The sequence below is a fragment of the Methylocella sp. genome (assembly GCF_044226135.1).
Taxonomy (GTDB): Bacteria; Pseudomonadota; Alphaproteobacteria; order Rhizobiales; family Beijerinckiaceae; genus Methylocapsa.
On sequence record NZ_JBGAHM010000023.1, the window covers coordinates 1 to 52,813 of the forward strand.

A 52,813-nucleotide genomic window follows, 5' to 3' on the forward strand; every position below is an offset into this window, starting at 1 on the left:
GGCGAAGACGGCGGTCAGCGCCCGCGCGCAGCGTCCCGTGTCGCGTCGATCCGGCATGAGGCGGCCCCTTTCGGAGCGTCAATCGCCGGAGCGTCCTTGAGTTCGGACGGTTAGCCCTGCGGAAACGCCGCGGCGATCGCGGCGGCGTTCGGCGCGACGAGCCCGCGCTCGGTGACGAGCGCCGTGACGAGCCGCGCCGGCGTGACGTCGAAGGCCGGGTTCAGCGCCGCGCTTCCCGCAGGCGTCAGGCGCACGCGCAAAACCTCGCCCGAGTCGGCGAGGCCGGCGACATGGGTGACCTCCTCCGGCGCGCGCGCCTCGATCGGAATGTCGCGCAGCCCGTCGAAAATCGAGAAATCGAACGAGGGCGAGGGCGCCGCCACATAGAAGGGCACGCCGACGTCGAAGGCCGCGAGCGCCTTGAGATAGGTGCCGATCTTGTTGCAGACGTCGCCCGCGGCGGTCACGCGGTCGGCGCCGACGATGACCAGATCGACCTCGCCCTGCTGCATCAGATGGCCGCCGGCGTTGTCGGCGACGACGGCGTGGGGCACGCCATGCCGGCCGAGCTCGAAGGCGGTGAGCGAGGCGCCCTGGTTGCGCGGGCGCGTCTCGTCCACATAGACGAACAGGTCGAGGCCGGCGTCATGGGCCTTGTAGATCGGCGCCGTCGCCGTGCCCCAGTCGACGGTCGCGAGCCGGCCGGCGTTGCAATGGGTGAGGATGTTCACGCGCCCGCCGCCCTTGCGCGCGGCGGCCGCTTTGACGAGCGCCAGGCCGTGGAGGCCGATCGCCTCGCACAGCGCGACGTCCTCGCGGGCGATCGCGCCGGCCTCGCGAAAAGCCGCCGCGAAGCGCGCCGGCGGCGGCAGCGGCGCGACCGCGCGCGTGACGCGATCGAGCGCCCAGCGCAAATTGACGGCGGTCGGCCGCGTGCCGAGCAGCCGCGCGAAGCCCGCCGCAAGCCCCGCGTCGGAGGCGTCGGCCTTCAGCGCGAAGGCGAGCCCGTAGGCGGCCATGACGCCGATCAGCGGCGCGCCGCGCACCTGCATGTCGGAGATGGCGCGCGCGGCCGCTTCGAGCGCGTCGACGCGCAGGATCTCGAAGCGGTGCGGCAGCTTCGTCTGGTCGATGATCTCGACCGCGGCGCCGTCCGGCGTCGCGCGGATGGTGGGGGTGGCGGGCTCGCCGTCGACGCGCATGGAGGTCCGGGGCTTCTCGTGCTCAGCAATTGCTGCAGATGCTGTTTTCGATCTTCTTGTCCTGTTTCTGGATCGATTTCTCAAGCGGCGTGACGCCGGAGGACTGCGGTTCGCCGGGTTTCGGCACGGTCTCGCCGGTCGGGGTCAGATAATCGCGGTTGAGCAGCCGGTCGTCCCCCGCCGGCGCGGCGGCGGGAGGCCCCGACTGGGCGCGGCAGGCGGAGGCGAAGGCCGGCGCGAGCGCCGCCGCGGCGAGAAGCAGGATGATGTGACGGCGCATGAAAGGTCTCCCTGCAGGCGCCGCGTCGACGCGGCGCGGATGATGTTCGGGCGAAACAAGACCCTGACCGGAAGCCCCCCGGCAGGCCGGCGCGCCCGGCGCCCAGATATCAGGTCGCGGCGGCCGGCGCCATGCGTTTCGTCAAGAATGGCGTTTTGTCAAAACAGGCGCCGGGCGGCGCCGGGACGTGCGCGAAACCCTTGCGCGGGCGTCACGCAAACGCGATTCGCGCCGTCAAAGTCTTAACGCTGATTTAAGGATACAGGTCCATTTCTGAAGACGAAATCCAACCTTTGGACGGGACATGACTCCTATCGACCATTCCGGCGAACCGGCCCTTCCGGCGCCGCTCGGCGAAGATCTGTCTGCGCCCGGGCGCGACGGGGCGGACGCGGACGCGCCCTCCGGCGCCGCGCCGGCGCGGACCGAGACGCCGGAGGGAAGCCTGCGCGCGACGCGCGAGGAGGCGGGCGCGGCCGACGTCGAGGCCCTGCTGCCGCTGTTTGCGAAGCGCGAGGAGGCGCGCCCCGACGACGAGGCGCGCGACGCGCGCCACCGGCGCTTCGCCGCGCTCGTCAATTATGGCGCGAGCGCGGGATTCGTGCTCGCCGTGCTGGGCTTCGCCTTCGCCGCCGGCACCTATTTCTTCGGCCCGGCGCAGGCGCCGGACCAGACGGCGGCCCAGGTCGCCGCGCGCGAGGCCGCCGATCTGCAACGCCGGTCGCAGGCCTCGACCGTGGCGCTGACGACCGAGGTCGGTGCGCTCAAGGCCAATGTGGAGGCGCTGCGCGCGACCCTCGCCCAGTCGCTCAAGGAGCAGTCGGCGCGGGACCAGAAGAGCCTCGACGGGATCAGGACCAGGGTCGACCAGGTCAAGTCCGAGACGGCGGCGAGCCTCGCCGAGCTTTCGGGCAAGGTCGAGAAGCTGCAGCGCGACCCGGCGCTGAAGCAGGTCGCCGAACGGCTCGAGCGCATCGAGAAGCAGACGGCGCTGCCGACGGGCTCGATCACGCCGATGGTCAAGGCGGCGACGGCCGAGCGCAGGGGGGCGGAGCCGAAGACGCAGGCGGCCGAGGCCGCGCGCCGCCCGCAGCTCATCACCAGCTGGGTGGTGCGCGAGGTCTATGACGGCGTCGCGCTCGTCGAGAACGCGCATGGCGCGATCGAGGTCGGGCCCGGCGACCGCATTCCGGGCGCGGGCACGGTGCGTTCGATCGAGCGCCGCGGCGGCGGCTGGATCGTCGTCACGACGCAGGGCGTGGTCGACTACGACCACAGCCTCGCCCGTTGAGGCGGCGTACATGCTGCGTTCAGGCTTAAGCCGCTAGCGTCGCGCCACGCTGTCTGGAGGGCGCTCGATGGTTCTGATTTCACGCCGCTTTCTTTCCGCCTGGGGGGCCGCCCTGTTCGCGCTCGGCGCGACGGTCGGCGCATCCGCCGCGGCCGACGCGGCCTATCCCTACGCGCCGCCGCCGGCCGGGGACGCGCCGGCCGCCGTAGCCCCGGGCGGGGCCTGGGACGACGCGCCGGCCGACGCGCAGGTCGAGCCGGTCTACTGGACCAGCCGCTGTTTCTGGGTGAACGGCCCGTGGGGCCCGCAGCGCCGCTGCCAGCGCGTATGGGTCGGGGGACGTCCGGGCTGGGGAGGACCGGGCTGGGGGCCGCGTCCCGGCTGGGGGCCGCCGCCGCCGCGTCCGGGCTGGGGCCCGCCGCCGCCCGGCCCGGGCTGGGGGCCGCCGCGTCCGGGCTATCGCCCGCCGCCGCCTCCGCCGCCCGGCGGCTGGCGCTATTGAGCCGGCGTCCCGATCCGGCCTGAGGCGACGCAAAAGGCGCGGCCGGCTCCGGCCGCGCCTTCCTGCAGGGCGGCTGGAGCGACGACGCCCTCCGCGCTTTCGCGCCGGGCTGCGCCTGCCCGGGGCGCGACAAAACGTCCGGTCCCATGTCTGCCGACGGGGCGCGCCGTCGCAGGCATGGCCAGGGCGCCGGCTTGTGATTGGTCGAACGCTTCTGTTTATAGCCTAATGCGCGGCGATTCTCGCCGGCGCAGACCGGCTCCGGGAGGTGTTCATGAAAAGGTTGTTGTTCGCCGTTTGCCTGTCGGCCGTCGCGGCCTCGGCGCTCGCCGCCGGCGCTGGCGATCCCAAGCCGGCCAAGTCGACCGACGGCGAATATTTCGACGCCAATGGCAATCCGACCTACAACATCGGCGCGGACGGGACGGTCGACTGGTACACTTTCATCGGCTACCGCATGTATGGCGCGAACTGTCTCCAGTGCCACGGGCCGGACGCGCTCGGCTCGAGCTACGCCCCCTCGCTCGTCAACTCCTTGAAAAACCTGTCGACGCAGGACGTGCAGGGCACGATCATCAACGGCAAGCGCGACGTCACCGCCTCGCAGGAGCTCGTCATGCCGAGCTTCGGCGAGAACAAGAACGTCATGTGCTACCTCGACCCCATTTATGTCTATCTGCGCGCCCGCTCCGACGGCGCGCTCGGGCGCGAGCGGCCGACGAAGCATGAGCCGCGCCCGGACGACTGGCAGAAGACGGTCGACGGCTGCTTCGGCTGACGCGCCCGCCCCGTCACGACGGGGCGAGCGGCTCGACGTCGAGGCGATAGGCCTGCGCGGCGTGGATCAGGGCGTGCAGCAGGCTTCCCGCAAAGCTGCTCGAAACGGCGCACTCGAACGCCTCTCCGTCCGGCGTGCGCCGGAGCTGCGCGCCCATGCCGTGCAGCTCCGTCTGGACGCAGGCGCCGGGCGCGAAGACGCGCGCGTCGAGATCGACCCTGACGAGCCTGGCGAGCGCCTTGCGCGCATGAGCGCCCGCGAGGCGATAGACGACGAAGCCATGCGTGACGTCGACGACCGTGGCGGCGTCGCGCGCGGCGTCAGTCAGGGTTCTGGCGCGCGCGCCAGAATCTTCGCCGCGAAACACGGCGTGCCAGCGCGACGGGCCGATCCCGAAGATTTCGCCGCCGCCGGCCGAGACCGTGCGCGGCGCGTCGACGGGCTCCGCGCCGAGCGCGCGCCCGATCGCCGCGAGAAGATCTCGCGCGCGGCCTTTGCGCGCCTCGATGTTGAGCCGCGTCCCGGCGTCGGCGAGCCCTAGCGTCACGCCGGCCGGACCTTCGGCCGGACCGTAGCGGCCGGGCCTGTAGCCCAGCGGCGCGCGCGCGGGCCCGAGCCCCGGGCGCGTCGGGGGCGCGCCTGGCGCGGGCGGCGCGTCCGCGCGCGTGCGCCCGGCCCCGGGATCGAACACGCAGGGCGGCGTGATCTCGGCCTCGACGTCGCCGCCGCGCACGGGGTCATAAAGGCGCACCGTCTCGCCGATCCGCTCGGGGCCGCCCGAGACCATGGCGAGGCCGATCCATGACGCGAGCGTCGGCGACCAGCACGCCGAGCTGACCCAGCCGAGGTCGGTCGCGGCCGAAGGCGCGGCGCCGACGGCCACGACATGCGCGCCGGCGCGGATCTGGCGCGTCGAAGCGAGCGGCCTGACCCCCACGAGCCGCGGCCGCGCCGGATCGTTCAGCGCCGGCCGGCCCGAAAGGACGCGGCCGACGTGATCCTTGCTGGAATCGAGCGCGCGCGCGAGGCCGAGGTCGTAGGCGGTCGTCTGGCCGTTGATCTCGCCGCCGGCCGGGTGGCCCTTCTCGATGCGCATCACGCCCATGGCGTCGGCCCCGTAGGCGACAAGGCCGAAGGGCGCGCCGGCCTCGACCACGCGCCGGATCAGGGCGTCGCCATAAAAGGCCGGGGCCGCGAGCTCGAACGCGCGCTCGCCCGAAAAGGACAGCGCGCAGAGCCGCGCGGGGACGCCGCCGCAGATCGTCACCTCGGCCGCCGTCATCGGCGGAAACGCCGCCTGGGTGATCTGCGTCGGCGCGTCGACGAGCGCCTGGACGACGTCGGGCGCCTTTTCGCCGGCGATGGCGAGCTGGACCCAGGCGTCGGTGACGGCCGTGAGATTGACGTCGAGATCGGGGCGCAAAACCTGCCGGCAATAGTGCATGTGCCGGTAGACCGGCCCCGCATGGGCGGTCGAGACGAAGGCGAGGAAACGGTCCGGCGCGAAGCGCGCGATCATGCCGTCGTCCTTGAGGAAGCCGTCCTCCCGCAGCATGGCGAAATAGCCGCAGCGCCCGACCCTGATGCGGGAGACGCGGGTGGCGCAGACGAAATCGAGGAAGGCGGCGGCGTCCGCGCCTTCGACCTCGATCTTGCCGAGCGTCGAGACGTCGGTCACGCCGGCGCCCGCGCGCACGGCGTTCACCTCGCGCGTGACGCCCGCCTGCGCGTCGGCGTCCTGCGGCAGCGGAAACAGCTGCGGCCGCTTCCACTGGCCGACGTCGACGAAGGTCGCGCCGCGCTCGATCGCGTAGCGGTGGACCGGCGTCTCGCGCACGGGCCTGAAGGACGCGCCGCGATGCGCGCCCGCGACGGCGCCGAGCGCGATCGGCACGGCCGGCGGGCGCGCCAGCGTGACGCCGGTCTCGGGGATCGAGCGCCCGGTGAGCTGCGCCATGACGGCGAGGGCGTCGAGGTTCGAGGTGCGCCCCTGGTCGGTCGCCATGCCAAGCGTGGTGTAGCGCTTCAGATGCTCGGCCGCACGATAGCCTTCGCGATGGGCGAGCACGACGTCGGACGCGGTCACGTCGTGCTGCAGGTCGACGAACGCCTTCGAGTCTTTGGGGCCGGGCCTGCGCCAGCATGGCGCGAGGCTTGCGGGACTCTCCTCGACTTCGGGAAGCGCGGCCGGCGTGGCCGTCAGGCCGAGCTCGCGCAGGGCGCCCTGCGCCGCCGCGACGCCGCTTTCGAAGGCGCTTTTCAGCGTATAGGCGCCTGCGGCCGCGCCGGCCATGCGCAGGCCGGCGACGGGCGGCGCGAGAAACGCCTGGAGCGCGTCGGACCATTCCGGGCGGCCGCGAAAGCCGCTCGCGAGCTGGATCGCCGGATTGAAGCCGCCCGAGACGGCGAGCGCGTCGGCCTCGAAGTCCTGCGTCGCGGCGCCCGCGCGGACCGTGACGCCTTTGAGGCCCTTGCGGCCGCGCGTCGCGACGACCGCGCCGTCGAGCACGACGGGAACGGCCTTCGCGACGTCGGCGAAGCCCGCCGGCGCCTCGCGCCGCGCCTCGACCACGGCGACGGGCGGCAGGCCGGCGGCGATGAGGTCGCGCGCCAGAACCCAGCCCTGGTCGGTCGTCGTGTGAATCACGACCCTGCGGCCGACGGCGACGCCGAAGCGGTTCAGATAGCGCCGCGCCGCGCCGGCGAGCATGACGCCCGGCCGGTCGTTGTCGGGAAACACGAGCGGGCGTTCGGTCGCGCCCGTGGCGAGGACGGCGCGCCGCGCGACGACGCGCCAGAAGCGCTGGCGCGGCGTGAAGGGCGGCGGCTCAAGCAGGTGGTCGGCGACGCGCTCGACCGCCGCGAAGGTTCCGCCGTCATAGGCCGCAACGACGCTCGTGCGGGACAGGACGCGGACGTCGGGCAGGGCGGCGAGCTCGGCCGCCGCGGCGTCCGCCCATTGCGGCCCGGTTCCGCCGCCGACGCGGCCGCGCTCGTCGAGCAGGCCGCCGCCGAGGCGGAAATCGTCTTCGCACAGGACGACGCGCGCCCCCGAGCGCGCGGCCGCGAGCGCCGCGGCGAGGCCCGCCGGCCCCGCGCCGACGATAAGCAGGTCGCAATGGAGGTTCGCGCGCTCGTAACTATCCGGGTCGTCGAGCCCGCTCGCGCGGCCAAGGCCGGCGGCGCGGCGGATCGCCGGCTCATAGAGCTTCTCCCAGAAGGACGCCGGCCACATGAAGGTCTTGTAGTAGAAGCCCGCGGCGAAGACGGGCTTCAGCAGGCCGTTGACGGCGAGCGCGTCGAAATCGAGCGACGGCCAGCGGTTCTGGCTCGCAGCGTCAAGGCCGTCGAACAGCTCGACCGTCGTCGCCTTGACGTTGGGCTCGCGCCGCGCGCCCTGGCGCAGCTCGACGAGCGCGTTCGGCTCCTCGTGCCCGGCCGCGAACACGCCGCGCGGGCGGTGATATTTGAACGAGCGGCCGACGACGCGCGCGCCGCCGGCGAGCAGCGCCGAGGCGAGCGTGTCGCCCGAAAAGCCGCTTTTGGGCCTGCCGTCGAAGGCGAAGGCGAGGGGCCGCGCGCGATCGACGAGACCGCCCGAGCCGAGCCTGAATCCGCCGCCGCTCATGCCGAAATCTCCCCGGGCCGCGCCAGTTCGACCGCGTGGACCTCATGCGTCGTCGTATCGCGCTCGAGCGTGAGCCAGCTCTGGCAGCCGGCGGCGTGGAACCAGCGCTCGCGATGCGGGCCGGCCGGGTTGTCGCGCAGATAGACCGCCTCGGCGAAGGCCGCGACGTTGGCCGCGTCGTCCGGCGCGCCGGCGACGTCGGGGCGTGTTTCGGCCTCGCCGCCGACGAAGAATTCGGCGAGGTCGCGCGGCCCGCAATAGGGACAGGTGATCAACATGGGCGCCATGCCTTTTTCGAGGAGTGAGGCCACGCGCGCCGGGCGCGACGGGGGCCGTTGCGTCGGGCGCGCCGCCGCGTCAGTGCAGGTTGGGCGAGGGCCCGACGCCCTTTTCGTCGATGACGCGGCCGGTCGCGAAGCGGTCGAGCCGATAGGCCGCGGCGGCGGGATGCGGCGCGCCCGTGGCGATGAGATGCGCGAAGCAGAAGCCCGCGGCCGGCGTCGCCTTGAAGCCGCCGTAGCACCAGCCGCCGTTGAAGAAGAGCCCGTCGACCGGCGTGCGGTCGATGATCGGCGAGCCGTCCATGGTCATGTCCATGAGCCCGCCCCAGCCACGCAGCACGCGCAGGCGCCCGAGCATCGGCATCAGCGCCATGGCGTTCTCGGCGACGTCGGAGAACACGGCGAGGCTGCCGCGCTGGGCGTAGGACGGGAAGGGTTCGAGATCGCCGCCGAAGACGAGGCTGCCCTTGTCCGACTGCGAGATGTAGAAATGCCCGGCGCCGAAGGTGATCACGCCGTCGACGAGGGGCTTCAGCGCCTCGGTGACGAAGGCCTGCAGCGCGTAGGTTTCGATCGGCAGCCGCATGTCGGCGAGCGCCGCGACGCGCGACGAATTGCCGGCGACCGACAGGCCGACCCTGCGCGCGCCGACAAAACCCTTCGTGGTCTCGACGCCGACGATCCTGCCGCCTTCGCGGCGCAGCCCCGTGACCTCGCAGTTCTCGATCACGTCGACGCCGCGCCGGTCGGCGGCGCGCGCATAGCCCCACGCCACCGCGTCATGGCGCGCGGTGCCGCCGCGCTTTTGCAACAGGCCGCCGACGATGGGAAAGCGGGCGACGTCGAAATCGAGATAGGGCGCGAGCCGGCGCACGCCCTCGCGGTCGAGCAGTTCGGCGTCGACGCCATGCAGGCGCATGGCGTTGCCGCGTCGCGCATAGGCGTCGCGCTGGCCGTCGGTGTGGGCGAGGTTGAGCACGCCGCGCTGCGACACCATGGCGTTGTAGTTCAGGTCCTGCTCCAGCCCCTCCCACAGCTTCATCGAGAGTTCGTAGAACGGGATGTTGCCGGGCAGAAGGTAGTTCGAGCGGATGATGGTGGTGTTGCGGCCCATGTTGCCGCCGCCGATCCAGCCCTTTTCGAGCACCGCCACATTGGCGACGCCGTGCTCTTTGGCGAGGTAATGCGCGGCGGCGAGGCCATGGCCGCCGCCGCCGACGATGACGACGTCATAGGCCGGTTTTGGCTCGGCCTTGCGCCAGTGCGGGCGCCACCCCGTCCCGCCGTTCAGCGCGTTCTTGAGAAGCTGAAAGCCGGAAAAAGTCATGAAAACACACCTCAAGCGGGCGGCCGCGGCCGGCGCGCCGGAAGGCGCGCGGCGCGGGGCCTGATGAACGCGGGCGAAGCGGGCGGGCCCGCGCGGCTCAGCAGTCGAGCGTGCGCTCGCGCTCCCAGTCGGTGAGATGGCGCGTGTAGTCGTTCCATTCCTCGCGCTTCAGCTTGGCGTAGGACTCGACGAAGGACGCGCCGAGCTCGGCCTTGAGGGTGGGCGAGCCTTCGAGCAGGCGCAGCGCGTCGAGCAGGTTCTGCGGCAGCTTCTTCGCGCCGTTGCACTTGTGCGGCTCGGCGTACATGTCGAAGTCGCTGCGTTCGCCCGGGTGCCTGTTGGTCTTGAGGCCGTCGAGGCCGGCGGCGAGCACCGCCGCCTGCAGGAGATAGGGATTGGCCGCGCCGTCGGCGAGGCGGAATTCGAAGCGGCCGCTGTCGGGAATGCGGATCATGTGCGTGCGGTTGTTGCCGGTGTAGGTGACCGAGGCCGGCGCCCAGGTCGCGCCCGAGGTGGTGCGCGGCGCGCTGAGCCGCTTGTAGGAGTTGACGGTCGGATTGGTCAGCGCGCACAGGGCGTCGGCGTGGGCCATCAGCCCGCCGAGGAAGCGGTAGCCGAGGTCGGACACGCCGAGCTCGCCCTTTTCGTCCTCAAAGGCGTTTTCCTCGCCGCGCCACAGCGAGACGTGGGAATGGCAGCCCGAGCCCGTCAGCGACGGAAAGGGCTTCGGCATGAAGGTGGCGCGCAGGCCGTGCTTCTCGGCCAGCGACTTCACCATATATTTGAAGAAGGCGTGGCGGTCGGCGGTCTTCAGGGCTTCGTCGAACTCCCAGTTCATCTCGAACTGGCCGTTCGCGTCCTCATGGTCGCTCTGGTAGGGCTGCCAGCCGAGCTCCTCCATGGCCTCGGAGATCTCGGTGATGACGTCATAGCGGCGCATCAGCGCGAGCTGGTCGTAACAGGATTTCACCTGCCGGTCGGCGCCGTCGGCGATCTCAGACCCGTCGGGCGAGAGCAGGAAGAATTCGCATTCGACGCCGGCGCGCATCTCGTAGCCGAGTTCGCCGAGCCGGCCGATCAGCCGCTTCAGGAGGCCGCGCGGCGACTGTTCGACGGGCTTGCCGTCCATGTAGAGGTCGGCGGCGAGCCAGGCGACGTCGCGCTTCCAGGGAAGCTGGATGAAGCTCGACGGGTCCGGCACCGCGAAGAGGTCCGGCATGGCGGGCGTCAGGTCGAGCCAGGTGGCGAAGCCGGCGAAGCCTGCGCCGTCCCTCGCCATCTTGTCGATCGCCCGCGCGGGCACGAGCTTCGCCCGCATGGTCCCGAACAGGTCGGTGTAGGAAACGAGAAAGTTCTTGACCCCGCGCTCGGCGGCGATTTCGGAGAGTTTCGTCGACATTTGCGGACCGCCTCAATCCATGAGAAAGCGGATCGCGGCCGGCCGCCGCGATCCGCGCGTTGTCATTTCCCGAGGCCTGGAATCCAGGACGTCCCGGCGAGCGGAACGCCGGCCATGGCCGCGGATTCGACGGTGAGGGCGACGAGGTCTTCGGGCTCGAGATTGTGCACGTGGCTCTTGCCGCAGGCGCGCGCGATGGTCTGCGTTTCGAGCGTCAGCACCGAGAGATAATTGGCGAGGCGACGGCCCGCGGCGACGGGGTCGAGACGGCTCGCGAGCGCTGTGTCCTGCGTCGTGATGCCGGCCGGATCACGTCCTTCATGCCAGTCGTCATAAGCGCCGGCGGTGGTCCCGAGCGCCTGATATTCGGCCTCAAGGCGCGGGTCGTTGTCGCCGAGCGCGATCAGCGCCGCCGTGCCGATCGAGACGGCGTCGGCGCCAAGCGCCAGCGCCTTGGCGACGTCGGCGCCGTTGCGGATTCCGCCCGAGACGATGAGCTGCACCTTGCGGTGCATGCCAAGATCCTGCAGCGCCTGGACGGCGGGGCGGATGGCGGCGAGGATCGGGATGCCGACATGCTCGATGAACACTTCCTGCGTCGCCGCCGTGCCGCCCTGCATGCCGTCGAGCACGATGACGTCGGCGCCCGACTTGACCGCGAGCGCGGCGTCGTAATAGGGCCGCGACGCGCCGATCTTGACATAGATCGGCTTCTCCCAGTCGGTGATCTCGCGCAGCTCCTCGATCTTGATTTCAAGATCGTCGGGGCCGGTCCAGTCGGGGTGGCGGCAGGCCGAGCGCTGGTCGATGCCCTCGGGCAGGGTGCGCATTTTGGCGACGCGCGGCGAAATTTTCTGGCCAAGCAGCATGCCGCCGCCGCCGGGCTTCGCGCCCTGGCCGACCACGACCTCGATCGCGTCGGCCTTGCGCAAATCGTCGGGGTTCATGCCGTAGCGCGAGGGCAGGTACTGGTAGACGAGAATCGAGGAATGGCCACGCTCCTCGGGGGTCATGCCGCCGTCGCCGGTCGTCGTCGATGTGCCGACCGCGGAGGCGCCGCGGCCGAGCGCCTCCTTCGCCTGCGCCGACAGCGAGCCGAAGCTCATGCCGGCGATGGTCACGGGAATCTTGAGCTCGATCGGCTTTTTGGCGAAACGCGCGCCGAGCGTCACCGAGGTCGCGCATTTCTCGCGATAGCCTTCGAGCGGATAGCGCGAGATCGAGGCGCCGAGGAACAGCAGGTCGTCGAAATGCGGGACCTTGCGCTTCGCGCCGCCGCCGCGGATGTCGTAGATGCCGGTCGCCGCCGCGCGCCGGATCTCGGCCGCGGAATGCGGGTCGAACGTGGCCGAGAAGCGCGGGAGCGTGCGCGGCGCGTTGACGTGGTCGTTCATCAGTAGGCCCCTGCGTTGTCGACGTGGAAATGGTAGAGCGTGCGCGCCGACCCGTAGCGCCTGAACTCGCCGACGTCGACGTCTCCGGCGGCGCCCGCGAGCTTCAGCTTCTCGTGCAGCTCGGCGCGGTGGACGTCGTCCATCGGCTTTTCGACGCAGTCGGCGCCGAGGCTTCTGACGCCGCCGCGGACATAGAGCTTCGCCTCGTAGATCGAGTCGCCGAGCGCCTCGCCGGCGTCGCCGAAGACGACGAGCGATCCGGCCTGGGCCATGAAGGCCGACATATGGCCGATCGAGCCCTTGACCACGATGTCGACGCCTTTCATCGAGACGCCGCAGCGGCCCGAGGCGTTGCCCTCGATCACGACGGCGCCGCCATGCGCCGTCGCGCCGGCGGCCTCGCTGGCGTCGCCCCTCACATAGATGAGGCCCGACATCATATTCTCGCCAAGGCCGACGCCGGCCGAGCCGTTGACGACGATGCTCGCGCGCTTGTTCATGCCGCCGCAGTAGTAGCCGACGTCGCCGTCGATCTCGATCGTCACGTCGGCGTCGACGCCGACGGCGATCGAATGGGCGCCGCGCGAATTAAAGACGCGCCAGGGGGCGAGGTTGTCGCCGTCCTTCGCCGCATGCAGGGCGCGGTTGAGCTCGCGCGCCGAGCCCGAGGAGAGATCGAAGATCTGGCCGTAGGTTTCCTTGGTCATGCTGCGCGGTCCCAGAAATAGACGGTGGCGGGTTCGGGCTCGAAGACGCGCGCCTTTTCGACGCCGGGCAGGCCGCTCAGCGCGCGATATTCGGTGCCGAAGGCGACATACTGGTCGGTCTCGGCCATCACCGCGTGCTTGCAGCCGATCGGGTCGCGCAGCACGCCAAAGCCCGTGTCCGTGCCGACCACGAAGGTGAAGAAGCCGTCGAGATCCTGCAACGCCGACTCGAGCGCGTCGCCGAGGCTCTCGCCCTGCGCGAGCCGCGAGGTGAGGTAGCCGGCCGCGACTTCGCTGTCATTGTCGGTGGCGAAGGAGAGGCCGTCGCGGATCAGGCGCCGGCGCAGGCCGTTGTGGTTCGAGAGCGAGCCGTTATGGACGAGGCACTGGTCCTTGCCGGTCGAGAACGGATGCGCGCCGGCCGTGGTGACGGCGGATTCGGTCGCCATGCGGGTGTGGCCGACGCCATGCGTGCCGCTCATCTGCGCGAGGCCGAAGCGGCGCGCGACGTCCGCCGGAAGCCCCACTTCCTTGTAGAGCTCCATATGCGCGCCGACGGAGCTCAGCGTCGCCTCGGGCGCGATCTCGCGGATGGCGGCGAGCGCCGCGTCGGCGACGTCGCTCGCGACGGTCGCGACCACATGGGTGTCGCGCCGCGCGACGTCGATCTCGGCCTCGATCGCCGCCGCGAGCCGCAGCGCGAAACGCCCGGCGTCGAAGCCGCGCGGCGTGCGCAGGGTGATCTTGGTCAGGTCCGGCGCGCCCGCTCCATAAACCGCGAAGCCCGCGCTGTCGGGGCCGCGCGCCGTCATCGTCTCGAGCATCACGGCGAGGTGCCGGCCAAGCTCGGGTTCGAGCGCGGGATCTTTCAGGAACAGTCCAACTATGCCGCACATGGCTCGCCGTCACTCCTATGAAATTTCTTTTCAGGAAACTATACGTCTTGTTACGAAACCTCAAGCGCGAATTCGCCGGGCGCGCAAATTTCTCTGGCGTCAACCCTCGACGCGTCCGGCCGCGCCATATTTCTGCACCAGCGCCCGCTCCGAGCCGACGCCGGCCTTGCGGTAGATCCTGAGGCGCAGGTTCTTGACCGTGCCCTTGCTGAGCTTCAGCGCCTGCGCGATCGAGCCCGTCGTGGCGCCCGACATGAGGCGCTGGAAAATGTCGCGTTCACGCGCGGTCAGCACGCTTTCAAGCGCCCCGGCGCGCGACGGCGGCGCGTCGCCGCCGGCTTCGCGCGGCGTCAGCACGAACATCGCGCCGGACGGCGCGAGCGGGAAATATTCGTCGAAGCGCTCGATCTTCAGCGTGAACCCGCCGCGGGCGACGGCGCGCTCGTCGCGCGCGGCGGCGACCGCTTCCCCGACGGCGGGGTCGGCCGCCGCGGCCTCGCGCCACGAGGCGTTGGCGAAGATCTCCTGGCCGTAGCGGTCGAGGACCAGCGTCGGGCGGCTGACGAGCTCGCTCTCCTGCGCCTCCCCGGCGAAGCGCAGGCGGTCGAAGATGCGGCCGATATGCGCCTTGAAGAAGGCTTCGAGGATCGGGAAGACGAGTTTTGCGCGGGCGATTTCGGCCTCGTCGAACAGGCCCGTCTCGCGTTCGAGGAACAGGCCCAGCGTGAAATGGCCGACGGTGGCGAAGAACACGCCGAGCTCGTCGGAAATCTTCGCCGCCTCCTTGAACAGGAGATTGTAGGGGCGCGGATCGACGCCTTCGGTCTGCGGCTTCGAGAAGCCCGCGAGCGTGCGCACGCCCGGCGCCTCGTGCAGCGCCCAGTGCCGCGAGAACGGGTCGAGTTCGGCGCAGCGCGCGACATAGAAGTCGACCACCTCCTGCGGCGTGTCCGACGTGTAGATGACCGCCGGCGAGGCGACGCGCGAATAGCGGATGATCCAGCTTGCGCTATGGGCGATCGTCGCGCCGAGAAAGCCGACGAGCCGGCGGTGGAACAGGTCGGTGCCGACTGCGGCGGCGAGCTCGCCCATGCCGCGGCACCATTGCGCGCCGAAGGGGGCGACTGGCGCGGGCGGGCGCGCGGACTGGGGCGCGGCGGCGGTCTCCGGCGCGCCGTGCGCGCCGTCGTCCGGCCGGGCGCGGCGGCGCGGCGGCGCGTAGAGCGGCATGAACCGGCTGACGAGCGCGCCTTCCGACGCGACCTCGGCCTTCCTGTAGATCCGCGTCTTGCAGTTGCGGACGGCGCCGACGCCGATCGCGAGGCGGCGCGCGATGCGCTCGGTGCTCGCGCCCTCCATGACGAGGTCGAGCACGTCGCGCTCGCGCGGGGCGAATCGCGCAAGGACCGCCGCGGCCTCAGCGTCCCGCGCGGCGTCTCGCGCCTCGCCCTCGCCGCGCGGCTCGACGACGAACATGCGCCCGCGCGGGGCGAGCGGAAAATCCCAGCCGAGCGTCTCCGCCTTCAGGACATGGGCGCCAAGAACGATCCCGGCCGCGTCGTCGCCGCCGGCGCGCGCGGCGGCGGCGATCGAAGGGTCGGCGGCGGCGAGCGCGTTCCAGGCGTCGTTGGCGTAGACCTTCTGGCCGGCGTGGTCCTGGATCAGCGTCGGGCGGTCGATGAGGCGGGTCGTCTCGGGCGCGTCGGAGGTGCGCAGCGCGTTGAACAGCCAGCCGAGATGCGCGCGATGCAGGCCTTCGAGCGCCGGATGGACGAGCCTTGCGCGTTCGACCTCGGCCTGCGTGAAGCGGCCCGTTTCGCGTTCGAGGAAGAACGCGAAGCAGTTATGCGCGGTGACGGGAAAGAAGACTCCAAGCTCGTCCTCGACATTGGCGGCGGGCAGGAACAGCTCGGTGTAGCGCCTGTATTCGACGCTCGCGTCGCGCAGCGCGGCGAGGGTGAAGACGCCGGCCTCCCGCGTCGTCCGCCACCGCATCGAAAAGGGGTCGAGCCCCGAGCATTGCTCGGCGTAGACCCTTTCGGCCCGGGCCGGGACGTTGCGGGTGAAGACGACGTCCGGCGCAGCGTCGCCGGAATAGCGGATGACCCAGACGGCGTCGCTGCGCACGCTCGCTTCGAGCAGGTCGATGAAGGCGCCGAGGAAATATTCGGTGCCGATCGAGCGCGCGGCCTGCGCCGCGCGCAGGCGCCAGCGCGGATCGCCGATGCGGCGCGGCGTCGGTCGCGAGGCGGACGGGTTTGCGCTCAATGCGGCGGTTCCGGGCGAAAGCGGCGCGGGCGTGCTGCTCGCCGGCCACGCGCCGCCGGCGCCAGGAACGGCGAGGGGACGCGACGGCGCCGCCGCTGACCGTTCCTGCATGGTGCCATTTGTCATCATTGCGCCTGCGCAAAAGCGCGTCAATTATTTTGAAAATCAGTAAAAAAAACGAGGAAACGCACCTGCATGCGACGAACTTTCGGCGTCCGAAGATAAACTTCGGCGTGGCCAAGTCGCGTCTCAATCATAAATCCGAAATGATAAACATATCTCGGGGTAAAATCGTCATTCGGCGTCTATGACGGCGAAGAATGATATGCGACGTCTTGAATTCTGGCGAGGCATATTTGTGCATCGTGATGCCGTATAGTTGGGCGCCCAATTTGCCGGTTGCATAATATTTATTATGAGGAAATTTTGTTTCTGCCTTTATAGGTTGTGCGAGGCCGGTCCCGTGGCGCGGGCGCGTCGCGGGCGACCGGAGAGCCTGAACGGGCGGCTTTGAATCGACGCTTCGTCTCGCGCCGAAAGGGCGACGCGTCGGACCGGGGCGTCCTTCTCATCGGAAAGCAGACATGACGATCGCAACCACAGCAGCCGAGGCGGGCGTCGAGAGCCGCCAGCTTCATCGCAGCATTTCATGGACGGGCGCCTTCTGGGTGGCGAGCGGGGTTCCGCCGCTGGTGCTGTTCACCATCGGGGGCATCGGCGGCGTCACGGGCACGCTGGCCTTCGCCGTCTGGGCCCTGTCCATGACGATGGGGTTCCTGCAGTCCTTCACCTACGCCGAAATCGCCGGGCTGTTTCCCAACAAGTCGGGCGGCGCCTCGATCTATGGCGCGGCCGCCTGGGTGCGCTACGCCAAGCCCGTCGCGCCGCTGTCTGTGTGGTGCAACTGGATCGCCTGGTCGCCGGTGCTGTCGCTCGGCTGCTCGATCTCGGCGGCCTACATTCTCAACGCGATCTCGCCCGACCCCAATTCGGCGCTGCGCGCCTGGACGATGCTGTCGGGCTCGCTCGGCCCGGTGTCGTTCTCGCTGAACGGCGCCTTCTTCATCGGCGTCGTCCTGATGCTCGTGACGTTCGCGATCCAGCATCGCGGCATCCTCGGCACGGCCAGGGTGCAGAAATATATCGGCCTCGTGGTGATCATCCCGCTCGCCGTCGTCGGCGTCGCGCCGCTGCTGCGCCACGGCGTCAACTGGGAGAATTTCGCGCCGCTCGTCCCGCTCGCCGAAGCCTACAAGCCCGAGCACGGCGCCTGGAGCTTTTCCGGCATGACGCTCGTGTTCGGCGGCATGTTCATCGCCGCCTGGTCGACCTACGGCTTCGAGACGGCGATCTGCTACACCTCCGAATTCAAGGAGCCGAAGACCGACACCTTCAAGGCGATCTTCTTCTCGGGCCTGCTCTGCATCGCCTTCTTCGTCATCGTGCCCTTCACCTTCCAGAGCGAGCTCGGCCTCGCCGGCATGCTCGAAACGCCGATCGTCGACGGCTCCGGCGTCGCCGCCGCGCTCGCCCATATGGTCGGCGGCGGCCCGATCATCGAGAACGCGCTGGTCATGCTCATGATCCTCGCGCTTCTCCTGTGCATCATGACGGCCATGGCCGGCTCCTCGCGCACGCTCTACCAGGGGTCGGTCGACGGCTGGCTGCCGCGCTATCTCTCCCATGTGAACGAACATGGCGCGCCGACCAAGGCGATGTGGACCGATCTCGTCGTCAACCTGCTGCTGCTCGCCGTCGCCTGCGCCGACTCGACCTCCTATTTCTTCATCCTGGCCGTCTCCAACTGCGGCTACATCATCTTCAACTTCCTCAACCTCAATTCCGGATGGATCCACCGCATCGACAACGGCCACATCCCGCGGCCCTACAAGGCGCCGACGGCGATCATCGCGATCGGCGCGATCTTCGCCTTCGTCAACGCCATGTTCATGGGCGCCGGAGCCAAGGTGCTGCATCCGATGGCGCTGTGGGCGGGCTTCATCGCCGCGGCGATGATCATCCCGGTGTTCTTCTTCCGCCACTACGTTCAGGACAAGGGCAAGTTCCCGGCGCGGATGCTCGAGGACATCCAGGTCGGCGGCGAAAGGCCGATCCCCGGCAAGGCGGGCCTTCTGCCCTACCTCGCGCTCGTCGGCGGGCTCGCCGTGGCGCTGATCTCGAACGCCGTGTTCACCCTCGGCTGACGTCGCCCGCCACGCCATTGGAGAGACCGAACGATGCCTGTTTCCGACATCAAGAGCCGGCCGGTCTACGCCGGACTGAAGATCGACGAGACGGCGCGCCGACATCTTGTCGCCGCCGAAGGCGAAGGCGCCCTTGCGGTCGTCGAAGCCTTCGGCGCCGCGCCGCGGGCGCTCGCGCGCATGACGCTGCTTTATGCGCCGGGCGGCTCCGCCGGGCGCGACCGCGCCGCGACGCTGGCGGCGCTCGGCGCGGACACATTCTATGTCATGCCTTCGACGCAGACGCTGCTCGTCAGGCTCAACGTCCTGCTCGGCGACGCCGTCATGGGCACGCGCCTTTATGCGGCGGGCGCCGAGGATTTCATCGGCCAGGCGACGGCGGCGGGCGCGGCGTTCGGCGTCAGTCCCGGCTCCGTCGTCGCCGAGCGACGCGGCTCTCTGGCGCGTCGCGTCCAGTGCGTCCATTGCAAGGGGATCATCGAGAACGTGACCGTCTCGCCCGTCGTCTGCGTCCATTGCGGCGTGCCGCTTCTGGTGCGCGATCATTACTCGCGCCGCCTCGCGGCCTTCCAGGGCGTGTCGATCGACGCCGAAACGCCCGGAGTCGTCCCTCCCGCCGAGGAGCTTTTCAAATGAGCGGCGGCGTCGAGATTCCCGTCCGCGTGGCCGGCGTCGAGGACGCGGCCCAGGGCGTCAAGCTGTTCCGGCTCGCCGCGCGCTCCGGCGCGCCGCTGCCGCCGTTTTCGGCCGGCGCGCATGTGGTCGTCACGATCGACGCGGGCGGGCGGCGCATCCGCAATCCCTATTCGCTCGTCGCGCGCGCGCCGGACGGATCGAGCTACAGCATCGGCGTGCTGCGTTCGCCGCAGTCGCGCGGCGGCTCGAAGCATCTGCATGACCATGTGAGCGTCGGCGACGAGCTCGTCATCACCATGCCGATCAACCTGTTCGCGCTCGTGCGCACGGGCCGCAAGCATCTGCTCGTCGCCGGCGGCGTCGGGGCGACGCCGATCTACGCCATGGCCGAGGAGGCGAAGCGCGAAGGGCGCAATTATGAAATCCACTACGCGATGCGCGACGAGGCGAGCGCCGCCTTCGTCGACGAGATGCGCCGCTCGCATGGCGACAGGCTGCATGTCTACCGCGGCGCCCTCGGCGAACGGCTGGCGTTCGACGCGCTGCTGACGGGCCAGCCGCTCGGAACGCATCTTTATGTCTGCGGCCCCGAACGGCTGATCGACGCCGCGCTCGAGGCCGGCCGCGCCGCGGGCTGGCCGAAGGAAAGCCTGCATGCCGAGCGGTTCCTGGCGCCTGGCGGCGGACAGCCGTTCCGCGTCCGGCTCGCGCGCGCCGGAATCACGACGCAGGTGCGCGCCGACCAGAGCCTGCTCGAGGCGATCGAGGAAGCCGGCGTCGACGCGCCCTATCTCTGCCGCGGCGGCGCCTGCGGCCAGTGCGAGGTCGGCGTCCTGTGCCATGACGGCGAGCTTGCGCACGCCGACCATTATCTCACCGGCGAGGAGCGCGCCGGCGGCGGGAAAATCATGATCTGCGTCTCGCGGCTGAAAGGCCGCGAACTCACGCTCGACCTCTAGACCGAAGGAAAGGAGCACGCCGATGGGCCTCGCTTTCAAATCGGAGACCTTCCGAGACGACTTCACCTTCTCGAACAGCCCGGAGGCGATCCGCCGCTTTCCGTTTCCGTTCGACAGGGACAAGTACATGTATTCGGTCAACATCGAACAGCACATGCCGGGGCCCGAGAAATCGGCGGTCGAATTCCCGATCGACGTCGACGAGCATTATGTCTCCGAGATGCGCGACCGCGCGCTGGTGCTGAAGGAGGATCCGCTGCGCTGCCAGGCGCTGCCGCACATGATGACGGCGCAATGGGATCTCCTCGAACTCCTGATGGAGTCGATGTCGAAGCATTATCCCGAGCATTTCTCGCTCGAGAAGGACGGCGGCCGCTGGCGCTGGGTCAACCGCCCGCTCGGGATCGAGCAGACCTTCGCCTTCGGCGACGCGACGACGCTGCCCTGTCCGCCCATGGAATATGTCACGCGCCAGTGCCAGGGCGATTTCGCCATCCTCGACCAGCGCGACGACAATCTGTGGATGGACGCCGGAATCGTCACCACCCAGGCCGACTGGTCGCTCGATTTCGACATCGGCATGAACTTCATGGAATGGCACGGGCCGGTGCCGCTCGCCCATGACCTCGGCGTGTTCGACCGCGCGCTCAAGTTTCTCTTGAACCTGCAGCAGGGCCGGCCGGTGCGCCGCTTCAACTGGACGATGACGGTCAACCCGCGCCTCGACACCTCGCCCGAGAATTACCACAAGTGGGGGATCGACCGCACGACGGTCACGCCCGAAAACGTCGGCGACAAGGTTCATTTGCGCGTCGAGCTGCAGGCGATGTGGCGGCTGCCGCGCTCCAACGCGATCCTGTTCTCGATCCGCGCCTATCTCATCAGCATGAAGGAGCTCGTCACGATCCCCAAATGGGGCCGGCGGCTCCACAGGGTGTTGCGCGACCTGCCGCCGCAGCTCGTCGACTACAAGGGGCTGACGCGCTACCGCGACGCGACGGTCGATTGGCTGGCGCGCCATGACGACGGCGCGCCGACCTCGCCCGGATTCCATCCAGACTGACGCGCGACCCGACAAAGATCCATTCGGCCGAATTTCGACGCCGTCCGCGTGCGGGCGGCGAACGGCCCGGCCCGCCCGCACGACAAGCTCATGAGGACCATAAATGACCAGGGACATCTTCACGCGCGAATGCGCGCTCGCCGCCCGGCACAGGGCGCTCGGATCGGCGCTCGACTCCGAATGGAACGGCATGCCGATTCCGCAGAACTATTCGACCGACCCTTATGAGGAGACGACGATCGTACGCTCGAAGGCCGGGCTGTTCGACGTGTCCGGGCTTCGGATCATCGACGTGTCGGGGCCGGATTCGGTCAAGGTCCTGAACCACATGCTGACCTCCGACGTCGACAGGCTCGCGCCGGGGCAGTCGGCGATCTCGAACATCGTCGACGAGAACGGCGCGCTCGTCGACGACGTCCTCGTCTACCGGGACGGCCCGACGACGTTCCGCCTTTCGCACGGCGGCGGCCGTCTTGAGGAGGTCGTCGACGGCTTCTTCAAAGGGCGCGACGCGCGCTGGGCCAAGGACGACGACGTCCATATTTTGTCGCTGCAGGGGCCGCTCGCGCTCGACATCCTCAATCCGCACGCGGAGGCGGAGCTCGGCGGGCTCAGATACTTCCAGCATCTGCGCACGCGCCTGTTCGGCCGGGACGTTTCGATCGCGCGCGGCGGCTATTCGGCCGAGCGCGGCTATGAGGTCTTCTGCGCCGCGGCCGACGCGCCGTTCCTGTGGGACAAGATCCTCGAGGCGGGCGCGCCGTTCGGCGCCGTTCCCGCGTCCTGGGCCTGCCTCGACATCGTCCGCGTCGAAGGCGCGCTTCTGTTCTTTCCCTTCGACATGCCGGAGGGCGACGTGACGCCCTGGGAGGTCAACGCCGGCTGGACCGTCGATCTCACGAAACCCGATTTTTGCGGCAAGGCGGCGCTCGTCGCGAAGAAGGGCAGGGAGCGCTTTGCGCAGGTCGGGCTCGAAATCGACGCGGCCGAAGCGGTCGAGCCCGGCGCGAGGCTCTACAAGGACGGCCGCGAGGTCGGCGTGATCAACAGCACGACCTACAGCCGCCATCTCATGAAGTCGCTGGCGCTGGCGCATGTCGAGCCGGGCCTCAAGGCGGTCGGCACGCAGCTCGAGGCGCGCTCCGGGGCCGGAAGCTTCAGGGCCCATGTCGCGCGCACGCCCTTCTATGACCCGATGCGCCTGCGCACGCATCCGCTCGATGAGCGCGCCTGAGAAGCGGACAATTTCGACGTCGCGCGCTGCGCGAGACCAACGGAGACAATGTCATGACCAAACGTATCGCCGTCATCGGCGCCGGGCCGAGCGGCCTCGCGGTGCTCCGCGCCTTCGAGTCCGCGCGCCAGAAGGGCGCCGAGGTTCCGGAGATGGTGTGCTACGAGAAACAGTCCAACTGGGGCGGACTGTGGAACTACACATGGCGGACGGGCCTCGACGAATTCGGCGAGCCGGTGCACGGCTCGATGTATCGCTACCTGTGGTCCAACGGCCCGAAGGAATGCCTGGAGTTCGCCGACTACTCGTTCGAGGAGCATTTCGGGCGCCCGATCCCGTCCTATCCGCCGCGCGCGGTGCTGCATGACTATATCGCCGGCCGCGTCGAGCGGTCCGGCGTGCGCAAGTTCTGCAAGTTCAACCACGCGGTCCGCGACGTCGACTATGACGCGGCCGCTGACAGCTTTGACGTGACGGTCAACGATCTCGTCGGCAAGAAGCGGATCGTCGAGAAATTCGACTATGTCTTCGTCTGCAACGGGCATTTCTCGACGCCCAACGTCCCCGTCTTCGAAGGCGTCGAGAAATTCCTCGGCCGCGTGCTGCATGCGCATGACTTCCGCTGCGCCGACGAATTCGCCGGCAAGCATGTGCTGCTGATCGGATCGAGCTATTCGGCCGAGGACATCGCGACGCAATGCCACAAATATGGCGCGAAGCGCATCACCTTCAGCTATCGTTCGAAGCCGATGGGCTTCAAATGGCCCGAAGGTTTCGAAGAGAAGCCGCTGCTGACCAGGGTCGTCGGGCGCGCCTGCCATTTCATTGACGGCAGCTCGGTCGACGACGTCGACGCGATCGTCTTCTGCACCGGCTATCTCAACCACTATCCCTTCCTGCCGGACGCGCTTCGGCTCGAAACCCGCACAAGCCTCTATCCGCCGGATCTCTACAAGGGCATTTTCTGGATCGACAACCCGAAGCTGATGTATGTCGGCGCGCAGGACCAGTTCTACACCTTCAACATGTTCGACGCGCAGGCCTGGCATGCGCGCGACGTCGTGCTCGGCCGCGTCGGCCTGCCGGACCGCGCCGCGATGCGCGCGGACAGCGAGGCCTGGGTCGAGCGCAACGCGGCGCTCGAGGACGCCGAGCAGATGATCGACTTCCAGACCGACTACATGCGCGATCTCCTGTCGCAGACCGACTATCCGCATCTCGACGTCGACGCCGTCGCCAGGCTGTTCAAGGAGTGGGAGCGCCACAAGGCGGAGGGCATCCTCACCTATCGCGACCGTTCCTATCGCTCGACGATCACCGGCACGATGGCGCCGCCGCACCACACGGTGTGGATGGCGGCGCTCGACGATTCGCTCGAAGCCTTCCTCGACCAGCCGGAGAGCGCCGCCGCCGAATAGGCGTCGGACGCCTTTGACCCCGGAGCCGCGCGCAGGATCGACGCGCGGCCCGAAACGTCATGGAGACCGCCAGATGGACGCAATGCGCGAACCTTCGTCCGTTCGCAGGACGCGGCTCGTCGCGCGCGGCGGCGCGCCGCTCGTGTTCGAGCTTGAAGCCGGCGACCGCTGCCGGATCGTCGACCCCGAAGGCCGCCAGCCCGGCCTGCTGCTCGCCGCCGGCGGCGGGCTCGACGCAGGCGACCTGAGCCGCGTCGACCTCGCCGAAGTGGCCGGGGAGGCGGCGTGCGCGCTCGCCGCGCTTGTCGCGCGCGGCGCGGACGCGGCGACGATCGCGGGATTTCGCGCTTTCGGCGCCGACGCGCAGGCCGGCGCCGAGGCGACGTTCGAGGCCGGGCGCGACCCTCGCCGCGCGCCGGTCGGCCCGCCGATGGAGCCGCAGGCGCAGACGCCGCCGACCGATCTCGCCGTCGAGATCGCGAGCGCCGGGCCTGCGCGCGGCGTCGCGCCCGCGCCGCTCGCAACGCCGAAGCTCGATCTGCGCGTTGAGGCGTCGACCGCGCGCGCCTATCGCGTCAAGGCGGGCGACTATATCCAGATCATCGACGTCGACTGGCGGCAATGCTCGGATCTTCTCGCCTTCGACGCGGCGGCCCTCGCCGAGGGCGAGGAGCGCGGGCTCGATCCGACCGTCACGCGCACGCTCATGGGCGCGGTCTCGCCCGGGCCGGGGCTTCATTCGAAATATTTCGACGACCGCCTGACGCCGCTCGTCGAGATCGTGCGCGACACGGTCGGCCGGCATGACGCCTTCATGCTTGCCTGCAACACGAAATACTACGACGACATGGGCTATCCGGGCCATGACAATTGCACGGTCAATTTCAACGCTGCGCTCGCGCCGTTCGGCGTCAGGCCGAGGGCGGGCTGGCCCGCGATCAATTTCTTCTACAACACCTTCGTCAACGCGGACGGCTCCATCGGCTTCGACGAGCCGTGGTCGCGCCCCGGCGATTATGTGCTGCTGCGCGCGCTGACCGACCTCGTCTGCGCGACGTCGTCCTGCGCCGACGACATCGATCCGGCGAACGGCTGGAGCCCGACGGACATTCATGTCCGGGTCTATGACGCGTCTGAAAATTTCTCCAAGGGGAGCGCCCATCGCATGACGCATGACGCCGAACCGCGCCTGACGCGCGAAAGCGGGTTTCATCCCCGCGCCAGCGCGCTCACCCGCGCCTTCGTCGACTATCGCGGATTCTGGCTCGCCGACAGCTATTCGGCCGAGGGGCCGATCGCCGAATATTGGGCCTGCCGCGAGCGCGCTGCGATCATGGATCTCTCCGCGCTGCGCAAGTTCGAGGTGATCGGGCCCGACGCCGAGGCGCTGATGCAGCTCGCCGTCACGCGCGACATGAAGAAGCTCGCCGTCGGCCAGGTGGTCTATACGGCGATGTGCCACGAGCATGGCGGCATGATCGACGACGGCACCGTGTTCCGCCTCGGCGAGCGCAATTTCCGTTGGGTGTGCGGCGACGATTATTGCGGCGTGCATTTGCGCAATCTCGCCGCCGCGCGCAGCTTCCACGTCGTGGGTCAGACCTCGACCGACCAGTTGCATAATCTCGCCGTGCAGGGCCCGCGCGCGCGTGACATTCTGGCGCCCGATCATGGTCGCGCCGCCGGCTGTGACGCTCGCCGAACTCAAATATGGTTCCGTTTCCACGACCGGAACCTCGCCGCGTTCCGCGTCGTCGTTTTCGCGCACCGGCTATACGGGCGAGCTCGGCTATGAGGTGTGGTGCCATCGGACCGCGCGCCCGAGATCTGGGACGCGATCATGGCCGCCGGCGCGCCGTATCGCCTCGCGCCGCTCGGGCTCAAGGCGCTCGACATGCTGCGGATCGAGGCCGGCCTCGCCTTCGCGGGCTACGAGTTCTGCGACCAGACGGATCCTTTTGAAGCCGGCATCGGCTTCGCCGTTCCAAAGGACAAGAGCGACCCTTATGTCGGCTCCGAGGCGCTCAGGCGGCGGCGCGAAAATCCCGCATGCAAGCTTGTCGGCCTCGAAATCGACAGCGCCGAGTATGTCGGGCATGGCGACGGCGTGCATGTCGGCCGCGCGCAGATCGGCGTGGCGACGAGCGCGACGCTCGCCGATTCTCGGCAAGACGATCGCGCTCGCGCGGCTCGACGTGTCCTGCGCCGACGTCCGGCGCGGCGGTTGAGATCGGCAAACTCGACGGACAGCAGAAGCGTCTGCGCGCGGAGGTCGTCGCTTTCCCGCATTTCGATCCGCAGAAGACGCGCGTCAGGGCCTGAGCGGAGCGGTCGCGCAGGCCCGGGCTCCGGCGGATCGGGACGATCCGCCGGGAGCCGGCGCAACGGTCAGTCGTAGGACAGGTCTTCGGCGTTGAAGGGCGCGTTGAGCTCGTCCTTGCTGAACGCACTGAAGGCGCGCGCGTAAGACGTTCCCGGTCCGCCGCTGTCCCCCCTTCGCGCTGGGAAGCGTTGGCCGGCGCCAGCGCTCGACCGACGATATGCGCAGCGCCCTGTTGCCTCGGCGAAGCGGATCGAGCTTTCCGAAAAATCGTAGTCGCGCGAGGACGGCTCGCCGGACCGCCCCTTGCGCACGAAGCGCGTGACCGTGGTCGCGCCGCCGTCGCCCATCAGCTGGATGTAGAGCGGACGGTGCACGATCTTTTCGCGCGTGGCCGGATCGACGGCGTCGAGCATGCCCTTGACGAGCGCGCGATAGGCGCCGACGAGCTCGCGCGTCCTGATGTCGCTGCGCACGCGTTCGGAGTAGACGATCTCGTCGCGCCGCGTCATCACCTCGACCATATTGGCCGGCAGCGGCTTCTCTTCGGCGAAGAGATCGACGACGAAGACGCGCTTGCCGTCCGGCCCGCAGCGGTCGTTCACAAGGTCGAGCGGCGAATTCGAGACGACGCCGCCGTCCCAATAGGCCTCGCCGTCGATCATCGTCCAGGGAAAGCCCGGCGGCAGGCTTCCGCTCGCCAGCACATGGTCGGGCGTCAGCGCGTCGACATAGCTGTCGAAGACTTCGAGCTGCGCCGTCTTGACGTTGACCGCGCCGATGAGGAGACGCACCGGGCTCACGCTCAGCTTCGAGAAATCGACGTAGCGGGCGATCAGCGCGCGCATCGGCGCGACGTCGTAAAAGCTCGTCCAGTTGGTCGGCGGGGTCGGCGTCTCGAAGAGGCCGGGCAGCCAGCGCGGCTTGAAGAAATTCGGCAGGCCGAAGGCGAGGGTCTGCATCGAGGCGACGGCGCGGGCCGTCGCGTCCGACACGCCGAACGGCTGGCTGACGGCGAGGTCGGACCAGAAGGCTTCGAGCGCCTGCGTGGCGTGGCGCGGATTGCCGGCGACGATCGCGCCGTTGAGCGCCCCGATCGAAATGCCCGCGACGACGTCGGGGAAGATCTTTTCTTCCTCGAGCGCCTTGACCACGCCGCATTCGAACGCGCCGAGCGCGCCGCCGCCCTGCAGCACCAGCACGGTCTGGTTCGGGAGCGAGTCGAGGGCGAACGCGGGGTCGGGGAGCTTCGGCTTCACCTCGGCGAGATTGATGCGATAGCGGATCATCGCCTCGACGTCGCGGGTCTCCTGGGCCGGGCGCCCCGAGGTGAACAGCGCGCGCGGCACATCGTCCTTGAGATAAAAGAGCGCGAACGACTTGTCGTCGAGAGAGCCGCGCGCGATCTTTTCGTTCGCCTCCTCAGGCGCGCCGAGCATGTTGAAGCTGATGTCGCCGACGTCGCAGAAGAAATAGGAAACCTCGTCGTAGCGCAGCCGCCGCCCGAGCATGTTGCGCGCCGCGAGCCGGCCCTGCCGCACGGCGTTGTCCCAATGCTCGATGTGCCGCCGCCGCGCGAACACCGGGTCCGCGAAGCTCGTCACGTCGCCCGCCGCATAGACCCCGGGGGCGCTGGCGCGAAGCTGATCGTCGACGATGACGAGGCCGTCGTCGAGGTCGAGGCCCGAACCCTTGAGAAACCCGGTCTCCGGGACGACGCCGATGGCGACCATCACGAGATCGCAGGGCAGGCTGCGCCCGCCGCTCGTCTCGACCGCCTCGATCCGGTCGGCGCCGACAAGCCGCGTCACGGTCTCGTCGCAAATCAGGCGGACGCCGCGCGCCTCCATGTGGCGCTCGATGAACGCCGACACGTCGGGCGCCTCGAGCTGCTTCAGGATGCGTTTGCGCCGCTCGACGATCGTGACCGAAAGCCCGAGCTCGACGAGCGTCATGGCGATCTCGCTGGCGAGGAAGCTGCCGCCGACGACGACGGCGCTTTTCGCGCCGGCCTCGATCTGGCGGCGCGCCGCCTCGCAGTCGGCGGCCGTGCGCAGATGATGGACGTTCGGCCTGTCGGCGCCCGGCAGGTCGAGCCGGACCGGCCGCGCGCCTGTGGCGATGAGCAGGGATTTGTAGCCGATCTCGTCGCCCGCGGCCGTGCGCGCCGCGCGGCGGGCGGGGTCGAGCGCCACGATTTGCGTGCGGAGCGCGAGCTCGATCTTCTGCTCGGCGTAAAAGCTTTCAGGATGAAGCAGGATCTTGTCGGCCGAAAACGCTCCCGAAAGCAGCTGCTTTGAGAGCGTCGGGCGGAAATAGGGCGGACGGTCGTCCGCCGAAACCATCAAAATCGAGCTGGACGCCCCTTCGAGCCGAAGGGTTTCGGCCGCGGTCGCCGCCGCCGGCCCGCCGCCCAGCAGGAGATGATCGACGTCTCTTTCACTCATGCGCGGGTCCTGGCCGTTGGATCTTGCGGCTGCGACGGCGTGCGCCGCGCTTGCCGCAGCTTCTGGCTTAAAGCATCGCCGCGCCGGATTGAACCTGTATGATCGACAGGGCGGGCGCAGCCGCGCCTTCGCTTGCGCGCGCCAGCCTACGCACCCCAGCCTGCGCGCCCCGGTCTGCGCGCCTCAGTCGCTGGGTCTGCCGACGACGGGAAGCTCGGCGCTCCTTGAGCGCCGCCGGCGCTCCTCCGACCAGAGATCGGCGATGACGCCGTAAAGAAAGGCCGTCGTGAGGCCGACCAGAATGACGCCGTTCAGCGCTTCGAGCGCGCCCATGAGGCGCCAGCGCTCCGGCAGCACGTCGTCGGCGTGGCCATAGGTGGTCATGGCGTTGAGCGAATAGAGCATCGCCCGGCGCATGGTCGGCAAGGCGTCGAGGCCGCGATAGGCGAACGCCCAGACCAGCGCCTCAAGCCCATGCAGGACCGTCACGACCAGCGTGGCCGCGCCCGCCACGAGCGTGAAGCGCGCGATGTCGCGGCGAAACGTCGCCGCGAGGCCGAGCAGCTTCGGAAGCCGCGTGTTGAACGCGCCGAAGCCGATGACATGAAACAGCACCGTCGCCAGAATCAGCGGCAGGCTCCACAGCCAGTCTGACGTCCAGAAATCCCCTGCGAACATGCGTCGTCGGCCGCCTTCTCTGTTCCGGGGCCGCGTCGCCCGCGCCATCAGGCCCGGGCGACGCGAAGGAGGCTCAGACCCGCCTGACCGCCGGCGGCGTCCAGCTGCCGTTCAGGATCGTCGGATCACTCTCGCTCGGCCAGTAGAGCCGCAGCATCAGGATGAACTTGCCCTTGGGCGCGGGCAGCCAGTTCGACTCCTTGTCGGGGCCAGGCGACTCATTCTGGATCAGCAGGTCGACCGAGCCGTCGGCGTTGGCCTTCAGATCCTGTCGCGGGCTGATCGAATAGCGGTCGATCGGGTTCTCGACGAAGAAATATTTATCGTCATACATGGTCAGCGACCAGAAGCCCTTCGCCGGCGGCGACATGCCCTTTTTGAAGGTCATGACGTATTTTTCAGAGCCCTGATAGGCGCGGGCGAGAACGCCCTCGCCCGCGCGCTGCGAGACCGGATAGACGGCGTCCTGCGGCAGATTGGCGCCAAGGCCGATCACGGTGACGAGCGCGCGCTGCAGATAGTCGGTCCCGTAGCGGCCGGTCTTGAGCGTATAGGCCCAGCCGGCGCTCTCCTTCATGTCGCCGTCGCTGAACTTGAAATGCAGCATGATGCGGTCCTGCGCGACCTTGGGGATGCGCTTGGCGAGGACCGGATCGAATTTGCTTTTGTCGAAATCCTTGCCGGGGACGATCCCGACGTCGGCGAGCTTCTCGAGCATCGGCCCGTCGGCTTTCGCCGGGGGGTTGGTCTTCATGAGCTCGGCGAGCAGCGTGAAATAGTCGACGGCGTCAAAGGCGTTGACCTGCTCGCGCACCGCCGTCTTCATGTCGATCGACGGATCGACCTTGCCGGCGGGCGGCGTCCAGGCCTTGCCCCAGGCGCTGAGCGGATAAATCTTGATCTGGTCCTGCAGCGCATGGACGGCCTTGTAATCCTCAGGCGTGCCCGTGCAGTAGATGCGGCCGAGCAGCCAGACGAGGCTCGTCGGCGAGCGCACCTTGACGACGCCCTGCGGCAGCTCGCCCTTCCAGTCCGGGCCGACGACGGCGTAGGTCTGCGGCCCCGTGCCGGTGGTGCGCTTGCCGGGGGCCGAGAACACATTGGTCCAGCCGTCGAGCATCGGGAACAGCGCATAGCGCCCGTTCATCTCGGGCAGGGCGACGATCCACGGCTCGTCGCCGACCTCGAAGAAGGCGGTCGTATAGAGCGTGTCGGCGTTGGGGGCGGTGACGTCGCGGAATTTGGCGCTTGGGTATTCGCGCGCCTTGAGGAGGGTTCCCATCGGCGCCTTCAGCGCCTCCGGCGCGGCGACGTTGGTCATGACCCTGCGGGTCATCTCCAGGGTGACGAGCGGATAGCCATAGACATAGGCGTCGACGGCGTCGGCGAATTCCTGGGTGTGCTCGACGAAATCGGCCACGGGCCCGTCGAAGGCGAAGGCTTCGGAGACGGAGCCGGCGGCGACGAGGCTGAGGCCGCCGAGAGAGACGGCGCGGCGTGTCGGCATGGGGAACATTCCCTGGGCTTGAGCAGGAAGGGGAGGTTGGACAGGCCAGCGCCCCTAGCATGCCGACGACCCTGCGGCTTGACTTTAGCGGACAGGATTCTGACGGTCCGGACAAGACGCGAAGGCGTCGCGGCGACGCGACGCCCGGCGGCGGCGGCCGGGGGCGTGCGCCGCGCCGGCGGCCCGCCCCCGAAAACTCAGTTCTTCGCCTTGTCGACGAGCTTGTTGGCGCCGATCCACGGCATCATCGCGCGCAGCTTCGCGCCGACCTCCTCGATCGGATGGGCCGCGGCTTTCGCGCGCGTGGCCTTGAACGAGGTCTGGTTGACCTTGTTCTCGAGCATCCAGTCGCGCGTGAACTTGCCGGACTGGATGTCGTCGAGCACGCGCTTCATCTCGGCCTTGGTGGCGGGGGTGACGATGCGCGGGCCGGTGACATATTCGCCATATTCGGCGGTGTTCGAGATCGAGTAATTCATGTTGGCGATGCCGCCTTCATAAATCAGGTCGACGATCAGCTTCACCTCGTGCAGGCATTCGAAATAGGCCATCTCGGGGGCGTAGCCCGCCTCGACCAGGGTCTCGAAGCCGTTGCGGATCAGCTCGACGAGGCCGCCGCAGAGCACCACCTGCTCGCCGAAAAGATCGGTCTCGCATTCCTCGCGGAAGGAGGTCTCGATGATGCCGGCGCGCCCGCCGCCGATGGCCGAGGCGTAGGAGAGCGCGAGGTCATGGGCCGCGCCGGTCGCGTCCTGCGCCACGGCGATGAGGCAGGGCACGCCGCCGCCGCGCTTGTATTCAGAGCGCACGGTGTGGCCCGGGCCCTTGGGGGCGACCATCAGCACGTCGAGGTCCTTGCGCGGCTCGATCAGGTTGAAATGCACGTTGAGGCCGTGCGCGAACAGCAGCGCCGCGCCCTGCTTGAGGTTCGGCGCGAGGTCCCTGGCGTAAATGTCGCCCTGCAGCTCGTCCGGGGTGAGCATCATCACCACGTCGGCCCATTTGGCGGCGTCCGCGACGCTCTTGACCTCAAGCCCTTCGCCCTTCGCCTTCTCGGCGGTGGGGGAGCCTTCGCGCAGCGCGACGACGACGTCCCTGACGCCGGAATCGCGCAGGTTCAGCGCATGCGCATGGCCCTGGCTGCCGTAGCCGACGATGGCGACCTTCTTCGACTTGATCAGGTTGAGGTCGGCGTCACGATCATAATACACGCGCATGGAGGCTGTGCTTTCTTTCAGGTCCCGCCGCGCTTCGGCGGCTTTCGCGTTGACGCGCCGCGCGGGTTCTCGCGCGGCGCCGTTGAAGGGGGATAGGGCGCGGGCCGCGCTCACATCGGCTGCGGCCCGCGCGAGATGGCGGCGACGCCGGTGCGCGAGACCTCGACGAGGCCGATCGGCTTCATGAGCCCGACGAACTGGTTGATCTTCGAGGCTGCGCCGGTGAGCTCGAACACGAAGCTGTCGATCGAGGCGTCGACGACGCGGGCGCGGAAGGCCTCCGCAAGGCGCAGCGCCTCCTCGCGGTCGGGGCCGCGGCCGGCGACCTTGATCATGGCGAGCTCGCGCTCGACCGAATCGCCGCGCAGGGTGAGGTCGGTCACCTTGTGCACCGGCACGAGACGGTCGAGCTGGTGGCCGATCTGCTCGATGGCGGGAGGCGCGCCGGTGGTGACGATGGTGATGCGCGAGAGGTGCTCGCTCTGCGCCACCTCGGCCACCGTCAGGCTCTCGATGTTGTAGCCGCGGCCGGAAAAAAGGCCGACGACGCGGGCGAGCACGCCCGGCTCGTTGTCGACCAGCACGGACAGCGTATGGGTCTCCACATTGGCCTTGCCGGCCGACGAGGAATAGGGCGAGAGCGGCGCGGCGGGCGCGGGAGGGGAGGTGGTCACGGCGTTCATGTCTCTTTACACCAGCATGCGGCCGGAGGCGTCGATCACGGATTCGATGTCGTCCTGATCGGGCAGCAGCATTTCATTGTGGGCCTTGCCCGAGGGGATCATCGGCAGGCAGTTCTCGGTCTTGTCGACGAGGCAGTCGAACACCACGGCGCGCGGCGAGTCGATCATCTCGCGGATGGCGTCGTCGAGGCTCGCCGGGTCGGAGCAGCGCATGCCCTGGAGGCCATAGGCCTCGGCGAGCTTGACGAAGTCGGGCAGGGCCTCGGAATAGCTGTGCGACAGGCGCCCGCCATGCAGCAGCTCCTGCCACTGGCGCACCATGCCCATATATTCATTGTTGAGGATGAACACCTTGACCGGCAGGCGGTACTGCAGCGCGGTCGACAGCTCCTGGATGTTCATCAGGATCGAGGCCTCGCCGGCGATGTCCACCACCAGCGCGTCGGGGTTCGCGAGCTGCGCGCCGATCGCCGCCGGCAGGCCGTAGCCCATGGTGCCGAGGCCGCCCGACGTCATCCAGCGGTTCGGCTCCTCGAAATGGTAATGCTGCGCCGCCCACATCTGGTGCTGGCCGACCTCGGTGGTGATGAAGGTCTTGCGCCCCTTGCTCAGCTGGTAGAGGCGCTCGATCGCGTATTGCGGCTTGATGACGCTCGACGAACCCCGGTACGAGAAAGACTTGCGCGCGCGCCAGGCCTCGATCTGGTTGAACCAGGGTTCGAGCGCCTCGGCGTCGGGCCGCTCGCCGCGGGCGCGAAACGCCTCGAGCGTCTGGCGCAGCACATGGGCGCAGTCGCCGACGATGGCGAGGTCGATCTTGACGTTCTTGTTGATCGAGGACGGGTCGATGTCGACATGGATCTTCTTCGAGCCCGGCGAGAAGGCGTCGAGCCGGCCGGTGATGCGGTCGTCGAAGCGCGAGCCGACGGCGATCATCAGGTCGCAGTCGTGCATGGCGTTGTTCGCCTCATAGGAGCCGTGCATGCCGAGCATGCCGAGCCATTTGTCGCCGGACGCCGGATAGGCGCCGAGCCCCATCAGGGTCGAGGTGATCGGAAAGCCGGTGAGGGCGACGAGCTCGCGCAGCAGGCGCGAGGCGTCGGGGCCCGAATTGATCACGCCGCCGCCGGTGTAGAAGATCGGCCGCCTCGCCGCCAGCATGAGCGAGACGGCGTGCTCGATCTTGTCGACGTCGCCTTCGAGGCGCGGCTTGTACGTCTTGTGCTCGATGCGCTCGGGGCCGAAATAATCGCCCGTGGCGAACTGCACGTCCTTCGGAATGTCGATCACGACCGGGCCGGGGCGGCCGTTCTGCGCGACATAGAAGGCCTCGTGCAGGATGCGCGGCAGATCCTCGATCGTGCGGACAAGATAATTGTGCTTGGTGCAATGGCGCGTGATGCCGACCGTGTCGCATTCCTGGAACGCGTCGGAGCCGATCAGATGCGTCGGCACCTGGCCCGTGATGCAGACGAGCGGGATCGAATCCATCAGCGCGTCGGTGAGGCCGGTGATGGCGTTGGTGGCGCCGGGGCCCGAGGTCACGAGCAGCACGCCGACCTTGCCCGAGGAGCGCGCATAGCCTTCCGCCGCATGGGCCGCGCCCTGCTCGTGGCGGACCAGCACATGGACGATCTCGTTCTGATGGAACAGCGCGTCGTAGATCGGCAGCACGGCGCCGCCCGGGTAGCCGAACAGCGTGTCGACGCCCTGGTCCTTGAGGGCGGCCACGACCATTTCGGCGCCGGTCATCAGATTGGACATGCTCGTCTCCAGAATGCGGACCGCGAACCGCGGCGTCTGCGGCCCGGTCAGGCTCGCCGCGGCGCCGGCCGGGTCCGCGGGGCCGGGGCGCGGGCAATAAAAAAGGCCCCTGAAGGGCCTCGGACGCGCGCCGGCGGAAGAAGCGGAGCTATCTCCGTTCCAGGCCCGGCGCGCAGGATACGATAAGGGAAGAATCCAAGAGTCCAGCCTCAGGAAAAGCTCCGGCTGCCTATAGCCCGGCGCCGCGCGGCGGTCAACGGATTTTCACAAATCAGATGAAACGTCATGAAGGCGCCTTAAGAACGGACGCATGACCCTTCGCCCCCGCGACTTGCGCAAACCTCCGTCGCCGGTCAGGCTCGTCGCATGACAGCCTCCGCTCCCGCCGTCGTCCGGCGCCTCACCGCGCGCGCCCTTCTGCTCGGCGACCGCCTCGACTCCGCCGGCCTCGAACGCGCCGACGCCTTTTCGACCAATCCGCTCGCCTTCAGGGCCGGGAGCGACGGTTTCGTCGCGCTCTACCGCTTCGGCGTCGCCGTCATGATCGGCCTGTCGCCGCTCGAAGAAGACGACGTTTTGAATCTCGTCAAGCTGCGCGTCTTCGGCCAGCACGAGCACGTCGACGACGAGACGGCGATTCTCGCCATCGCGCCGGGCGGCGACGACCGGGTCGAGCCCGACGGGCCGATCGAGCTGCGCGACGAGTCGCCCGAGCGCATGCTGGTCGTCTGCGACGCGCTGGCGAAAAGCGTCTCGCTGGGGCGCGACGAGCGCGAGGTCAACGCCGTGTTCGACGTGGTCGAGCCCTTCGCCGCGAGCCTCGCCAAAAGCGGCCGCGCGCCCTGGCGCCGGCGCTCCATGCTGAAGCTGATCGGCGAGACCCTGATCGCGCAGCATCGCGTTTCGGGGCGCGTCGCCGTCGAGGAGAAGCCCGACGTGCTCTGGGACCGGCCCGACCTCGAGCGCCTCTATGCGCGGCTCGAGGACGAATATGAGCTGCGCGAGCGCGCCGGCGCCCTGACGCGCAAGCTCGACATGATCGTCGGCACGGCGCGCATCCTGACCGACATCCTCGACGCCGACCGCGCCACACGGCTCGAGGCGACCATCGTCATCCTGATCGTCGCCGAGATCCTGCTGACCATCGGCCAGCTCATTTTTCTCAAGCACGCCTGATTTCTTGGCGCGCCGGCGCCGGCGCGGCGCCCGCAATTTCGGACGAAAAGCGCGCTCAAGCGGCGCGCGGTCCTTGGTCGCCGGATGCGCGGCCGGGCGGCCGGGCTGAAAATCGCGCCTGCAATTTTTGCGGCGAGGCGCTAAAAGCAGGGCCCAACGAAGCTCAAGCGGACGCCCAGCGCATGAATGAAACGTCGGATCAACCGGGCGTGGCCGTCGCCCCGGAGCAGGGGCAGGGGCAGGCGGACCGGCGGGCGGACCCGCCGGCGCCCTGGCTGAAGCTCACGCTCGAGATCGGCCCGCTGCTGCTGTTCGTGCTGGCCAACGCCCGGCCGCAGCTGTTCCACGGGCTTGCGGCGCTGGTCGTTCCGGAGGCGCTGCTCGAAGGCGAGCAGGCCGGGCTGTTCACGGCGACCTTCGTGCTGGTCGCGGCGGTTCTGGCGGCGCTCGCCGTCTCGTGGGCGCTGACGCGGCGCATTCCCACCGTGCCGCTGATCACGGCGGGCCTCGCCGTGGCCTTCGGCGCGCTGACCCTCTATCTGCACGACGCCACCTTCATCAAGATGAAGCCGACGATCCTTTACGTCTGTTTCGCGGCGGCGCTGCTCGCCGGGCTCGCGGTCGGGCGTCCCGTGCTGCCGATCCTGTTCGACCATGCGCTGAGCCTGACCGAGCGCGGCTGGCGGCTCCTGACCTGGCGCTGGGCGCTGTTCTTCCTGGCGCTCGCGGGGCTGAACGAAATCGTCTGGCGCACCCAGACGACCGACGTCTGGGTGATGTTCAAATTCCCGGGACTTCTGATTCTGGTCTTCGCCTTCACCCTCGCCCAGACGCCTTTCGTCATGCGCCACAAGCTCGAGGGGGCGGAAGCGGAAAAGGCGCCCGAGCATTTTTGAGGGCGGGCAAGACGCCTGGACGCGATAAGGCGCGTCAGATGCGATATTGCTGGATGCGGGTGGTGCGCAGCCCGGCGAGCCCGTGCTGGTCGATCGACATCTGCCACGACAGGAACTCGTCGACCGTCAGGGCGTAGCGGGCGCAGGCGTCTTCGAGGGAAAGAAGCCCGCCGCGCACCGCGGCGACAACCTCCGCCTTGCGGCGGATGACCCAGCGCTTGGTGGTCGCCGGCGGCAGGTCGGCGAGCGTCAGCGGGCTGCCGTCGGGGCCGATGACATATTTGGAGCGGGCGCGGCTCGGTTCGGCCATGAACTTCGACTCTTCTGGCGGACGACGGAACGACGCGACGATAGGCGCCTTGTTTTAAGAAACGCCTAAGTCGCAGCCGTTATTTTGTTAATGATTTCTGATTACTAGGCGCTTTTGAAGCATATCGGGCCCGCGCCCGCGCCATTCCCGTTTCAACTTGGAACGATCTTGACGTTACGCTGGGGCGCCGGCGCGAACGGGGCATGCGCCGGCGCCGCGTCTTTGTTTGCAATAAATCTATTGTTGGACGACGCGCGCCCCGCGCCGTTGCGCCGTCCGCGCGGAACGTTTATCTCATTGTTAACGCGGGGCCGCGAGGGCGCCGCGCGGCGGCCCCGGGCCGCCAGGCCTCTGGAGCCCGGACGGTCCGGGCCGAAGGCGCGGGCGAGCAGCGACGGCGATCATGACCTTGAGCGAGACGCACGCAGTTTCCGTTTCGCCCGCGGCGCCCGGGCCTGACGCGCGCGCGCACGCAAACCTCAACTCGCTCGGCCTGCCGAAGCCGCCGGCCGAGACGCGCGTCGTCGTCGCCATGTCGGGCGGGGTCGATTCGTCGGTCGTCGCCGCCCTCATGAAGGAGGAGGGCTATGACGTCATCGGCGTGACGCTGCAGCTCTACGACCATGGCGAGGCGATCCATCGCAAGGGCGCCTGCTGCGCCGGGCAGGACATCCATGACGCGCGCGCGGTCGCGGCGCGGCTCGGCTTCCCCCATTACGTGCTCGACTATGAGGAGCGCTTCCGCGAAAAGGTGATCAATCCCTTCTCGCACAGCTACGCCACGGGCGAGACGCCGATTCCCTGCGTCTCGTGCAACAGCGAGATCAAATTCGCCGACCTGTTCGAGACCGCGCTCGACCTTGGCGCCGACGTGCTGGCGACCGGCCATTACGTCGCGACCGAAGCCGACGAAAACGGCGCGCGCAGCCTGCGCCGCGCCGTCGACGCGGCGCGCGACCAGAGCTATTTCCTGTTCGCCACCACGCGCCGCCAGCTCGCCCTGCTGCGCTTTCCGCTCGGCGACATGACCAAGGCCGAGACGCGCGCCCACGCCCGCCGCTTCGGCCTCATCGTCGCCGACAAGGCCGACAGCCAGGACATCTGCTTCGTGCCCGACGGGCGCTACGCCGACATGATCGAGCGCCTCTCTCCCGGCGCGGCCGCGCCGGGAGACATCGTCCATGTCGACGGCCGCGTGCTCGGCCGCCACGCCGGCGTCATCCATTACACCATCGGCCAGAGGCGCGGCCTTGGCCTTGGCGGCGGACGTCCGGGCGAGCCGCTCTTCGTGGTGCGGCTCGACGCCGCCCGCGCCCGGGTGATCGTCGGGCCGCGCGCGGCGCTCGCGACGCGGCGTGCCCGCCTGCGCGACGTCAACTGGATCGGCGAGGGCGAGCTTTCCGACCTCCCGGCCGAGGGCCTGCCGGTCTGGGCGCGCGTGCGCTCGTCGCGGCCGCCGACGCAGGCGCGCCTCATCGTCGCCGACGGCGCCTGCGTCGTCGCCTTCGCCGAAGACGAAGACGGCGTCTCGCCGGGCCAGGCCTGCGTCTTTTATGACTCCGACGCGCCCCGCGCCCGCGTGCTCGGCGGCGGATTCATCGCCGCGACCGAGCCCGCCGCAGAATACGCCGCCTTTGCGTCGGCCGCGGGCGCCGAAGCGCCGGCCGGAGCCTGAAAGGCCCTTATCAAACGCTTCGTTCGCCCCTAAAGCTTGCCGCGCCTTTTCGCGCGCGGCGCGGGTTGATCGGAGGAGCCTCGTGAGCGGCCGGGAATTTTCCAAGACTGACGCCCCCGCGCGCGCCGGCGCGCTGACCGACAACAGCCATGTCGCCGCCTCCTATGCGCGCTGGGCGCCCGTCTACGACCTCGCCTTCGCCCTCGTCATGCGGCCGGGCCGGCGCGCCGCGGCGGCGGCCGCGAGCCGGCCGGGCGGGCGCGTGCTCGACGTCGGCGTCGGCACGGGGCTCGAACTGCCGATGTTCGACCGGGCGACGCGCCTCGTCGGCGTCGACCTCTCGGAGCCGATGCTGGCGCGCGCGCGGGCGCGCGTGAGGGCGGAGCGCCTCGCCAATGTCGAGGGCCTGCTGGTCATGGACGCGACGCGCCTCGCCTTTCCGGACGCAAGCTTCGACGCCGCCGTCGCGCCCTATGTGCTGACCGTGGTGCCGGACCCGCACGCCATGCTCGACGAGATCTGGCGGGTGACGAAGCCTGGCGGCGAACTCGTGCTCGTCAATCATTTCGGGGCGGACTCGGGGCCGCTCGCCCTGATCGAGCGCCAGCTCGGCAAGCGCAGCGCGCAGCTCGGCTGGAAGCCGGAGTTTCCGTGGGAGACGCTCGGCGGCTGGATCGCGAACAGGCCGGGGGCGCGGCTCGTCGAGCGCCGGCCGCTTGCGCCGTTCGGCCTGTTCGTGCTGGCGCGGGTGCGAAAGGAAGGCTGAGGCTCAGGCGATGATGTCGGGCGTCAGCATGTCTTCGATGAAGGTGACGCGGTCGCGCAGGGCGAGCTTGCGCTTCTTGAGCCGCTGAATCTGAAGCTGGTCGGCGGCGCCGCGATGGAGCAGGGCCTCGATGGCGGCGTCAAGGTCGCGATGCTCCTGGCGCGCGTGCTCAAGCTCGGCCATCCAGGACTTGCGCTCCTCCTCGCTCAGCTTTTCGGCCATGAATGTCGACGCTCCGGGCCCCGCCGGGCCGATTGGTTCAAGCAGAAACGTCCCGGGGCTTGCGCTCCGCAGACGCGAGGCGAGATTTTTGGGCCATGGCGCGCGTCGGCGTCAATGGGCCGGCGCCGGAAAAGCGAGGCGGGGGGCGGCGGCGTCAAACCTCGCATTCGCCGCCTGAAGAATATGAAATTTACACGAAGTCCTTGCGAAGCCCTTCGCGAAACCAAAATCCTGTGGCAGACTGCCAAGGTGCGAAGACTTCAACAAGGAGTTCTGCATGTCGATCGAAAATCATCTGACGGCCCTCGAGCAACGTCATGAAACGCTCGAACGGGAGATCGAAAAAGCCCTGATGCGCCCTGCGACTGACGAACTGAAGCTCGCCGAACTCAAACGCCGTAAACTGCAGCTTAAAGACGAAATCACGAAGCTGAGACACGAGGCGCTGGCTCCCTCCCTGCACTGATCTTTCTCAACTTTACGCGCGCAATCAAAAATCGGCGTCGGTTCTTGTCGGCGCGCTGATTTATGCTGCAAGCGCGTTTTTGCGACGCGGCAATTGCTGGCGGGCGCGCAGGCGGAGCCTTTATTTTCTCTCCAAATCTCTGATCTGCGGCCCGCTCAAGACGCGGCGTCAATCATGCGGCGCGTCACTTCGAACCGCGCCGCGGCTGACGGCCCAGGCCTTGAGCCGGTCAAGCCGTGAGCCGGTCAGGCCTTGCGTTGACGGGCTGGGGGAGGGCAATTCCGCGGGCGGAACGCTTTCGCCTGAGGTTCATGACGCGCCGTTCGGACGGACCCCGGCCGCCAGAGCGTGCCTGCGCCCCTGCGCAACGGTATGGTCTCGCGCCGGCGAAACGCGCCAAAAATCGCCGACCCAGGGAAAATCATGCGGCGAACGACGCGATCCCGCTTGGCGCGGGGACGAAAAATCGGCTAAGACGGTCGTCAGGCAGGCACCCGTAGCTCAGCTGGATAGAGCGTCGCCCTCCGAAGGCGAAGGCCACACGTTCGAATCGTGTCGGGTGCGCCATCTGCTATGGTTCAGACGCATGGCGATGGATATTTCTTGAAGTGTAGGTCAAAGACAGCCTCGCGCTGCTGCGCGGCCTGATCCAGCCGGCCACAGTTGATTGCTCGGCTCAGATGCCGATCGAGTATCCCGAAAATCCGTTTTGGTATGATACTCGACAGGCTGGCGTCGCATTATCTTTCATCAAATTTCGACTGCGCTTTTCTAACAGTCTCCCAATGCTCTTTGGCCCAATCGACCAAGCCTTGGGTCGGGCCAAGCAGGCTCTTCCCCATGCGGGTGATCTCATATTCCACGCGGGGCGGCACTTCGGGAAACAGCTCTCGGATGACCAATCCATCGCGCTCCAGATTCTTCAGAGTGGTCGACAGCATTCGCTGCGAGATCCCGGGAATCGATCGTTCGAGCTCGGAAAATCGTGCGCGACCACCCAGGAGGTCGAGCGAGAGAATTACGAAGATCGTCCATTTATCCCCGATCTTGGTGAGCAGCTCGCGCACCGCCATCGGGTCGGAACTTTTGCAGATCGCTGCGGGATCAAGCGGCGCTGGTTTGCTGGTTTTTCTCATAGCTTACCTCGACGTTAGTAGCTGAAGTGAAAGTGCCTTCTTCTCTGCAATTAGCTTCTCATATATATGTTGCTCTCAAGTGGTAAGCAAATCTATATGAGCAAGGAGGCTCAGATGCCGAACCAGAATGAGGATATCCAGAAGTCGAGCGCGCTGCCGCCAGCCGTACTTGTGCTAGGGGGAACGGGCCGAAGCGGGGCGCTGGTGGCGCAGGGCCTCGCCGAGCGCGGCTTGCATGCGCGGACGGCAGCGCGCAGCGGCGCGGACGTGAAGTTCGATTGGGATGATGTGGCGACATATGGTCCCGCGTTGGCCGGGGCAGATCGGGTGTATCTCGTGACGCCTGTCGGCCGGACGAAGTTTGTTCATCAGGTCGCCGAATTCTTCGACCTCGCGACGGCAGCCGGAGTGCGCCATGTGACGTATCTGAGCGCCTACGCTAGCGACAAGGCGCCGGCGGAGATCGAAATCTACGCCGTCGAACGCGAACTCGCCCGGCGCACCGCCTTCAGCCACTCCATTCTGCGTCCGGCGTGGGTCATGCAGAATTTCAGCGATCAGCATCTGCCGCTTATCGGCGACGCCTTCATCGTACCCACCGGCGGTCAGAAGGAAGCCTTTGTCGATGCACACGATATCGCGGCGGTCGCAATCGAAACGTTGATCGATCCGGAGGCTCATGCCGGGGCGCTCTATTCGCCGACCGGCCCCGAGGCGCTCACGGTGGCCGAAGTCGCCGAGATCGTCAGCAGCGCCGTCGGCCGCCCCATCGTCCATGCCGACATCGACGCGGATGCCTGGATCAATGGCGCGGTCGAAGCAGGCTTTGTGCCTGCCGACTATGCAGTGATGCTTCGCTGGCTGACTGGAACGATCATCTCCGGGAACGGCGCGACGCCCAATGGCGATGTGGAAAAAGTCACAGGTCGTCCTGCGACCAGTTTCCGTGACTTTGCCATGCGCCATGCGGCGGCCTGGTCTCTTCAGCCGGCTGGCTGAGCCAATGGGAGCAGCCGGTGGGACGCCATCATGTCGCGCCGGACTATTCCACGTAAACCAAGCTCTATGGAGGGCCTAGGGTCTGGACCCATAAAATGGTTGGCGTGATCAGCGGTTTGTGATTCACGGCTTCCGAAAGGAAGCGTCGATGAATCGGGATCAGTTCTGGCTGACGGACGAACAATTTTCAAAGATCGAGCCGCATCTGCCGACAAACACGCGCGGCAAGCGGCGGGTGGATGATCGCCGCGTGATCAGCGGGATCGTTCAAGTTCTGAAATCTGGCGGTCGATGGATCGACGCGCCGCAGGAATATGGACCGAGGAAGACGCTCTACAATCGCTTCGTCCGGTGGGCGGAAAAGGGCGTGTGGACGGCCTTGTTTCAAGCTCTTGCGCAAGCGGGCGGGCCACCGGCCGAGGTTCTGATCGACAGTTCGGCGGTCAAGGCGCATCGCTCGGCCGCAGGCGGTAAAGGGGGGAGAAAAATCAGGCGGTTGGTCGCTCGCGGGGTGGGCGAACGACGAAAATCCACGCGCTGACCGATGCCCTGTGTCGCCCGCTGGCGTTCATACTGAGCGGCGGGCATGTCGCCGATTGCACCGCTGGCGCGGCGTTGCTCACACAGCTTCCCGTCTGCGACATTCTCCACGCCGACAAAGGTTATGACGCCAACGCCATCCGCCGCCAGGTCGAGGATCGCGGCGCGATGCCGAACATCCCACCCAAGGCCAGCCGGAAATGGAAAAACTGCTTTTCGCCAGTCCTTTACCGAAACCGGAACGCCATCGAGCGGATGTTCTGCCGGTTGAAGGACTTTCGGCGCGTCGCAACGCGGTACGACAGAAGCGCCGCGAATTTCCTCGCCGCCGTCCACATCGCTGCGACTGTCAGCTACTGGTTATGAGTCTGGACCCTAGGAAATCGCTGCCAGCTCGGACTTCAGTTCGTCGCAGGTATGGTCGATCATCGTGCGCGCGAAGGCATTGACGGGAAGTCCTTCGACCCGCTGGTATTTGCCGTCCGCGCAGGTGACGGGCACACCGCAAACGATTCCTTTCGGGATGCCGTAGCTGCCGTCCGAGGCAATCCCCATGGACACCCAGCGCCCGTCCGTCCCCACGATCCAGTCGCGCATGTGATCGATGGCTGCGTTGGCCGCCGACGCCGCCGAAGAGGCTCCGCGCGCTTCGATGATCGCGGTGCCGCGTTGAGCGACTTTTGGGATGAAGGTATCTCGATGCCATGTTTCATCGGCGATGATGTCCGGCAGGTGCTGGCCATTTGCCGTGGCGAAGCGCCAGTCGGCGAACATGGTGGGCGAGTGGTTGCCCCAGACAACGATGCGTTCGACATCGCTGACAGGCAGGCCAGCCTTCGCGGCCAGTTGCGACGCCGCCCGATTGTGATCGAGCCGGATCATCGAGGTGATATTCTCGGTGGGGAAACCGGGAGCGTTCGCAGCGAGAATTGCGGCATTGGTGTTTGCCGGGTTGCCCACCACGACAACACGCGCGTCCCGACATGCTGCTTGATCCAGAGCTTTCCCCTGAACGCGGAAAATGTCTGCATTGGCGGCAAGCAGATCGCGTCGTTCCATGCCTTTCGCGCGGGGGCGCGACCCCACCAGAAAGGCTGCGTCAGTATCCTTGAATGCAACGACCGGATCGTCTGTCACGATGATGTCGGTGAGAAGCGGGAATGCGCAGTCTTCGAGTTCCATGACCACACCGCGCACAGCGGCTTGCGCCTGTGGGAGGTCCAGCAGCTGAAGAATGATCGGTTGCGCCGGGCCAAACAGATCACCGTTGGCAAGACGAAACAGGAGGGAATAACAAATCTGGCCGGCCGCTCCGGTCACTGTGATGCGCTTTGCTGGAAGCATGGTGCCGCTCCTTGGTTTTGCGATATTCAAATCGACTGATGATGGGCTGGTGCGCCGCACGAGACCGGAGGGTGCCTTATGGCCTCAGCGCACCCAGCCTTCGGTCTTCATGATGGCTGCGCCTCGCTCGCTGGTGAGGAAATCCAGGAATTGCTTGGCCTGCGGATCGGCGTCATGGGCAAGCACGACGTTCACGTCGCGCCAGATGGTGCGGTTTTTAGACAGCTTGACGATTTCAGCGGCATCGGGATGGGTGATCGGCCAGTCCGGCCAGGTGATCCACGCATCCGCGCCCTTCTCGACGAACATCTTGTAGCTGGGACCGCTACCCTTGCCGAAGCCGACGATGTTCTTGCGGAACCGGGCGATGTCCGCGAGCCGGCCTTCGCGACCCGCGACGTCCTCCCATGTTCCCGTGCCGGAGGTGTTGGCGACGCCGGCTCCCTCCGTGACGACGATCTTCACTCCGTCGTTGAGCAGATCGTCAAAACCGCGGATATGCTTGGGATTACCCTTCTTTACGGCGATGATAGCCGGACGCACGTAGATCGGCGTCACGTCGTTCCAGGCGAAATCCTTGTAGGTTTCGAGGAGCGCCGTGATGTCTTCCTCGGCCGTCCCCCAAAGGATGTCAGCATCGGCCTGCGCCTTCTTTGACCAGGTGGGTTCGGGGCCGCCGACGACCTCGACCTTGATGCCTGTCTCTCTGGTAAAGACCTCGGCAACCTTCTTGAAAGCCGTATCCGGCCCACCGGCCCCGTAGAGTCTCACAACGCCGTCGCGCGCATTGTGAACGATCGATGGATCAGGGATTTCATGAGCCATGACGGGTGTCGCCAAGACCAGAGGCACTGCCAGAGCCACGATCAAATTAATGTACTTTCTCCGCATTGGAGACTCCTTCAGTTCGTATTGCCGAGTTGAGAGAGAAGAGCGCGACCAAAGAAAACTCTTCTTCGCGATATGGATGGCGCACTTCTTATTTTTTTCATTTTCCTATTTGGGTTTCATAGAAACTATTGAATCGGGCCAAGCCGACAAGCTGACGACTTCGCTCATGCCCCGCCACATCCGGGACAGTTTCGCTCATTTCCGCTCTGGGCTCCGAAGCGGCTTTGCTCGTTCTCGGCGTGTTGACGGTGGCTCAGCGATCGTTGCGACCTCGATTCCGACAACCTGCCAGGAACACCCGGATTTCAGACGACATCAGTTTCGAAGCGCGCTGCCCAACGAGGATGCTTCAGGCAGGGGGAATTGAAGAGTTCGGTCGTTATGACGCCATTGAGCGTGCGGCTGGCCACCATGATCCAGAGCGATGCCAACCCGATCGTCATGACATCTGCGCCGATGGCGAACAGGTTAAGACCAGTGGCCCGATAAAGCGCGAACGTCGCAAGCGTGTAGACTGCGAGCGGAAAGGTGAAGCCCCACCAACCGAGGTTGAACGGAAGACCTTCCCGGAGATAGCGCAGGGTCTTGAGCACCGCGAGGGCGAGCCACCACACGCCGTAACCCCAGAGTATGATGCCGCCAATGACGCCGAAGCCTAATGCGGTGTCGCCGATATTGGCGTGGCCGTTCGCAGCAAATATGGCAGGCGCGTCGCCGCCAAGCAGCAGCAGACCGAGCGCCCCCGTGCCGATCGGGCCGAGCGCGAGCCACGCGGAAACGCCCATGTCGCGCTCAGGCAGCTTATGCAGGGCCAATCGCAAGACCAGCAAGACAAGAATGCTCATCGCGAGCGGGACCGAGCACGCCCACAGTACATAGCCCAGCACCAACACGAGCAAGCCTTCCTGCGCCGCCAGGTGCGGCGCCAGCAAACCGGCACTCGCCGCAGCGACTTCGCAGGCCACGATGGGCAGGAGCCACACCGCGGTAAGCTTCTCGATGCTGTGCTCCTGGCGCGTGAACATCAGATACGGCACGGCGATACCGCAGACCGCCGACAAGGCCGCGTCGAGCCACCACAAGGCGTGGGCTATGGCGATCGCCTGTGGCCCCAGCATCGCCGGCCCGAAGGCGATGAAGCCGTTCACGATGGTCGCAAGACCCATCGGAATAGTGCCGAAGAACATCGACATCACCGGGTGGTGGAAGATCCGCTTGGCCTCGTCAAAATAACAGGCCCAGCGCGCCGCATAAAGCAGGCTGAAGAGCGAGAAGAGCCCGATATTGAAGAGCCAGAGAGCCTCCGCCACCATATGCACGCCGGGCAACGGCATCGGGAATTGGTTCAAAACGAGGGCAAGTGCTCCAGTCCCCATTGTCGCCGCGAACCAATTCGGCGTGAAGTTGCGGACGATCTCCGCGAACGACTTGACGCTGGTGTCCTTGGCCGGCGCGAACTGCTTATGAATATATGTCATGTCTGACCTCTTTTGGGTGAGGCGCGATCTCTGACTAAAGAGATAGGCCGGCCAGACCAATCATTCCAATAGATGTTATAGTTTATAGCAATCTTGAAATAAGATTGATCGTGAGCGACGCACTCCAGCGTCGTTTAGCGAGTAACGACCGCTATCAGCGCGATGACGGTAAAGCCGACACCCAGGGCGATCGGCATGGCCGCAATCTGCCAAAGCGCTTCCCGTCCGGTAATTCGGCCCGTGGCGATATCGACATTCCCATCGAGAAATTTCCGGAACGTGCGCCCGTGTGCGCGCTCGGGGGTCATGTCGCGTCCAAGCGCGGCGCCGCCGACGAAGAGTCCGAAGAAAATGACGCAGAAGAACGTAATGACCGCGAGAACCAACGACGCTTCGCCGCCGCCGAACGCACACCATGCAACAGCGACAAACCAGGCAGCCGTTGCAACCGGGATAGCAACCGCGACGGGGTGGACGCTGGTATCGGGCAGAAGTGCTGGTCTTGGTATCTTCAGTTCAACGGCCTCCAAGACTGGCCGCTGCGCGATCGGCGCAGAGGTATCAAAAATAAGGTCAGCTTTCCGAAGCGTGATGGTCATGGCGCCCTCCATCTCTCGTGTTTCCAAGTTCACGAGGAAGGTATGCCTTCTTGAACAATCCATCCAATAGATGTTATGCCTGCATATAATCTTGATTTTAGATTGGATGAGGTGGCTGGTCGTGACGCTTGAGCAACTCCGGATTTTCGTAGCGGTCGCGGAGCGGCAGCACGTGACGCAGGCGGCCCGAGCGCTGAATCTCGCCCAGTCGGCCGCCAGCCATGCGATCGCAGCACTCGAAGCAAGGCACAACGCGCGACTTTTTGATCGGGTGGGACGCCGGATCGAATTGACGGAGGCGGGCACGGTATTTCTTGCCGAAGCTCAGGCGATCCTGGCGCGGGTTGATCGCGCCGAACTGACCCTGAGCGAGTTTGGGAGCCTTGATCGCGGAACGCTCACGGTGCAGGCCAGCCAGACAATTGCGAGCTATTGGCTGCCTCGGCACCTTGTCGCATTTCGTCGAGCCTATCCGGGGCTCGATATCCGATTGTCGGTTGGAAATACGGCCCAGGTTGCGGAAGCTGTGGAAACCGGCGCCGTCGAACTGGGCTTCGTTGAAGGGGTGGTCGAGCGGGATAAACTCTCCAGCACGCGTGTTGCTTTCGACCAGATGATCCTTGTCGTCGGTGACGAACATCCCTGGGCCGCGGGCAAAGCGCCGAATGCGGACGACCTCGTTGAGAGCGAATGGGTGCTGCGGGAACCGGGTTCTGGGACCAGGTCGGCATTCGAGCACGCGCTTGAAAATGCTGGTGTAGTAGCCCAGCGATTGCGTGTTTCCATGGAACTGCCTTCAAACGAAGCCGTCCGAGCCGCCGTTGAGGCAGGGCTGGGTGCGACGGCGCTTTCAGCGTCGGTAGTGGCTGCGAGCATCGAAAACGGCCTTCTGCACCGTGTCCCGTTCAAGTTGCCACAGCGCGAGTTTCACGTTCTCCGGCATAGTCAGGGCTATCGGTCTCGCGTTGCCGATGCTCTTCTGCAAATCATCCTTCGTCATACCAAAGCGAAGAGCGTCTGATTTTCAAAGTCGTAGATATATAGACCGGGGCAGAGATTTGAGCGCGGGAAAGGCACTTTCCCTCTCCCGGGGCTCCCAATTGGCGGCGACCAGATTCCCAATCCGCGGATTGCAAAAAGCCGCCGGAGGCGTCGTCTTTCACCGCTCAGAGGTCACCGATATGATTCTTTAGTCGACTGTGAAGCTGGGTCAGCTTCTGATCGCGCAGCATGTCGAGAAACGCATCGGCGGACATGGCAGACCGCGAAAGATTTCGCCGGGCATGGGCGAGAGACCCCAGCACCAGCAGGGGCGTCCGGTCGTAGATATCGGCCAGGAAAGCATCGGGTGTCTGGCAGACCAGGCCGTGCGACTTCAGGGCTTCGGCTGGAAAATCGCGCAGGTTCCAAGTCAGGATATGTGAGGCCTTGGCTTCGATCGCAGCCGCAACGACATGGCGATCGTCTGCATCGGGCAAGGTGATGGTTGGGATATGCTTCTCATATCCCGCAACCGTTGCTGCCGGCAGCGCTACGTTCATGAGCCGCTTCGCGACTTCGAGCCGATCGAGCGTGAGGCCAGGCGCGTTGGCGAGGAGGTTGCGCATCCACTCGCCGTGGATCTGTTCAGACCAGCGGGCGTCGAACAAGCGATCGACGCTCGCCTGCACGACGATGTTCCTCAGGTGGAATGGATAGAGGATGCAGGCATCGCAGACCGCGACAACGACGCTAGACGCCATATTGGAGATGCAGATCTTCGGCGTCGGCGGCCAAGGCCTCTGTCGCGGTGCGCTGCGCGTCGAGCTTCGCCTTCAACGCCAACACACCTTTCAGAGGTGCGCGACGATGCTTGCCGACATAGCGGAACGGCAGGTCGCCGATGTCCATGCGGTGTACGACGAGCGGGCGCGAGATGCCGAGGATGACGGACGCCTCCGTGGGGCTCAATTCCTGGTCCTCGACGAGAACGGCAACGCGCTCGCCGCTGAAAAGGCGTGACAGCAACGTCCCCACGACGCTGACCGCAGCGGGTGGCAGCGCCAGGGTGTGATCCTCGCCGTCGCGACGGCGGACGCGCAGCTCGATGCGATCGCCGTCCGCCAATATCGGCAGGGACGAAACCTTCTTGCGATCCCGGTCTGAGAGACCGGCGAACTTGACGACTTGGCTGGCCATGGCGCGTTCTCCTGACCAGGCAATATAGTCTTTCAGGCCCGTAACTGCAATAACTGAAATCCCTTCCCGGGTTTGGTCAGGCCGCAAGGGATAGTTCCTCCCCATCTGCTCCACCGCTAGCGGCCTGTTCCAGGAAGCGCGCCAGCGCCGCTTTCCGGGAATCCCGATCAAGAGCGTAAGCGGTCTGCTTGAAGGCCTTTCCGTCGAGAAGGCCCTGAATGAAGCCAGAGATCGTATCCGCCGCCATGATGAGCGCCGTATCGAGGGTATGGATGTATTTGCTGGTAACGGAGCCTTTTGCGTGACCCACAAGCGCCGCGATCGTAACTTCGGTGAAGCCGAGATCGTTGGCGATGCTGGCAAAGCTGTGGCGCAGGACGTGCGGCGTGAAGTCCTCGATCGGCGACCCTCTGAAAATCTGCTTCCAATGATTGGGGAAGCCGCCGAACGCCCCGTCCTCCGGGCGCGGGCCGGGGAAAACGTAGCTCCCGGTCTGCGACTTGCTCCGCTCCTCCAGATATTCGACGACAGGCAGGCCGATGGGGCGAATGGATGCTCCCTCTTTGCTGTCGATCAGCCGCAGGCAACTGGCTCCTGTATCGGCCTCTGACCACTTGAGGCCGATGATCTCGCTTCGCCTGCAGCCGGTCAGTGCGATCTGGCGAATAATCTCGACGGTCATCGCATATTTCTCGTTCTCGGCGGCCTTTCGCAGGATTTCACCCAGGGTGCGATATTCGACCTCTGTGAGCCGACGCCCGCGCACGTTGTCCTTGGGCTTGCGGATGCCATGCGCCGGGTTCGCGGTGATGATCCCGGCTTCCATGGCGTAGGTGAGTATTCCGCCGAGCAGCCCAATGGTGCGGGTCGCGGTTCCGGCGCCGCCGCGCACGATGGACTTTCCGCGCAGCTTCTTCGTCTTGACCGAGATGCGCGTCTTGCCGGCCATGATGTCCTTCAGCACCTTGGCGACGTCGGCTTTCACCAGATCCTTGACCCGCCGGCTACCGATAAGGGGGATGATGTGCCGATGAATCCGGCCGACGTCGCTGACAATCGTGCCGGCCTTTTTCGATCGGCCGCCTTTTCCCAAGATGAGCCCGGCATCCAGGTCCTTGAGATAGAGTTGGCAGAGTTCCTTGACGGTGATCGCCTGGTGATCGAGTTGCCGCTCCTCCGCCGGATTGTCGCCCTTGGCGATCCGGCCGAGCTGGACCTTCGCTTCCTGCCGGGCCGTCTCCGGCGTCCACACGCCATGTAGGCCAATGGTATAGCGGCGGGTCCGCCCGGCCGCCCGATACTGGATCAGGTAGCTGCGTTTGCCGGAGGCGAAGATGCGCAACCCGAAGCCGGGCAGCTCGTCGTCCCAGAGGAAGTAATCCTTTTCCCGAGCGCCCGCCGCGTCCACAATGCGTTTGGTCAGCTTAGCCATGTGACGTCTTCCCCGCTCAGGAGAGGCTGTTTCCACGGAAGCACCACGGAAGCAGCCGGATGGATATCATAGCGAATTTTCGGATAGACGTTTCGGCCCGGAAATTTGGATAGTCTAGGAGTTTCAAGTAGTTGTCGTAGCATGGCGTGCCCTAGCGTGCATTTAGGATGGCTAGGTCAAATTGCTCCGAAGGTGGAGGCCACACGTTCGAATCGTGTCGGGTGCGCCAACCTCCCTAGATGTGCGCCTTGTGGCGCCAGTCGGATTAGGTTGGCTGAGGGCTCGAAGATGTCGAGCCAGCCCACTTTCTCGTCCTGTCGTGCTTCCAACCGCCCGCGCCTGCGGACGCAGCTTCATGCCGGCGGCCTTGAATTAGCCCCACCAGCTATTAAGCTATATGGCGATATGCTTTAATATCCGACTAGGCTAATTAAAGGATCGCGTGTGCCGAACGGAGAGAACCAAAGGCTCGGGGCCTATGTCGAAACGAGCGCGGGAGGCGAGCGCGTGCGCGCCTATGTGCCTGCCCCGCTGCCGCCGAATCCGCCACTCGAACTCGGACGGTTCATGCAGGTCTACGAACGCGCCATTGCCGCGGTCGGGCGTCTCGACGGCGTGACGACGATCCTGCCCTCGACGCCTTTGTTCCTCTACATGTACGTCCGCAAGGAGGCCCTCCTGTCCTCTCAGATCGAGGGGACGCAATCCTCGCTGTCAGATCTGCTGCTGTTCGAAAATCACGAGGCGCCGGCCGTCGAACTCGACGACGTGACCGAGGTTTCGAACTACGTCGCCGCGATCGAGCATGGCGTTTCGCGCATGCGCGGCGGATTTCCTTTGTCGCTCCGGTTGATCCGCGAGATGCACGCCATCCTGCTCAAATCGGGGCGTGGCGCCGCGAAGCAACCGGGCGAGTTCCGCCGCTCGCAGAACTGGATCGGCGGAACCCGGCCCGGCAACGCCCTGTTCGTGCCGCCGCCGCCGAACCGGCTGGACGAGTGCCTCGATGCGCTGGAGCGCTTCCTGCACAGCGAGGATGCGGCGCTGCCCCCGCTCATCCGGGCAGGCCTGGCCCACGTCCAGTTCGAGACGATCCACCCCTTCCTCGACGGCAACGGGCGCCTGGGTCGGCTGCTCATCACGCTGATCCTGTGCGAGGCGGGCGTGCTGCGCGAGCCGATCCTCTATCTCAGCCTGTTCCTGAAATCCCGGCGCGACGACTATTACCGGCTCCTGCAGGAGGTCCGCCAGGCCGGGACGTGGGAGACCTGGATGGAGTTCTTCCTGACCGGCGTCGCGGAGACGGCGGAACAAGCCTCCGCGACGGCTCGCGATCTGATAGCCATGTTCGATGCTCACCGACAGCAGATCGCCGGCCTCGGCCGCGCGGCGCCGTCGGCGCTTCGGGTCCACGAATTGATTCAAGCCAGCCCGATCGTAACCATCCAGACTGTCTCCGAGAAACTCGCGGTCTCCTTCCCGACCGCCAGCACGGCGCTGGAAAATCTGGCCAAGATCGGTGTCGTGCGCGAGACCACGGGACGGCAGCGTGGCCGGATTTACGCCTATTCGGACTACCTGGCCTTGCTCGATCGCGGCACCGATCCATTGCCGGCCTGAGACATTGGATCGAACCAAGCTCTCGACACATTTGTTTAGGTAGAGTCGATCACAGAGGGGGACGCAGGAGGGGGCAAAGTTTGTGAAAGGCGGCCCGTCCAGGCCGATGAAGTGAGTCGTGTGGATGTAGAGCTTAGTGATCTGCGTTTGGCTGTCGTGACATCACAGCACCGCAGCCTGCGGCAGGCGGCGGAAGCTCTGAACATACGCCAATCGACCTTGAGCCGCCGGCTGCACGAGATCGAGCGCCAGCTTGGCGTGGTCTTGTTCGAAAGGACGAATGGCGGCACCCACCTCACCACGGTCGGACTGGAGTTCGTCGCGAGCGCTAAACGGATCCTCGACGACGTGGACACGGAGCTCCGACGGATCAAAAGCAGAAGCCGTGGTGAACTCGGCCTCCTGACAATTGGCGTTCATGCCTCCCCGTCAGCGGGACACATGCACGCGACGCTGGTCGAATACCATCGCCGCTTTCCGGATGTGGATGTGCGCACCGTCGACGGCAGCCAGGATCGGCTGCTCTGTGCTCTGGCCGGGAACGCCGTCGATATTGCGATCATGACCGGCCATGCGACCTCCTGGGATGGCCGGATGCTCCCGCTTTGGAGCGAACGGGTGATCGTGTCTTTCCCGCAGCATCATCCGCTTGGCCAGAATTCGAGAATTCGCTGGGCGGATCTCGCAGACGAAAAGTTTCTCGTCCCACAGCAAGGCCCTGGGCCGGAGTTGGAGGGGTTGCTCGCGGCGAAGCTTCGTCATGCCGTCGGCTCTCAGCAGATCGTCCATCAGGACTCGTCACTGGACAGGCTGCTGAGCCTGGTCAGTGCGAACTATGGAACGCTCCTGATGTTCGAGGGCGCGACGGGCGTGCGTCACGAAGGCGTCGTCTACCGGGAGGTCTTGCACGACGACGGTCCGACCCAAGTCAAATTCATGGCCTGTTGGCGAGAGGCGAACAGCAATCCCGCGCTGGGATCGTTCCTGGCGATGTTGCGCGAA

The 52,813-nt window shown here is 66.9% G+C and carries 45 protein-coding genes, 1 tRNA gene and 1 pseudogene; 21 read left to right on the forward strand and 26 right to left on the reverse strand.

Translation table 11 applies throughout. The annotated features are described in order from the left end of the window. Positions 1-110: 110 nt before the first annotated feature. Both mtnA and ACILRB_RS10675 read right to left on the reverse strand, forming a co-directional pair. Positions 111-1,202, reverse strand: coding sequence for an S-methyl-5-thioribose-1-phosphate isomerase (gene mtnA / locus ACILRB_RS10670; protein WP_395666275.1), 1,092 nt, complete (start codon positions 1,200-1,202; stop codon positions 111-113). 22 nt (positions 1,203-1,224) lie between these two features. Continuing rightward, the gene (locus ACILRB_RS10675; RefSeq protein ID WP_395666276.1) at positions 1,225-1,482 is read right to left on the reverse strand and encodes a hypothetical protein; all 258 of its coding nucleotides are present in this window, start codon (positions 1,480-1,482) and stop codon (positions 1,225-1,227) included. A 304-nt stretch (positions 1,483-1,786) separates the two neighbouring features. Between ACILRB_RS10675 and ACILRB_RS10680 the strand changes: the two genes are divergently transcribed. The 3 genes from ACILRB_RS10680 to ACILRB_RS10690 all read left to right on the forward strand — a co-directional run bounded on the left by ACILRB_RS10680 (position 1,787) and on the right by ACILRB_RS10690 (position 4,053). Then, complete coding sequence (locus tag ACILRB_RS10680; RefSeq protein WP_395666277.1) at positions 1,787-2,773, forward strand: hypothetical protein; 987 nt, start codon at positions 1,787-1,789, stop codon at positions 2,771-2,773. Positions 2,774-2,840: 67 nt separating this feature from the next. Continuing rightward, positions 2,841-3,275, forward strand: a complete 435-nt coding sequence (locus ACILRB_RS10685; protein WP_395666278.1) for a hypothetical protein — start codon at positions 2,841-2,843, stop codon at positions 3,273-3,275. Between the two features lie 274 nt (positions 3,276-3,549). Continuing rightward, on the forward strand, positions 3,550-4,053 hold the full coding sequence (locus tag ACILRB_RS10690; protein ID WP_395666279.1) for a c-type cytochrome, methanol metabolism-related: 504 nt from the start codon (positions 3,550-3,552) through the stop codon (positions 4,051-4,053). Between the two features lie 13 nt (positions 4,054-4,066). On the opposite strand, the gene ACILRB_RS10695 is transcribed toward ACILRB_RS10690, so the two are convergent. The 8 genes from ACILRB_RS10695 to ACILRB_RS10730 form a co-directional block, all read right to left on the reverse strand. Beyond that, the gene (locus ACILRB_RS10695) at positions 4,067-7,681 is read right to left on the reverse strand and encodes a sarcosine oxidase subunit alpha family protein (RefSeq protein WP_395666280.1); all 3,615 of its coding nucleotides are present in this window, start codon (positions 7,679-7,681) and stop codon (positions 4,067-4,069) included. Further along, positions 7,678-7,959 carry a sarcosine oxidase subunit delta gene (locus ACILRB_RS10700; protein WP_395666281.1) on the reverse strand — a complete coding sequence of 94 codons (282 nt, stop codon included), beginning with the start codon at positions 7,957-7,959 and terminating at the stop codon, positions 7,678-7,680. The genes ACILRB_RS10695 and ACILRB_RS10700 overlap by 4 nt, the downstream gene beginning before the upstream one ends. Positions 7,960-8,038: 79 nt before the next feature. After that, positions 8,039-9,289, reverse strand: coding sequence for a sarcosine oxidase subunit beta family protein (locus tag ACILRB_RS10705; RefSeq protein ID WP_395666282.1), 1,251 nt, complete (start codon positions 9,287-9,289; stop codon positions 8,039-8,041). A 97-nt stretch (positions 9,290-9,386) separates the two neighbouring features. Then, the gene (glnT, locus tag ACILRB_RS10710; protein ID WP_395666283.1) at positions 9,387-10,688 is read right to left on the reverse strand and encodes a type III glutamate--ammonia ligase; all 1,302 of its coding nucleotides are present in this window, start codon (positions 10,686-10,688) and stop codon (positions 9,387-9,389) included. Between the two features lie 62 nt (positions 10,689-10,750). Then, positions 10,751-12,082, reverse strand: a complete 1,332-nt coding sequence (locus ACILRB_RS10715) for an FMN-binding glutamate synthase family protein (protein ID WP_395666284.1) — start codon at positions 12,080-12,082, stop codon at positions 10,751-10,753. Then, on the reverse strand, positions 12,082-12,789 hold the full coding sequence (locus tag ACILRB_RS10720; RefSeq protein WP_395666285.1) for a protein glxC: 708 nt from the start codon (positions 12,787-12,789) through the stop codon (positions 12,082-12,084). Before ACILRB_RS10720 ends, ACILRB_RS10715 begins: the two co-directional genes overlap by 1 nt. Next, positions 12,786-13,685, reverse strand: coding sequence for a glutamine amidotransferase (locus ACILRB_RS10725; protein ID WP_395666286.1), 900 nt, complete (start codon positions 13,683-13,685; stop codon positions 12,786-12,788). Before ACILRB_RS10725 ends, ACILRB_RS10720 begins: the two co-directional genes overlap by 4 nt. Before the next feature lie 99 nt (positions 13,686-13,784). Beyond that, the gene (locus ACILRB_RS10730) at positions 13,785-15,953 is read right to left on the reverse strand and encodes a LuxR C-terminal-related transcriptional regulator (RefSeq protein WP_395666287.1); all 2,169 of its coding nucleotides are present in this window, start codon (positions 15,951-15,953) and stop codon (positions 13,785-13,787) included. 584 nt (positions 15,954-16,537) lie between these two features. Between ACILRB_RS10730 and ACILRB_RS10735 the strand changes: the two genes are divergently transcribed. The 7 genes and pseudogenes from ACILRB_RS10735 to ACILRB_RS10765 all read left to right on the forward strand — a co-directional run bounded on the left by ACILRB_RS10735 (position 16,538) and on the right by ACILRB_RS10765 (position 25,865). Then, a complete protein-coding gene (locus tag ACILRB_RS10735) occupies positions 16,538-18,157 on the forward strand; it encodes an APC family permease (protein ID WP_395666288.1) in 1,620 nt (539 codons plus the stop codon). A 33-nt stretch (positions 18,158-18,190) separates the two neighbouring features. After that, the gene (locus ACILRB_RS10740; protein WP_395666289.1) at positions 18,191-18,793 is read left to right on the forward strand and encodes a dimethylamine monooxygenase subunit DmmA family protein; all 603 of its coding nucleotides are present in this window, start codon (positions 18,191-18,193) and stop codon (positions 18,791-18,793) included. Continuing rightward, positions 18,790-19,752, forward strand: coding sequence for a PDR/VanB family oxidoreductase (locus tag ACILRB_RS10745; protein ID WP_395666290.1), 963 nt, complete (start codon positions 18,790-18,792; stop codon positions 19,750-19,752). Before ACILRB_RS10740 ends, ACILRB_RS10745 begins: the two co-directional genes overlap by 4 nt. A gap of 22 nt (positions 19,753-19,774) precedes the next feature. Beyond that, entirely contained in the window at positions 19,775-20,815 is a 1,041-nt protein-coding gene (locus ACILRB_RS10750) for a heme-dependent oxidative N-demethylase family protein (protein WP_395666291.1), read from the forward strand. Positions 20,816-20,918: 103 nt separating this feature from the next. Further along, a complete protein-coding gene (locus tag ACILRB_RS10755; protein WP_395666292.1) occupies positions 20,919-22,049 on the forward strand; it encodes an aminomethyltransferase family protein in 1,131 nt (376 codons plus the stop codon). A gap of 53 nt (positions 22,050-22,102) precedes the next feature. After that, positions 22,103-23,467, forward strand: coding sequence for an NAD(P)-binding domain-containing protein (locus ACILRB_RS10760; protein ID WP_395666293.1), 1,365 nt, complete (start codon positions 22,103-22,105; stop codon positions 23,465-23,467). Between the two features lie 430 nt (positions 23,468-23,897). Next, positions 23,898-25,865 (forward strand): annotated as a pseudogene (locus tag ACILRB_RS10765) (DUF1989 domain-containing protein). Here ACILRB_RS10765 and ACILRB_RS10770 read toward each other — a convergent pair. From ACILRB_RS10770 to ACILRB_RS10795, 6 genes are all read right to left on the reverse strand, one after another. Further along, the gene (locus ACILRB_RS10770; RefSeq protein WP_395666294.1) at positions 25,856-28,234 is read right to left on the reverse strand and encodes an FAD-dependent oxidoreductase; all 2,379 of its coding nucleotides are present in this window, start codon (positions 28,232-28,234) and stop codon (positions 25,856-25,858) included. The pseudogene ACILRB_RS10765 and the gene ACILRB_RS10770 sit on opposite strands and share 10 nt — an antisense overlap. A gap of 183 nt (positions 28,235-28,417) precedes the next feature. Beyond that, positions 28,418-28,912, reverse strand: coding sequence for a hypothetical protein (locus ACILRB_RS10775; protein WP_395666295.1), 495 nt, complete (start codon positions 28,910-28,912; stop codon positions 28,418-28,420). A gap of 73 nt (positions 28,913-28,985) precedes the next feature. After that, positions 28,986-30,419, reverse strand: a complete 1,434-nt coding sequence (locus tag ACILRB_RS10780) for a DUF1254 domain-containing protein (RefSeq protein ID WP_395666296.1) — start codon at positions 30,417-30,419, stop codon at positions 28,986-28,988. 197 nt (positions 30,420-30,616) lie between these two features. Then, a complete protein-coding gene (gene ilvC / locus ACILRB_RS10785; protein WP_395666297.1) occupies positions 30,617-31,636 on the reverse strand; it encodes a ketol-acid reductoisomerase in 1,020 nt (339 codons plus the stop codon). Between the two features lie 110 nt (positions 31,637-31,746). Continuing rightward, positions 31,747-32,319, reverse strand: coding sequence for an acetolactate synthase small subunit (ilvN, locus tag ACILRB_RS10790; RefSeq protein ID WP_395666298.1), 573 nt, complete (start codon positions 32,317-32,319; stop codon positions 31,747-31,749). A gap of 6 nt (positions 32,320-32,325) precedes the next feature. After that, entirely contained in the window at positions 32,326-34,083 is a 1,758-nt protein-coding gene (locus tag ACILRB_RS10795; RefSeq protein WP_395666299.1) for an acetolactate synthase 3 large subunit, read from the reverse strand. Between the two features lie 366 nt (positions 34,084-34,449). On the opposite strand from ACILRB_RS10795, the gene ACILRB_RS10800 reads away from it, so the two are divergent. Further along, positions 34,450-35,259 carry an RMD1 family protein gene (locus ACILRB_RS10800; protein WP_395666300.1) on the forward strand — a complete coding sequence of 270 codons (810 nt, stop codon included), beginning with the start codon at positions 34,450-34,452 and terminating at the stop codon, positions 35,257-35,259. 182 nt (positions 35,260-35,441) lie between these two features. Further along, positions 35,442-36,155, forward strand: coding sequence for a septation protein A (locus ACILRB_RS10805; RefSeq protein WP_395666301.1), 714 nt, complete (start codon positions 35,442-35,444; stop codon positions 36,153-36,155). A gap of 34 nt (positions 36,156-36,189) precedes the next feature. Here ACILRB_RS10805 and ACILRB_RS10810 read toward each other — a convergent pair whose 3' ends face one another. Beyond that, positions 36,190-36,465: a DUF1153 domain-containing protein gene (locus ACILRB_RS10810; RefSeq protein ID WP_395666302.1), complete on the reverse strand. Its 276-nt coding sequence runs from the start codon at positions 36,463-36,465 to the stop codon at positions 36,190-36,192. A 493-nt stretch (positions 36,466-36,958) separates the two neighbouring features. Between ACILRB_RS10810 and mnmA the strand changes: the two genes are divergently transcribed. Both mnmA and ACILRB_RS10820 read left to right on the forward strand, forming a co-directional pair. Further along, complete coding sequence (gene mnmA / locus ACILRB_RS10815; RefSeq protein ID WP_395666318.1) at positions 36,959-38,140, forward strand: tRNA 2-thiouridine(34) synthase MnmA; 1,182 nt, start codon at positions 36,959-36,961, stop codon at positions 38,138-38,140. A gap of 82 nt (positions 38,141-38,222) precedes the next feature. Then, on the forward strand, positions 38,223-38,906 hold the full coding sequence (locus ACILRB_RS10820; RefSeq protein ID WP_395666303.1) for a class I SAM-dependent methyltransferase: 684 nt from the start codon (positions 38,223-38,225) through the stop codon (positions 38,904-38,906). Between the two features lie 3 nt (positions 38,907-38,909). Here the strand turns inward: ACILRB_RS10820 and ACILRB_RS10825 are convergent, their stop codons facing one another. Further along, on the reverse strand, positions 38,910-39,128 hold the full coding sequence (locus ACILRB_RS10825) for a YdcH family protein (RefSeq protein WP_395666304.1): 219 nt from the start codon (positions 39,126-39,128) through the stop codon (positions 38,910-38,912). 277 nt (positions 39,129-39,405) lie between these two features. Between ACILRB_RS10825 and ACILRB_RS10830 the strand changes: the two genes are divergently transcribed. Both ACILRB_RS10830 and ACILRB_RS10835 read left to right on the forward strand, forming a co-directional pair. Continuing rightward, positions 39,406-39,594, forward strand: coding sequence for a YdcH family protein (locus tag ACILRB_RS10830; RefSeq protein ID WP_395666305.1), 189 nt, complete (start codon positions 39,406-39,408; stop codon positions 39,592-39,594). Between the two features lie 490 nt (positions 39,595-40,084). Further along, a tRNA-Arg gene (locus ACILRB_RS10835) sits at positions 40,085-40,161 on the forward strand. A gap of 173 nt (positions 40,162-40,334) precedes the next feature. On the opposite strand, the gene ACILRB_RS10840 is transcribed toward ACILRB_RS10835, so the two are convergent. Continuing rightward, complete coding sequence (locus ACILRB_RS10840; protein ID WP_395666306.1) at positions 40,335-40,730, reverse strand: winged helix-turn-helix transcriptional regulator; 396 nt, start codon at positions 40,728-40,730, stop codon at positions 40,335-40,337. 114 nt (positions 40,731-40,844) lie between these two features. Here ACILRB_RS10840 and ACILRB_RS10845 point away from each other — a divergent pair, with 114 nt between their 5' ends. Together ACILRB_RS10845 and ACILRB_RS10850 are read left to right on the forward strand one after the other, a co-directional pair. After that, positions 40,845-41,729 (forward strand): NmrA family NAD(P)-binding protein, encoded by an 885-nt coding sequence (locus ACILRB_RS10845; RefSeq protein ID WP_395666307.1) that lies wholly within the window; start codon positions 40,845-40,847, stop codon positions 41,727-41,729. 148 nt (positions 41,730-41,877) lie between these two features. Beyond that, a protein-coding gene (locus tag ACILRB_RS10850; RefSeq protein WP_395666308.1) for an IS5 family transposase occupies positions 41,878-42,635 on the forward strand; the annotation gives its coding sequence in 2 pieces (ribosomal slippage) (positions 41,878-42,217 and positions 42,217-42,635; 759 coding nt in all). Between the two features lie 9 nt (positions 42,636-42,644). Here the strand turns inward: ACILRB_RS10850 and ACILRB_RS10855 are convergent. The 4 genes from ACILRB_RS10855 to ACILRB_RS10870 form a co-directional block, all read right to left on the reverse strand. Next, the gene (locus tag ACILRB_RS10855; protein ID WP_395666309.1) at positions 42,645-43,613 is read right to left on the reverse strand and encodes a malate dehydrogenase; all 969 of its coding nucleotides are present in this window, start codon (positions 43,611-43,613) and stop codon (positions 42,645-42,647) included. 84 nt (positions 43,614-43,697) lie between these two features. Further along, positions 43,698-44,438 carry an extracellular solute-binding protein gene (locus ACILRB_RS10860; RefSeq protein WP_395666310.1) on the reverse strand — a complete coding sequence of 247 codons (741 nt, stop codon included), beginning with the start codon at positions 44,436-44,438 and terminating at the stop codon, positions 43,698-43,700. A gap of 371 nt (positions 44,439-44,809) precedes the next feature. Further along, positions 44,810-45,982 carry a TDT family transporter gene (locus ACILRB_RS10865; protein ID WP_395666311.1) on the reverse strand — a complete coding sequence of 391 codons (1,173 nt, stop codon included), beginning with the start codon at positions 45,980-45,982 and terminating at the stop codon, positions 44,810-44,812. A gap of 134 nt (positions 45,983-46,116) precedes the next feature. Next, the gene (locus ACILRB_RS10870; RefSeq protein ID WP_395666312.1) at positions 46,117-46,581 is read right to left on the reverse strand and encodes a hypothetical protein; all 465 of its coding nucleotides are present in this window, start codon (positions 46,579-46,581) and stop codon (positions 46,117-46,119) included. 121 nt (positions 46,582-46,702) lie between these two features. On the opposite strand from ACILRB_RS10870, the gene ACILRB_RS10875 reads away from it, so the two are divergent. Further along, entirely contained in the window at positions 46,703-47,602 is a 900-nt protein-coding gene (locus ACILRB_RS10875) for a LysR family transcriptional regulator (RefSeq protein ID WP_395666319.1), read from the forward strand. Positions 47,603-47,747: 145 nt separating this feature from the next. On the opposite strand, the gene ACILRB_RS10880 is transcribed toward ACILRB_RS10875, so the two are convergent. The 3 genes from ACILRB_RS10880 to ACILRB_RS10890 form a co-directional block, all read right to left on the reverse strand. Further along, positions 47,748-48,323, reverse strand: coding sequence for a PIN domain-containing protein (locus ACILRB_RS10880; RefSeq protein WP_395666313.1), 576 nt, complete (start codon positions 48,321-48,323; stop codon positions 47,748-47,750). Next, the gene (locus tag ACILRB_RS10885; protein ID WP_395666314.1) at positions 48,313-48,759 is read right to left on the reverse strand and encodes a DNA-binding protein; all 447 of its coding nucleotides are present in this window, start codon (positions 48,757-48,759) and stop codon (positions 48,313-48,315) included. Before ACILRB_RS10885 ends, ACILRB_RS10880 begins: the two co-directional genes overlap by 11 nt. Positions 48,760-48,835: 76 nt before the next feature. Continuing rightward, the gene (locus tag ACILRB_RS10890) at positions 48,836-50,191 is read right to left on the reverse strand and encodes a tyrosine-type recombinase/integrase (protein ID WP_395666315.1); all 1,356 of its coding nucleotides are present in this window, start codon (positions 50,189-50,191) and stop codon (positions 48,836-48,838) included. A 444-nt stretch (positions 50,192-50,635) separates the two neighbouring features. Here ACILRB_RS10890 and ACILRB_RS10895 point away from each other — a divergent pair, with 444 nt between their 5' ends. Continuing rightward, the gene (locus ACILRB_RS10895; protein ID WP_395666316.1) at positions 50,636-51,811 is read left to right on the forward strand and encodes a Fic family protein; all 1,176 of its coding nucleotides are present in this window, start codon (positions 50,636-50,638) and stop codon (positions 51,809-51,811) included. 120 nt (positions 51,812-51,931) lie between these two features. Beyond that, a partial coding sequence (locus ACILRB_RS10900) for a LysR substrate-binding domain-containing protein (RefSeq protein WP_395666317.1) occupies positions 51,932-52,813 on the forward strand: 882 nt, incomplete at its 3' end.

Bases quoted from the DNA above. Each gene is read 5' to 3' on its own strand.
- ACILRB_RS10720 (WP_395666285.1), bottom strand. From the start codon at position 12,789: ATGACCAAGGAAACCTACGGCCAGATCTTCGATCTCTCCTCGGGCTCG.
- ACILRB_RS10890 (WP_395666315.1), bottom strand. From the start codon at position 50,191: ATGGCTAAGCTGACCAAACGCATTGTGGACGCGGCGGGCGCTCGGGAA.
- ilvN (WP_395666298.1), bottom strand. From the start codon at position 32,319: ATGAACGCCGTGACCACCTCCCCTCCCGCGCCCGCCGCGCCGCTCTCG.
- ACILRB_RS10805 (WP_395666301.1), top strand. From the start codon at position 35,442: ATGAATGAAACGTCGGATCAACCGGGCGTGGCCGTCGCCCCGGAGCAG.
- ACILRB_RS10775 (WP_395666295.1), bottom strand. From the start codon at position 28,912: ATGTTCGCAGGGGATTTCTGGACGTCAGACTGGCTGTGGAGCCTGCCG.
- ACILRB_RS10855 (WP_395666309.1), bottom strand. From the start codon at position 43,613: ATGCTTCCAGCAAAGCGCATCACAGTGACCGGAGCGGCCGGCCAGATT.
- ACILRB_RS10735 (WP_395666288.1), top strand. From the start codon at position 16,538: ATGACGATCGCAACCACAGCAGCCGAGGCGGGCGTCGAGAGCCGCCAG.
- ACILRB_RS10675 (WP_395666276.1), bottom strand. From the start codon at position 1,482: ATGCGCCGTCACATCATCCTGCTTCTCGCCGCGGCGGCGCTCGCGCCG.
- ACILRB_RS10860 (WP_395666310.1), bottom strand. From the start codon at position 44,438: ATGGCTCATGAAATCCCTGATCCATCGATCGTTCACAATGCGCGCGAC.
- ACILRB_RS10840 (WP_395666306.1), bottom strand. From the start codon at position 40,730: ATGAGAAAAACCAGCAAACCAGCGCCGCTTGATCCCGCAGCGATCTGC.
- ACILRB_RS10760 (WP_395666293.1), top strand. From the start codon at position 22,103: ATGACCAAACGTATCGCCGTCATCGGCGCCGGGCCGAGCGGCCTCGCG.
- ACILRB_RS10700 (WP_395666281.1), bottom strand. From the start codon at position 7,959: ATGTTGATCACCTGTCCCTATTGCGGGCCGCGCGACCTCGCCGAATTC.
- ACILRB_RS10685 (WP_395666278.1), top strand. From the start codon at position 2,841: ATGGTTCTGATTTCACGCCGCTTTCTTTCCGCCTGGGGGGCCGCCCTG.
- glnT (WP_395666283.1), bottom strand. From the start codon at position 10,688: ATGTCGACGAAACTCTCCGAAATCGCCGCCGAGCGCGGGGTCAAGAAC.
- ACILRB_RS10880 (WP_395666313.1), bottom strand. From the start codon at position 48,323: ATGGCGTCTAGCGTCGTTGTCGCGGTCTGCGATGCCTGCATCCTCTAT.
- ACILRB_RS10800 (WP_395666300.1), top strand. From the start codon at position 34,450: ATGACAGCCTCCGCTCCCGCCGTCGTCCGGCGCCTCACCGCGCGCGCC.
- ACILRB_RS10885 (WP_395666314.1), bottom strand. From the start codon at position 48,759: ATGGCCAGCCAAGTCGTCAAGTTCGCCGGTCTCTCAGACCGGGATCGC.
- ACILRB_RS10690 (WP_395666279.1), top strand. From the start codon at position 3,550: ATGAAAAGGTTGTTGTTCGCCGTTTGCCTGTCGGCCGTCGCGGCCTCG.
- ACILRB_RS10680 (WP_395666277.1), top strand. From the start codon at position 1,787: ATGACTCCTATCGACCATTCCGGCGAACCGGCCCTTCCGGCGCCGCTC.
- ACILRB_RS10830 (WP_395666305.1), top strand. From the start codon at position 39,406: ATGTCGATCGAAAATCATCTGACGGCCCTCGAGCAACGTCATGAAACG.
- ACILRB_RS10780 (WP_395666296.1), bottom strand. From the start codon at position 30,419: ATGCCGACACGCCGCGCCGTCTCTCTCGGCGGCCTCAGCCTCGTCGCC.
- ACILRB_RS10715 (WP_395666284.1), bottom strand. From the start codon at position 12,082: ATGAACGACCACGTCAACGCGCCGCGCACGCTCCCGCGCTTCTCGGCC.
- ACILRB_RS10755 (WP_395666292.1), top strand. From the start codon at position 20,919: ATGACCAGGGACATCTTCACGCGCGAATGCGCGCTCGCCGCCCGGCAC.
- mtnA (WP_395666275.1), bottom strand. From the start codon at position 1,202: ATGCGCGTCGACGGCGAGCCCGCCACCCCCACCATCCGCGCGACGCCG.
- ACILRB_RS10740 (WP_395666289.1), top strand. From the start codon at position 18,191: ATGCCTGTTTCCGACATCAAGAGCCGGCCGGTCTACGCCGGACTGAAG.
- ACILRB_RS10770 (WP_395666294.1), bottom strand. From the start codon at position 28,234: ATGAGTGAAAGAGACGTCGATCATCTCCTGCTGGGCGGCGGGCCGGCG.
- ACILRB_RS10865 (WP_395666311.1), bottom strand. From the start codon at position 45,982: ATGACATATATTCATAAGCAGTTCGCGCCGGCCAAGGACACCAGCGTC.
- ACILRB_RS10825 (WP_395666304.1), bottom strand. From the start codon at position 39,128: ATGGCCGAAAAGCTGAGCGAGGAGGAGCGCAAGTCCTGGATGGCCGAG.
- ilvC (WP_395666297.1), bottom strand. From the start codon at position 31,636: ATGCGCGTGTATTATGATCGTGACGCCGACCTCAACCTGATCAAGTCG.
- ACILRB_RS10810 (WP_395666302.1), bottom strand. From the start codon at position 36,465: ATGGCCGAACCGAGCCGCGCCCGCTCCAAATATGTCATCGGCCCCGAC.
- ACILRB_RS10750 (WP_395666291.1), top strand. From the start codon at position 19,775: ATGGGCCTCGCTTTCAAATCGGAGACCTTCCGAGACGACTTCACCTTC.
- ACILRB_RS10845 (WP_395666307.1), top strand. From the start codon at position 40,845: ATGCCGAACCAGAATGAGGATATCCAGAAGTCGAGCGCGCTGCCGCCA.
- ACILRB_RS10745 (WP_395666290.1), top strand. From the start codon at position 18,790: ATGAGCGGCGGCGTCGAGATTCCCGTCCGCGTGGCCGGCGTCGAGGAC.
- ACILRB_RS10725 (WP_395666286.1), bottom strand. From the start codon at position 13,685: ATGTGCGGCATAGTTGGACTGTTCCTGAAAGATCCCGCGCTCGAACCC.
- ACILRB_RS10870 (WP_395666312.1), bottom strand. From the start codon at position 46,581: ATGACCATCACGCTTCGGAAAGCTGACCTTATTTTTGATACCTCTGCG.
- ACILRB_RS10705 (WP_395666282.1), bottom strand. From the start codon at position 9,289: ATGACTTTTTCCGGCTTTCAGCTTCTCAAGAACGCGCTGAACGGCGGG.
- ACILRB_RS10795 (WP_395666299.1), bottom strand. From the start codon at position 34,083: ATGTCCAATCTGATGACCGGCGCCGAAATGGTCGTGGCCGCCCTCAAG.
- ACILRB_RS10695 (WP_395666280.1), bottom strand. From the start codon at position 7,681: ATGAGCGGCGGCGGATTCAGGCTCGGCTCGGGCGGTCTCGTCGATCGC.